This is a genomic window from Sandarakinorhabdus sp. (assembly GCF_040398645.1).
GTDB lineage: Bacteria > Pseudomonadota > Alphaproteobacteria > Sphingomonadales > Sphingomonadaceae > Sandarakinorhabdus.
Map to the genome: position 1 here is coordinate 19,919 of NZ_JBBATR010000008.1, position 48,693 is coordinate 68,611.

Here is a 48,693-nt window from a genome sequence, read left to right on the forward strand (position 1 = left end):
AGCGGGCTGAAATTTGCATGACCAGTTTCGGCCTGCTTCCCGAGGGCTTGCGCGATCGGCTGCCGCCGCAGGCGCAGGCGCTTGCCAGCCTGGTGCGCACCCTCACCGCCGTGTGCGCCAGCCACGGCTATGAACGTGTGGCGCCGCCGCTGGCCGAATATGAAACCAGCCTGGCCAGCGGTGAAGGCCGCGAAAGGCTGCGCTTTACCGATCCGGTCTCACAGCACACGCTGGCGCTGCGCAGTGACATGACCGGGCAGGTCGGCCGCATTGCCGTCACCCGGCTGGCGCAGGCCGCACGGCCGCTGCGGCTGATGTATGCCGGGCCGGTGCTGCGCGTGCGCGGCGATCAGCTCAGCCCCGAACGCGAACGCACCCAGGCCGGGGCCGAATTGATCGGCAGCGACGGCAGCGCCGCCGTGGCCGAGGTGCTGGCCGTGGCGATCGAAGCGCTGGCCGCCACCGGCCTGCCCGGCCTGAGTGTCGATCTGACCATGCCGTCGCTGGTCGCCGATCTTGCCGCCGCCGGCTGGCCGCTGGGTGATGCCAGCCTGGGCCAGGTGCAGGCGTGGCTGGACGGCAAGGATATCGGGGCGCTGCGCCGCGCCAGGGCCGATGCCTTTGTGCCGTTGATCGCGGCAGCCGGGCCAGCGCCCGCTGCAATCTCGGCATTGAAATTGCTTGATCTTCCAGCAGCGGTGGTCGCTCGGCTGGACGCGATTACGGCACTGGCGGCTGGCCTGCACGCGGTCAATGTCACGCTGGATCCCACCGAGCGCCACGGCTTTGAATATCAGACCTGGCTGGGCTTTTCGCTGTTTGGTGCCGGGCTGATGGCCGAGGTGGGCCGCGGCGGCGCCTATCTGGTGGCGCATCCAGATGGCCGCAGCGAAACCGCGGTGGGCTTTTCGCTGTATGTCGATGGCCTGGTTGATCTGGGCTTGGGCCAGGACCAGCCGCAGCGCCTGCTGCTGCCCGTCGGCACGCCGGTCAGTGATGGTGCGCAACTGCGCGCCGATGGCTGGATCACCGTGGCGGCGCTGTTGCCGGACGACAATGCCGCCGCGCTGCGCTGCAGCCATGTCTGGGACGGTCACGCTGTACAGCCGGCATGAGCTGGACCCTGCAATTCTGGTGCAACCGCGCCGATGCCGAAGCCTTCCCCCGCCTGCCAGATATGGCCGATCTTTTTGACGATCCGCCCAGCCTGAACGTTGAGGAGCCTGATCCGGCGCAACCCGATGCCTGGCTGTTCACCGCCTATTTCAATACCCAACCGGATGCGGCTGCCGTCGCGCTGATCACCGGCCTGTTCGCGTCGGCATCTGGCGTCACGGTCGCTGAATTGGCGGACGCCGATTGGACAACCATGTCGCAGCGCGGGCTGGAGCCCGTGCGCGCCGGGCGGTTTGTCGTGCACACCGCCAATCACCGCGATGCCGTTCGCCCCGGTGACTGGCCGCTGCAGATCGAGGCTGGATTGGCCTTTGGCACCGGCCAGCATGCCACCACCCACGGCTGCCTGGCGGCGATTGCCCGGCTTTCCAAGGCGCATCGTTACAGCAATATCGCTGATATCGGCACCGGCACCGGTGTGCTGGCCATGGCCGCCGTTCGTGCCAATCGCGCCGCGCGGGCCATCGCCAGCGACAATGATCCCATCGCCATCAGCGTCGCCGCCGAAAATCTGACGTTGAACCATTTTGCCGCAGGTGCATGCGCTGGGCGCATTGCTCTGGCGGTCGCAGCGGGTGTGCACGCGCCATCGCTGCGCCAGCGCGCGCCTTATGATCTGGTGCTGGCCAATATATTGGCCTGGCCGCTGATCGCCCTGGCGCGCGATTTGAGCGCAGTGATCGCGCCGGGCGGGCATCTGGTGCTTGCCGGTCTGCTCGATAGCCAGCAGCGCGCAGTGGCCAACGCCTATCGCCGGCACGGGATGATCCCGGCCGGCGCGATGGACCGGCGGGGCGAATGGCCCTGCCTGGTGCTGGTGCGCAAAACGCACTGATTTTGTAAGGAAATCCCCCTGTTCCAGCGCCCTAAAGCGCGTGGAACAGACGGGTGTCTACCGCTGCTGGAATCAAGCTCACACGGCGGCGACGCTTGATCATGCTGGGCAGGCTGCTGGTTGCAGGCTGGTTTTCACCGGCTGGCACAGCGCGCACCTGCGGCTCATATTCGGTCGGGATGACCTTCATGGCGATGCTCCTGTTGTTTCATCCAGGACCATTCCCGGCTGATGGAGCCTATTTATTCCGACTCAGTTTTTATGTGCAGTGCAGCAATACCGACCACAGACATGCGTTTTTTGCATGAAGATGTTCGGCTCATTCGGCCGTTAAGGTCGCCTCGACCAGCGCCAGCCAGCCATCCTCATCCAGCACGTCGATGCCCAGCGCCTGCGCTTTGGCCAGCTTGGACCCGGCACCCGGCCCGGCAACCAGCAGGCTGGTCTTGGCTGACACGCTGCCGGCCACTTTGGCGCCTAGCGCCTGCGCTTGCGCCTCGGCTGCTTCGCGGGTGAATTTGGCCAATGCGCCGGTGAAGACAATGGTTTTGCCGCTCAGGCCGGTTTGCAGCACTGGCGGCAATGGCCGCGGCGTCACCTGCGCCAGCAAATCGGCAACAGTGTCGAGGTTGTGCGGTTCGGCAAAGAAATCGATCAAGGCCTGCGCCACCACGGCGCCGATGCCGTTCACGGCGGTCAGCCGCGCAATGGCTGTCTCGTCCAGTGCTGCGGCCGCCACCGCTTCGGCGCTGCCAAAGGCTCGGGCCAGATCGCGCGCCGTCACTTCGCCTACATGGCGGATGCCCAGACCAAACAGGAACCGATCAAGGCTGACGCTGCGCCGGTCATCGACCGCCGCCAGCAGCTTGTCGACCGATTTGTCCTTGAAGCCGGGCAAGGCCAGCAGCGCGTCCCGCTGGCCGCGCAGCCGGAAGATATCGCCCGGCCCCTGGATCAGGCCTTCTGCTGCAAACAGCTCCAGCCGCTCCCCGCCCAGCCCTTCGATATCCAGCGCATTGCGGCTGACGAAATGGCGCAAACGTTCGTGGCGCTGTGCCGGACACGTGAGCCCGCCGGTGCAGCGGCGCACCGCGCCGTCTTCCTCGCGCACGGCCGCCGCGCCGCACACCGGGCAATGATCGGGCACGACAAAAGCCGCGCCGCGCACGCCATTGCCGGGCACCACGCACACCACCTGCGGGATCACGTCGCCCGCCCGCTGCACGCGCACCCTGTCCCCCACGCGCACATCCAGCCGGGCAATCTCATCCTCGTTGTGCAGCGTCGCGTTGGTCACAACCACGCCGCCCACGGTCACCGGGGCCAGCCGCGCCACCGGCGTCAGCGCGCCGGTACGGCCCACCTGGATATCGATGGCCTCCAGCCGGGTTTCGGCTTGCTCGGCGGCAAATTTGTGCGCCACCGCCCAGCGCGGTGCCCGTGCCACCTGCCCCAGCGATTCCTGCCAGTCCAGCCGCTCGACCTTGTAAACGACGCCGTCGATATCAAACGGCAGATCGGCGCGGCGCCGCTCCAGATCGGCAGTGAAGGCCAGGCAGTCATCGGTGCTGGCATTGCCGATCGCCAGGCTGCCGGTGTCAAAGCCCCAACCCGCAATCGCCGCCATCATCTCGCTTTGCGTCGCAGCGGGCAGCACGCTCATCTCACCCCAGCCGTGCACGATGAAGGCCAGCGGCCGGCTGGCGCTGATGCTCGGATCAAGCTGGCGCAGCGAGCCGGCCGCGGCATTGCGCGGGTTGGCAAAGATCTTGCCGCCGGCTTCGGCCTGGCGCGCATTCAGCGCGGCAAAGCCGGCCTTGCTCAGATAAACCTCACCGCGAATCTCGGTCACCGATGGCACACCGACGGGCAAATTGTGGCACAAACCTGTCACCGCGCGCAGATTTGGGGTCACCGATTCGCCAATTGCGCCATCACCGCGGGTCGATCCGTGGACCAGCCGGCCCTGTTCAAAGCGCAGCGCACACGACAGGCCATCGATCTTGGCTTCGGCGCGCAGCCGCACATCCGCATCATCCGGCAGGTTCAGAAACCGCCGCACCCGGGCCACAAACTCACGGGCTTCATCATCGCTGAACACATTGTCCAGGCTGAGCATGGGCCGCGAATGTATGATCTTGGCAAAGCCTGCTGCGGGCTTGGCGCCCACGCGCACTGATGGAGAATCGGCGCGCACCAGATGCGGAAATTGCGCCTCCAACGCGGTGTTGCGCTGCACCAGGGCATCATAGTCCGCGTCGCTGATTTCCGGCCTATCCTGTTGAAAATAGGCGGCAGTGTGCCGGGCAACCTGCTTGGCCAGATGCGCGAGTTCGGCGGCGGCCTCGCTGTCAGTTGTTGGCGGTGCGGCGGTCATGGCGCGGGTGTATCAGGGGGATTGGGGTTATTGAAGGGGGCGGCCGGCGGCGGAGCCGCCGAGTCCGCTTTTGGGTGTTGAGGAAGGAAAGGAAGAGCGCGGCGAAGCCGCGACGTCAGACGAGTCAAAGGAAGGCCGGCCTGTTGGGGCCGCCCTTCTTTGCTCGCTGGCCGATCTTGCCGGAGTCGGCGCGCAGGGTGCGCGCTCGCCCGGCTGCGATTAGAACCTGAAACCCACCATCGCGTTAAAGGTGCGGGGATCGCCAAAATACACCGTCTGGATATTGCCGACCGAAGAAAACTCTTGGCCATCAGTGCGATACAGCGCCTCGAACAGGTTCTTCACGCCGCCCTGCACATACCAGCCGCCCTTCGCATCGAAGCGCACAAAGGCGTTGGCCAGCCAATAGCCCGGCTCGGTCAGGCCAGGGCGATTGTCCACCGACAGGAAATGCTTGTCCACAAACCGTGCGTCGCCGCCCAGCGTGATGGTGCCGGCTTCGCCAACCGGGATGCGGTAATCGGTCGCAACCGTGAAAGTGATCGGCGGCGCAAACGGCGGCTGGCAGGTTACGCGCGCGCCGGTCGGGTTGCAGCTGAAGGTCGGCGCGCGTCGGCCATCGTTGAATTCGTCATAATTGGCATCAAGATAACCAAGGCTGGACCGGATGTTCCAAAACTTGGTTGGCTTGACGGTGGCTTCCAGTTCAACACCCCAGATCGACAGCTTGCCGGCGTTCAGCACCGGGAACGACGCAACTGATCCGCCGCCAACACGCGCCTGGAAATCACGGAAATCGCTGTAAAATACCGTACCGGCCAAATAGATGCGGCCATCCATGAAGCTGGCTTTGGTGCCGCCTTCATAGGTCCACACGGTTTCCGGCCGGAAGCTGGTGACGAGCGTGGGCACGCCGTTCACCGTCTGCGTCAGATCGGCAACGCCATTGGCGCGGCCATTGAAGCCGCCCGATTTGAAGCCGCGGCTGGCCGACACATAAATCTGGCTATTGGCACCCGGCTTCCAGGCCAAGGTCACACTGGGCGTCCAGGCGTCGAACTCGGCGGTGTTGTCCAGATTGAACGGCGCCGGCAAATTGCCCGGGAAGCGGAAGGCCAGGCCATTCAGGCCCGCAAAGCTGGAAACCGTGGTGGTGAACCGGTCATAGCTGCGTTCTTCGTGGGTGTAGCGCAGCCCGGTGGTCAGGCTGAGCGCATCGGTGAATTTGTAGCTGGCCTGACCAAAGGCGGCATAGCTTTTGGTGGTTTGATCATCGTTGATCAGCCGGGTGAACGGCAGGCCGAACAGATCATCGGCATAGGCTTCCTGCCGCGACTTGATGTTTTCATTCAGATAAAACAGCCCGACCACACCGGAAAAGCGATTGCTGTCCCACTTCAGTTGCAGTTCCTGGCTAAACTGGCGTTGATCGATGCCCACGAACACATCGCCCAATTCGGCTTCGCTGGCATCGATATCGATGAACAGATCCGGGTCCAGCTTGCGCCACGCCGTGATGCTGGAAACGGTGAAGCTGTCCGACAGTGTCCAGTTGGCGGTCAGGCTGACACCCCAATGATCCAGCCGCTGACCTTCGTTGCCGCGGAAACTGGTGGAGGCGCGGTAATCATAATCGCCATAAGGGTTGGGCACGATGGGGCGAATGCCGCCAAGCTGCGCGGTCGGATAGCCCAGCGTGAGTGCGTTGCGCTGGCGGTTGTAATCGCCGGACAGGAGCAGTTCCAGGCTGTCCACCGGCTTGGCGCGCAGGATCCCGCGCACCGTCACCGAATCGCGGTCATTATATTCGCGCCCGGTGCGCGGATCGGTGACCAGGCCATCACGCTTGTCATATTGTGCTGCCAGCGACAGTGCCATGCGGTCCGCGATGAGCGGTGCCGTGGCATAGCCGTTGAGCAGCAATTGATTGAAGCTGCCATACAGCGCCGAAGCTTCGACCCGGGCCGTGGTGTAATCCGGCTTGCGCGACACGATCGAAATCGCTCCGCCCGTGGTGTTCTTGCCATACAGCGTGCCTTGCGGGCCGCGCAGCACTTCGATGCGCTGCACATCGGCCAAGCCGAGCAGCGCGCCCTGAATGCGACTGAAATAGACGCCATCGACATAGATGCCGACAGCCGGATCAAAGGTTTGCAACGCATCGGGCTGACCAAGGCCGCGGATGAAGATGTTGGCGCTGGCTGCCGAACCGCGGCCCTGCACCAGATTCAGGTTTGGTGCGATGCCTTGCAGCGCCGACAGATCAACGGCTTGCAGCCGTGCCAGATCGGCCTGGCTGAAGGCGGTGACGGCCACGGGCACATCAATCAGGCGCTCATCGCGGCGGCGGGCGGACACGACGATTTCGGCCGTGCTGTCGCTTGCTGCAGCAGCGGCGGCTGTTTCAGGCGTCTGTTGGGCAGCAGCCGGCAAGGCAGCGATCAAGCTGACCGTGGCGAGCAGCAGGCGGCGTGAATGAGCGTGGAAGGTCATCTGGTCTTCTCCCCGGCAGGGCCTGACGGCCGCGCAGATTGCAGGGGCCGCCGGTCTTGTGAATGCTTGAGGAGTATAATACTGAAACATGAACCACTATTCAACTACGGGCTGCGCCAACTCACCTGCTTCCGGCCTGGTGAAAAGGGATTAAGGGCAAATAGTGACTGTTTCGCCACACCCCCACAGCACTGGCACTGGCACCGACAGCGGGCCCAGCGCCAGCACCGACAAGCGCCCGCGCACCAAGCGCGGCGAACGCACCTTGCGGCTGCTGCTGGATGCTGCTGCCGAGGAATTTGGCGTGCGCGGCTATTATGATGGCAGCATTGCCCGCATCGCCCAGCGTGCCGGCGTGGCCATCGGAAGTTTCTACACCTATTTCGACAGCAAGGAGGCGGTGTTTCGCGCGTTGGTCGCCGATATGAGCCGACAGGTGCGCGAGCATGTCGTGCCGCATATCCTGGCAGCGCCTGACCGATTGAGCGGCGAACGCGCCGGCATGGCGGCCTATCTGCAATTCGTGCGCACCCACAAGGCGCTATACCGAATAATCGATGAAAGCGCCTTTGTGGCCGAAGATGCCTATCGCCGCCATTATGTCGATGTTGCCCAAAGCTATGCCAGCAGCCTAGCCCAAGCCTTCGGACGCGGTGAGATCGCCGATGGCGATTGGCACGTGCGGGCATGGGCGATCATGGGCATGAATGTGTTTTTGGGGCTGAAGTTCGGCGTTTGGGATGACGGCCAACCGGTCGATGAGATTGCCGCTGCCGCCCATGACCTGATCGCCAACGGCTTGGCACCGCGCTGACCCAACCAGAATTTACGGCGTCGGCGCCCGGTTGCGCCACGGCCAGTTGGTGATGCCGCCCGCCCACAGCGCCAGCCACACCAGCACCGGCTGGGCTACCAGTCGCGGGCCATGATAGCCCCAGCCAAGCACCTGGCCTGACAACTCAATGCTTTCTACCGCGTGTTTGATATTGGCTGGAAACACGCAGACCGCATAGGCCGCCAGCCCCCACGCGGCGGCGCGGCGCAGGCGCGGGATCATCAACCCGATCGCACCGGAAATTTCCGCCGCGCCGGTCGCCAGCACAACTTCACGCGGATAGGGCACCCAATCGGGCATGATCGGCAAAAATCCTTGCGGGCTGCGCAAATGCACATAACCAACAAACGCATAGGCCAACGCCAGCAGCAGCCGCGCCAGTTGGCGGGGCCAACTGTTGCCGGCGGGCGCTGTCATCGCCCATCAGCGTCGGCCATCAGCGCGGCGGCAAGATCATTGTCGCGGCTGAGCCGCCGATCGGCCATGGTTTGCAGCATCAGCACCACCGCAAACTGCCGAACCTGATCGACCATGAACAAGGTGCCGGCAGCGCCGCCCCAGCCGTATGCCTCGGCCGGGCTGCCGGCTTTTGGCCCGGTTGCGCGCGTATCGAACAGCGTCACGCGCCCACCGGCGCCAAAGCCGTTGCGGGCTTCGAAGAACACGCCTTGCGGCATCAGATTGCTGGTGGCCAGCCGGGCGGTGCCGCGCGGCAGGATGGTCTTACCGCCATATTCGCCATTGTTAAGCAGCATCTGGCCAAAGCGGGCATAATCGCGCGCCGATCCGACCATGCCGCCGCCGCCGGACAGCAGGCGCGGCCGCGTGGTGAAGCCGTCCTTTTCCAGCACGGAAACCGGGATTGGATTGGTGAGCGGCGTGGTGGTGCCGGGGGCCGTCCAAAGATAATTGGCTGCCAGCCGGGCCGGGTCCTTCGCCCAGAAGCCGGTGTCGCGCATGCCGAGCGGGCCGAGCAATTGCTGTTCGAATACCTTGTCGAGCGTCAGGCCGGTCAGCCGTTCCAGCAGCGCGCCCGCCACATCGAGGCTGACGGAGTATTTCCACGCCGTGCCGGGATCGAGCGCCAGCGGCAGGCCAGCCAGCGAAGCGGCCATCACCTGCAAATCAGGCAAGGCGCCTTCACCGGGCTGCAGGAACGCCGGCACGCTGCCGGGCTGGATGCCCAGCCGCTTGTATTCCTGTTCCAGCGGGCCATTGCCGTTGATGCCGTATGAAAAGCCAGCGGTGTGCGTCAGCAGATGGCGCACGGTGATCGGCCGGGCAGCCTCCCGCGATTCCAGGCCCTTCGCGGGATCAACCAGCACGCGCATGGCCTTAAATTCCGGCAATACATCGGAAATCGGCTGATCCAGCCGCAATTCACCAGTGGCAACGCGCTGCATGATCGCCATGCCGGTGATCGGCTTGCTCATCGAATAAATGCGCCACAGCGTGTCTGGCGTCACCTTGGTGCTGCCGCCGAATGCCGTCACCCCGGCGGTAACAAACACGGGCGTCTGGCTGCCGGGCTCGACCAGCGCAACCACTGCGCCCGGCACACTGCCAGCCGTCACATAATTCTCGATCAGCGCCTGCACAGCATCATGGCGCAGCGCTACGGGCCGGCGCATCGGCAATTGCGCCGCTGCCGGGCCAGCCGCGGCAAGTGCAATGGCCGAGAGCAATTTGCGGCGATCAATGGTCAACATCGGTCAATATCCTTGCAGCAGCCGGGCAGCTTGCGCCCTAGCCTCTTGTGTTACATCCGCGCCCGACAACATGCGCGCAATTTCTTCCTGCCGTTCGGTGCCATTCAGCGGCACCAGCCGGGTGCGCGTGATGCCGCCGGCACTGGCCTTTTCGATGCGCCACTGGCTGTCACCGCGCGCCGCCACTTGCGGGCTGTGCGTCACCACCAGCACCTGCGCCTGGCGGGCCAGATGGGCCAGCCTGTCCCCGATCGCTGACGCCACCGCGCCGCCAACCCCGCGATCAATTTCGTCAAAAATCATAGTGCCCGCGCTCCCCGCACTGGCCAATGCCACCTTCAGCGCCAGGATAAACCGCGACAGTTCACCGCCGCTGGCAATTTTGATGAGCGGCGCAAAATCCGCGCCGGGATTGGTGGCAATCTCATATTCCGCGCGCTCTTGGCCGTCTGGCCCCCAATCTGTGTCCGGCAGCGGCGTAATCCGGGTGCGGAACCGTGCAGCATCCAGCTTCAGCGGCTTCAATTCGGCAGCAACAGCAGCGTCCAGCCCGGCTGCCGCCGCCAGCCGCGCCGCACTCAAGGCCTCAGCCGAACGCTTATAAGCGCCCTGCGCTTTGGTGGCAGCACCGTCCAGCCCGGCCAGGGCATCTTCGCCGGCCACCAGCGCAGCGGCGCGCTGCTGCATAGTTTGCGCCAGCGCCGGCAACGCATCGGCGGCCACCTTGTGCTTGCGGGCGGCAGCGCGCAGTTCGAACAGCCGGGTTTCCACCTCTTCCAGCCGAGCCGGATCGGCGCCCAGCGCCTGGGTTGCATCTGCCAACTGGGTTTCGGCCTCCCCGACTTCGACCAGCGCCCGGTCCAGCGCGGCCAGAGCGGCGGCCAGCAGCGGATGTTCACCAGCCATGCGGTCGATACGGCGGGCAGCAGTGGCCAAAGCCGCATCGCCGGCGCTCAACTGCCCCGCGGCAGCGGCCAGATCATCGGCCAATCGCACGCCCTTTTGCATCTCGGCACGGGCCAGCGCCAGTTCGGCTTCTTCACCCGGCTGCGCCGCCAGCGCGGTCAACTCAGCCACGGCATGCTCCAGCCATTCGCGGTCGCGCTGGTCGGCAGCCAGGCGGTCCCGCGCGACGCTGGCGGCGGCACGGGCCGCACGCCACGCATCCCAGGCGCTGCGCGTGGCAGCCAACGCGCCTGCATGGCCGCCGAAATTGTCCAGCAAGGTGCGGTGGCCGCGCGCGCTCAGCAAGCCGCGTTCGTCGTGCTGGCCGTGGATTTCGACCAGCAAGCTACCCAGTTCCTTGAGCAAGCTTGCCGACACCGGCTGATCATTGACAAACGCGCGGCTGCCGCCATCGGCCTTGAGCTGCCGGCGCAGGATGATCGCGCCGCTGCCATCACTGTCGCTCTCCAGGCCATTTTCGGCCAGCAGCGCCCGCGCCGCATGATCGGCCGGCACATCAAATTCCGCCACCACCCGCGCCGCATCACAGCCGGCGCGAACCAGCCCAGCGTCGGCGCGATTGCCCAGCACCAATCCCAGCGCATCGAGCAGGATGGATTTGCCGGCGCCGGTTTCCCCGGTCAGCACAGCAAGGCCCGCTGCCACTTCGATGGCCAAGGCCTCGATCAGCACGACATTCTGGATGGCAAGCGCAGTCAGCACGTGCTTGTGTTAGCCGATTGGCCGGGATTGGCGCGAGCCCATAATTCAACGATGCTCGCCGCTGCACTGGCTTTCCTGCCGCTAAACCACCGCAAGAGCGCTGCAATATCGGGGCTAATTGGGCCAAAACCAATCCCTGCTTGCAACCAGACGAAATTCCCCTATACGGCGCTCCTTCGTTCGTCGTCTGACGCGCACCTGATCCGGCTGGTACTCTAGTCGCACAATCAATGGCGGGTGCGCACCAGGGGACTGCACAATTGCTGTTTTACCAATGGATACAGGTGCCTCATGGCCGTTCCCAAGCGCAAGACCTCACCTTCACGCCGCAACATGCGCCGCAGCCACCACGCCTTGACGGCCGTGCAGTTCCAGGAATGTTCGAACTGCGGTGAGCTGAAACTGCCGCACAACCTGTGCGGCGCTTGCGGCCATTACAACGGCCGCGAAGTTGTCGCTGTCGAAGCCTGATCAAAGACCAGACCCAGGCAGCGCTGGCCAGTCAAGATCGTATGACAGGCCAGCCCCACGCGCCAGGCGGCCCGGTTGTCGCGTTGGACGTGATGAGCGGCGAAGCGGGCGTTGCCGAGGCTGTCGCTGCCGCTGACATCGCAGCGGAACGCTATCCGCGCCTGAGCTTTCTGCTGCACGGCCGCGAGCCTGATATTGCAGCACAATTGCTGCGCTGGCCGCGCCTGGCAGGGCGCGCTCGCATCATTCACAGCGACGATATCGTGGTGATGACCGACAAACCGGCGCACGCGCTGCGCCGGGCGCGCACCACATCGATGGGCATGGCCATCGATGCCGTGAAACGCGGCGATGCCCATGCCGCCGTGTCGGCTGGCAACACCGGCGCCCTGATGGCGATGGCGCTGTTTGGCCTGCGCACCATGCCAGGCATCGATCGCCCGGCGCTGGCGGCCTTGCTGCCCACCATGAAATCCGAATCGGTGATGCTCGATCTAGGTGCCAACACCGACTGCGATGCAACCAATCTGGTGCAGTTTGCCGTGATGGGCGCCGCCTTTGCGCGCACGGTGCTGGGGCTGGAGCGGCCGCGCGTTGGCTTGCTCAATATCGGCGAAGAGGAATTGAAAGGCACGGGCGAGATTCGCAAGGCCGCCGCCACGCTGCGCGCTGCCGCATTGCCGATGGAGTTCGTCGGCTTTGTCGAAGGTGACAAGATCGGCACCGGCGATATCGATGTGGTGGTCACCGATGGCTTTACCGGCAATGTCGCGTTGAAAACTGCTGAAGGCACCAGTCGGCTGGTGACCGGCCTGCTCGGCAATGCCTTTCGCTCGTCCATCTGGGGAAAGCTGGGCTATTTCATCGCGCGCGGCGCGCTGCAATCGCTGCGTGCGCATCTCGATCCCAACGCGCACAATGGTGCGGTGTTTCTGGGCCTGAATGGCCTTGTGGTAAAAAGCCACGGCGGTGCCAATGCCCGCGGACTGGCCAACGCCATCGGCGTGGCGCATGATCTGATAATCGACGATGTGAGCCGCCGGATCAGCGCCGATCTGGCTGAAATCGTCATGGCGCGTGACAATCAACCGGAGCCTAACGCAGCGTGACCAAACGTCGGTCTGTCATCATCGGCACCGGCAGCTATCTGCCTCAAACCGTGCTCAGCAACGATGATCTGGCGGCGCGGCTCGATACATCGGATGCGTGGATCGTCGAACGCACCGGCATTTGCAGCCGCCATGTTGCCGCCCCAGGTGAATTCACGTCCGATCTGGGTGCGGAGGCGGCGCGGCGCGCCCTGGCGGCCGCCGGCTGCACGCCGGCCGATATCGATCTGATCGTGGTGGCCACAGCCACGCCGGATCAGACATTTCCAGCCGTTGCCACGGTGATTCAGCACAAGCTGGGCATGACACATGGCGCGGCCTTTGATGTTGCGGCGGTCTGTTCGGGGTTTTTGTACGCGCTCACGGTTGCCGATGCCTTGCTCGCTAGCGGCGGCTATGGCCGGGCGCTGGTGATTGGCGCCGAAACCATGACACGCCTGCTGGATTGGGACGATCGCACCACGGCCGTGCTGTTCGGCGACGGAGCCGGCGCTGTCGTGCTGGAAGCCCAGATGCAGCCGGGCAGCGCAGCGGATCGCGGCGTGCTGGCCAGCCGGCTGCACAGCGACGGCCGCTACAATGATCTTTTGCATGTCGATGGCGGGCCAAGCTCCACGGGAACCACCGGCCATCTGCGCATGAAGGGCCGAGAAGTGTTCCGCCACGCCGTGGTCAATCTGGCCAGCGTGATGGGCGAAGTGCTTGAAGCGGCGGGCCTTACGGCAGCCGATGTGACCTGGCTGGTGCCGCATCAGGCCAATCTGCGCATCCTGGAGGCCACCGCCCGCAAGCTGAATTTGCCGGCCGATCGCGTGGTGATCACGGTCGATCGCCACGCCAACACCTCGGCGGCTTCAGTGCCGCTGGCGCTGGATGCCGCCGTGCGCGATGGCCGAATCCAGCCCGGCGATCTGGTGCTGCTGGAGGCAATGGGCGGCGGGTTCACCTGGGGCGCAGCGGCCGTGCGCTGGTGATTGCCGCAGTGTGATTGCCCCATGCGGCAGCCTGCGGCAAAATGACTGGCGAATCGCAAAAACCTGCGTAGAATTAGTGATTAACGTGACTGCAATGCAGCAGTTGATTTTACATTCACGGTATTTGTGACGATGGGGGAAAACATGAACAGCATTACTGCGGCAGGCAGCGTGACCAGAGCCGATCTGGCGGATTCAGTGCACCGAGAAATCGGCCTGTCACGCACCGAATCGGCCGATCTGGTCGAACAGGTGCTGGAACAGGTCAGCGTTTCGTTGGTTGCCGGCCAGAATGTCAAAATCTCCAGCTTTGGCAGTTTCGTGTTGCGCGAAAAGGGCCTGCGCGTCGGCCGCAACCCCAAAACCGGCGTGGAAGTGCCAATCGAACCGCGCACCGTGTTGACCTTCCGGCCCAGCCAGTTGCTGCGCGAAGCCATCAACCAGGATTGATCGCACCTGCCATGGCCGAAAAATCCGAAACGGCGTTTCGCACCATTTCCGAAGCAGCCGATGATATCGGCTTGCCGGCGCATGTGCTGCGCTTTTGGGAAACGCGCTTTGCCCAGTTGCAGCCGATGAAGCGCGCCGGCGGGCGGCGCTACTATCGCCAGGCCGACATGGCATTGCTGCGCCAGATCAAGGCCTTGCTGCAAGATCAAGGGATGACGATTCGCGGCGCGCAAATGATCATTGCCAGCAAGGCCAGCACCCCTGACGCAACGCAGGCTGCCACGCTGGTGCCAATAGACCGCGGCGCGTTATTGGCCATCCGCAACCGGCTAGCTTGCGCCTTGGCAGCCTGATGCCGATGCGATGTCTTGCGTTGTTCAGTGCCAAGGGCGGGGTTGGCAAGACCGCGCTGGCGGTCAATCTTGCGCATGCTGCTGCCACTTTGTCGGGACGGCGCACGCTGCTCATCGATCTTGATCCGCAGGGCGCTGCCACTTGGCTGCTGCAAATCGAGCCGCGCGGCGGTGCCAAGGCCCGCAAACGGCTCGGCGGCGGCGGCCTTGATGATCTGATCCAGCCCACCGCCTATGACAATCTGGATGTGCTGCCGGCGGATCGCTCGCTGCGCCGGCTCGAAGCTGATCTGGCCGGGCAAGACAGCGAAAAATGGCTGCGCAAGGCGCTGAAACCGCTGGAAGACCGTTATGACCGCATCATCCTGGATTGCCCGCCGGGCCTCACCGAACTGGCTGATCAGATGTTTCGGGCCGCTGATCTGATCATGGTGCCGGTGATCCCGACGCCGCTGTCCACCCGCGCCTTTGCCCAATTGCAGGAGCATCTGGCGGCTGAAATGAAGGCCCCGCCGCCCCTGCTGCCGGTGTACAGCCTCGCCGATCGCCGCAAGACGCTGCACAAGACAGCGATGGCCGCGCAGCCGGATTGGCCGGTGATTCCCTATGCCAGCGCCATCGAAGCGATGGCCGCCAGCCGCCGCCCGTTGCTGGCCGGGCCAAGCACGCCGGCGGCCCGCGCCATTGCTGCCCTGTGGGCGGATGTGGAGCGGCAGCTCACCCGTTGAGCCGCCGCCACTCTTTAACTCACACCGTAAGCGACATGCCGCGATAGATGCGGCTGCGGTACCGGCTGTCTTCGGCATCGGGCAGCGGCGCGCCGGCCAGCAGCACGGCGCGGGCGAAGCGGCGCACTTCCTCGTCATGCTCGGCGGCGTTCTTGGGCTCTTCTGATCGCACCCGCCGGGTCAGGTTGATCTGGTTCACGGCCACTTCGTGGACAAGCCGTTCATTTTCCACGGCAATCGTCGCGGTGAAGGCATGCAGCGTCGTCTTGACGAAATTTGCCAGTGCAAAGGCCCCCTTGGCGCCGGCGCCCATCGGCACATCCGGCGACACCAACACCAACTGGCAATCATCGAACAGCGACACCTTGCGGGCGATGCGGAAGTGATGCGTCAGGTTGGTTTCGACCACATCAGCAAAGCCATCACCGTCCAGCGGCCGATCAGCATCGAACAATTGATCCGGCAGCGGTTTGAGCGGTGTGGAAACGATGGTGGTGGGGTGGCCCCAGCTGGCCAGCGCCGCATCCATCGTGGTTTCGATATCGCCGTCGATCACCAGTGTGTTCACGCGGTCGCTGCCGCTGCCGATGTGCGCCTTGATCGCTTCTCCGGCAGCAGCCGTTGCGGTGATCAGCACCACGCGGGCCACATCACAATCCAGGAAGCCCTGCGCCGCCGCGCCCAGATAATCGGCCAGGTGTTCGCCAACCAGCCACACGGTTTTGCCGCCCATCTGCACCAGGCGTTCGGCCTTGGGACTGCCGAACAATTCGCGTTCGGTGGCCGATCGTTCGACGTTGAGACCGCCCGACGGCATGAAGGTTTCGCCGGACACGGCGCGATCGGCCAAGAAAAACACCGTGGCCTGTGCCACTTCGGTTTCGGTCGGCATCTTGCCGAGATGCAGCTGCGACAGCACCCCGCCGCGCACCTTGGCGGCTTCGCGCCCGATCTGCGCAACCGGCAACCACGGCAGATCATCGGGCGGCACCCGCACCAGCCAATCGGCTTCATCACGCGTCTGCCAATCGGTGCCGATCAGCCAGCCGCCCAGCCGCAGCCGCTTCAGCAGCTTGGCAGCCAGCACCGGGGTGAGGATGAACCGGTCCCAGCAGCAGCTTTCATCGCCTTCGCGGGCGCAGGCCAGCGCGAGATCGCGCAGCGGCTGCGGATTGGATTTGTCGTGGCTCAATTGCACCGAATCGTTGCGGGCCAGCCGCGCCAGGATTTGCGCCACCGATCCACCAGCGCGCACAGCCTTGATCACAGCAGCATGCACGGCATTCAAGCGCTTGTTTTCAAGGATCAGCCGTCCGCGCCGTTCGAACAAGCCGGGCTTGCCGCCCAATCCCGCCAGCCGGTCACCATCCACCGGGCCAGGCGCAATCGCATTGATCTGGATCTGCGGGCCCAAGTGGCGGGCCATCGATTCGACCATGGCGCGCTGCCCGGATTTGGACACGGCATAATCACTGCGGTTGGGGTAAGACACCGCCAGATACTTCTCGCCGCCAAAATAGCTCGATACGTTCAGGATATAACCTGAACCCTGCTGGCGCATCATCGGCACCACCATGTGCATCAAGGCGTAATTGGAGATGAGATTGGCAAATTGCGTGCCGCGGAATGCATCCACGCTCATATCGACAGCCATTTCCTCGGCCCCCGACACGCCCGCGTTGTTGATCAGATAATCGATGCGGCCAAAGGACCGCACGGTTTCATCTACGGCATGTTGCAGCGATGCCATGTTGGCAACATCGATGCCAGCCAGCGTGCGCACCCGGCGCTCCACGCCGGCGAAGCCGATATCCTGCAATTCGCCAACAATGCGTTCGCGCGCTGCATCCAGTTCGGAGGCGCGGCGGGCGACGATCATCACCTTGGCCCCGGCCAATGCCAGCAGCCGGGCCAGCGCCCCGCCGATGCCGGCCGAACCGCCGGTGATCAGCGCGACCTTGCCCAAATGGAGCCCCGTGATGTTTTCAGCCGTGCCGATCAGCGCACGGCGGGCGCCAGTGGCTTTGGCAATGCTGGCGGGCAAATAAAGATTGATCGGTTCGACCTTGCGTTCGCCAAGCAGCAACCTTGCGGCGTGGCCGGCGGCAAATGACAAATTCTCGGCTTCGCTGTTGATGTGGCGCACGATCTGGTTGCCCCACACTGTGCGCGAGGACTTGCCCTGCGCATGGGCCACCCCGGCCTCATCGCGCCAGACCCGCAGCAGTTCTTCGATGGCCGCGCGGCCAACATCGGCCCAGATATTCCCCGCCCCATCATCGCCATTGCCGATGAACAGCACGCGCGGATCACTGGCAAGATCGCAGCGCTGCTGCCAATAGCGATCCAGCGTGCGCGCCACCGCAATGGCGCCTTCCAGTTCATCATCGACAAAACGTTCGACAGCCGCGTCGCTAGCCTGCGCCAATGGACCGGTGAAATAGCCGTTGCTGCGCGTGGGCAGCACCACCACGCCGGCGATGGCGCCGCTGGCAGCGGTAAACGCGTCAAGGGCCGCATCCATTTCGCTGTGATCATGGCGCGGAAACTGCACTGCGGTCACGCCGTCTGGAAGGCGGTCAGCAGCATCATCCAGCGCAGCCTGAGCATGAAAACCAATGAGCACGCGCGCGCCCTGCGCGGCAAAGATGCCGGCCATGGCCAGCGCATCGTCCAGTTGGTTGCCAGCGCTGATCAAGATGCCTTGGCCATCACCGTCCACCGAGCGCATGTCCGGCCGATGCAGAAATTCGCTGCGCGATTCTAGCGGAACCGCCATGCCGTGCGTCACTTCAAAATCATGCGCCGCAAACGCCGCTGATTCGTCGCTGCCCAGAAACACGCAGGCATTGGCAATATCCGCCGGCGTCGGAAAGGTCTTGGCCTTGGGTTCGCCATCGACGCTGCGTTCCAGTGCCATCAAATCAAAGAAGTGATTGGCCGTGCTGCCGTCCGCATCGCCTTTCAACTTGTCCATGGCGGCAAACACCGTGCGGATGCGTTCGGACGCGATCGGGCCGGGATACAACTGGTTGACTCGGATGCCGTGCGCACCAAGCTCGCGCGCCAGGCCCTTGGAGAGAAGATTCAGCGCCGCCTTGGGCACCGTATAGGCCGCGCGGCCGAAATAATCGGTGCGCGAAAAAATCGTCGAGACGTTGATGATGCTACCGCCCTGCCCCATCGACGGCGCCGCGGCGCGCACCATGTTCCACGCCACCACCATGATATTGCGGGCCGCATCGCCCACGGTTTCGCTGTCCGGGGTGCCATCAAGCTCCTCGCGCAGCAGCGGCAGATCGCCCAGCACCTGCTTTGGCCCCGCCGATCCGGCATTGTTGACCAGCACATCGATACGGCCATGGCGGGCAACGACCTCGGCGATGCCGGCGCGCACCGATTCGATATCGGCGCCGTCCATGGTGACGATGCTGGCCTGGCCTTCTGGCACGCCGCTATCGGCAAGCGCCGCTGCCATCGCCGCGCTGGTGCGCGACGCATCCCGGCCGGACATCACCACCGTTGCGCCTTCGGCCAGATAGCGGCGCACGATGCTGCCGCCCAGATTGCCGGCAGCACCGGTGATCAGCGCCACCTTGCCTGCCAGCCGGCCGGGACGATCGCCTTGCGCGGCGGCATCGACATGCATTGATTTGGCCACTGTGTTCATTCCCCCTGCCCTTCGGCTTGACCTGATGTCCCCAAAGACGCCCACGCCTCGTAGAGCTCATCCTTGCCGCGCAGGCCCATCGCCGGCAGCGCGTGATTGACGATATAGGTCGCGCCGGTGTGACGATTGTCCCACATCGATTGGTGCGCTTCGGGCAGGCCCTCCCATGGCACCACTGTCGGCTCGGTCACGTCCAGGATGCTGGCTGCGATCATGTCGTTCATGCGCGTCACTTCATAAGCGTTGCAGAGGTGAGTGCCGCGAATTTCGGCCATCGGCATGACGATGCGGCGCTGGCGCGTCCACACCTGCGGCGCGTAGAAATTGTAGCGCTGGCCGGCCATGTCCTCGCAATAGACCACGCGGCCAGTGAAGGGCTTAACCAGCGCCGTGGTCACGCCCAGCGTGTCCTGCCCGGCGCGTTCCAGCACGATATCAGGATTGCCGCGCGGATTGTCCGGCGAACGCAGCAGCTTGCCCACGGCGTTGCCAAAGGGCTTCAGCGTCTTGTCCTGGAACAGCCGCACCGCTTCGCGGAAGGTTTCGATATTGTCGCGGGCCACCGGGAGGCGCGGCATGGTGTCGGGCCAATCGAAATTGGCGCCCTCCCGCCGCTTGATGCCTTCCAGGCTCACCACCCCGGCCACGGCATCTTCAAAGCCCAGCGACAGGATGAATTCACGCTGGCCATCAGTGCTGGTGACCACGACGATGCGGCAACCCAGCGCACGGGTGGCCTCGATCATTTCCAGGCCGGTGGCATCGGCCAGCGCCGTGGTGCCCGGTCCATAGAAAATCAGCACCGCTTCGCCGCCGCGCGCGCCGGCCCTCGCCAGCATGGTGACCGGATCGCAGCCGCCTCGCTTACCCATGAAGCTGAGGTGATAGCCCGACGATGCACCATAAAAGGCCAGGACACCGCCATCGCCAAGCAACTGGAACGAGCGTGCAAAGGCGGTTTCGCCAGCATGGCTGACGGCATAATCTGCCAGCTTGCCGCCGTTGATCGCCTTGTATTCGGCGACCAGCGCCCCGCCGGCCTGCTCCCATGCCGCCCAATCGGCTTTGCTGCCATCAGGCACGGCGGTGAACAGGCTGGCAAAGCGCGCATCGGTGCGGTCCAGCGCGCCAACAGCGCCCTTGGATTTCACAAAGGCGGCGCGCGCCGGGCTTGAGACCAGTCCGGTTACCAGCAGGCCACTCGCTCTGGCCGATTTCAGCGCATCAAGGCCGGTGCCGGTCGCCGATCCTTCGATAAAGATTGTCTTGCCGCCAATGATTTCCAGCGTGGTGAACAGGCAGCGCCAGATCGTACCGAGATTGAGAATATAGCTTCCGGCCTGTTCCAGCGTCAGATCGCCAGGCACACCGTGCAGTTGCGGCGCCTGCACGGTCAGGAACTGGGCATGGCTGCCCGATTTGGTTTCATAGCCCTGGATGGAGAAATCCGCATACATCGGATCGCGCCCGGCAGCCGGCGACAGCAGATCGGATGTACCGGAATAGACCGCCACCAGATCGCCAACCTTCAAACGGCCCTGGCCGCGCACTTCGCTGCCCAGCGCTGCCACCAGCGCGAGGCCGCCAGAACCCGTCAACTGCACATCTTCTTCATGATTGTCGAACGGCGACACCGGAATGCCCGTCAGCGCCCAGATATCATTGAAGTTCACTTCCGACGTGAGCAGATAGACCAGTGCCTCGTTGGGCTCCGGTTGCGGCGTGGCGACGATGAGCGGCTTTTCGTGGCTGGCGGGCGGGCCGAACTGCGGCGCGCCGGTATCGGGATCGCGGGCGATTCCAAAGCCATATTGGTGGCCGGGGATCGGCGTGATGCCCGGGAAAAACGGCGCGCCAACCGGAAGCAGATCGCCAACGGCCTCCAGATGCGCTGCGCGGGCAGCAAATTCCGCCGCGATGTGCACGCCATTGCGCCGCACCGGCAGCGGCGGCGCCTTCTTGTCCATGAACAGGCGGATGCCGGTCTTGCCGCCATCGGGATCGACCACGGCCTGCGCGAACTCCTCAGCTTCGCGGGCCAGGCCGGCGGCCATACCCTGATGCCAACCAGTGCGAATGGCCGCGATGGCGCGGCTGCCGGCCTTACCGCGGCCGGCCCATTCCAGTTGCCGCAAGATGCGCTGCACAAACGGATCGGCCAGCGCGTCATCCAGATCGACATGGCCGGGATGCTGCCAAGCTGAATTGGCGGCTTTGCGCCGTTCCGCCCATGCCCGGCCGAGATGGCTGTGATCGCCCAGCCGCACGAAATCGCGCACGGCGGCGTGGGCCAGGCTGAGCGCATCGCTGACCCCGTCGGCCACGGCATCGATGGCGCCCATGGTCAACGCTGCAGCCGCATCGACACTGCGCCCACCCAAAATCAGATCGAGCGCATCCAGCAAGCCTTCGTGGCCGCGGCGGTCGCTGAGCAAGCGCGGCAGGCGCTGGGTGCCGCCATAGCCGGGCAGCAAGCGCAGGCGGATTTCCGGCTGGCCAAAGCGGGCGTGCGCCTCGGCAACGCGGTAATGGCAGGCCAGCGCAAATTCCATGCCGCCGCCCAGTGCCACGCCCTGGATGGCCGCGATGCACGGCTTGCCCATCTGCTCGATCTTGCCGAACGCCAGTTGGGCGTTGGCCGGCAGCACGCGGGCTTCCTCGACGGTGTGGATTTCATCGAGGAACTGGCGAATATCGGCCCCGGCCACAAAGCTGGCGGTGCCATCCCCGGTGAACACTACGGCCGCGACATCATCGCGGCGCGACAGGTGCTCAACCACGATCACCAGCTCATCAATGGCGCGTTCGTTCAGCGCGTTGACCGGCGGATTGGTGATGAACACCGTGGCAACCCTCTTGCCCGGCGCCACGAAGTTGTATTGAATGCGGAAGTAACGGTAACGATCGAAGATATCTTGATCGGCTGACAGGCGCTGCTTGCGTTCCCAGGCGGCAACCACTCGGCGCAACTCGTCAAGGCTTTCCGGATTTTTCAGCGTGGTGACATCGCCCAGCGGCGCGCCTTCAACGAGCGCGCGCACCATACGGCGCATATATTTGCCGCTACGGGTTTCGGGAAACTGCGACACGATCAGGAAATCGCCGGGCACCGCCACGGCGCCCTTTTCGCTGCGGACCAGATCGGACAAGCGGCGTTCATCATCGCGGGTGATGATCTGGCCAGGCGCTGGCGTGATGAATGCCAGCGGTGTCAGGCCCTTTTCACGGTGCGGCGCGCCCACCACCAGCACATTGCCAACTGGGCTGTCAGGATTGAGCGCCTTGTCCCGCAGGATGGCGCCTTCGATCTCCTCGGTGCCCATGCGGTGGCCGGACACGTTGATCACATCATCCGATCGGCCGTGCAGCGAAAAGCCGCCATCATCGCCAGCAACGGCAAAATCGCCCTGGGTATAGGCCCACACACCCTGCCAGCGGCCCCAGTAACCATCGCGCCAGCGGCCGGCATCACCGGCCCAGCCGCCAACCACCTTGCCGTCTTCCACCTCGAAATTATCGGCATCGCCCCACACGGTGCGCGCCAGATAGGGATAGGGCGCCGCGATGATGATCTCACCCTTTTCACCGCGGCCGGCCCTGCGCCAGGTCACGCCGTCGCTGCCATCCCGGGTCAGCAGCACAGATGCATTGCGGTCGCCTTCAGCGTCCTCTACCCACACATCTCCAACGATCCATGGCAGCGGGAAGGTGCGGGCATCGGCGGCCAGCGGAAAATCGCCATTGCCATAGAAATGCGTCCAGGCGATGCCACCATGTTCGGTGGCCCAATAGCTGTTGATATATTGCGGTGCGATATGCTCCATCCCGAAAGCTTGTACCGGCGGCGAACAAGGCTCGGCGCAGAAGGTGGCCACGCGCAATTTCGAAAGATCATAGGCCTTGATATCGATCAAATTCTGCGGATCGGTCATCACCGCTTTCAGGAAGGTCACGCCAGCCTTGAAGATGGTGACGCCGTAGCGTTCGATCATCGCCGCAAACCGCCCCGCGTGCGGGAACACCGGCGATCCTTCGGCGAGCACCGTCGTCACGCGGCTGAGCAGCGCCGCGGCAATCATGTAGCTTTGGCCGGTGATCCAGCCGGGATCGGCCACCACGAAAATCGTGTCGCCCGGCCGCGCATCAAACGCCACCTTCATGGTTTCCATGATGCCGCCGGCATAGCCGCCATGCACATGCACAACGCCCTTGGGCTTGCCAGTAGAACCTGAGGTGTAGATGAAAAACAGCGGAAATTCCGCGTCAACCGGCACCGGCGTTGATGAGGCCCAGATCGCGGCCACAAACGCCTGATCATCCAGCGCGTGTAGCGCCGCTTCGTCAGCCAAGCCAGCAGCTGACAACATCTCGGCCAGTGCAGCATTGGTCAGATCATGGCCCCACACGTCGCGGTCCCGCCAGACGATATCGGGCACCGGCACATGGCTGGCGACGATCACAGCTTCGACACGCGGCGGCGTCGCCACCAGGGCTTCTGCAATGGCAATACGGATGCGCGCCGATCCTGCCGCATCCACCAGGCCCGCCTTGCCCAGTTCAGCCAGCGCCCGGCCCAGCCCGCGCATCACATCGCCGCGTTCAACCGTGACTTCGCCCTTCAGCGCCGTGGTGACAATGCCGGCCATGGCGCCGCGCGTCTCGGCAGGCAATCCCAGATCATCGCCGTCAAGCCGCTCGCGCAGCAGCCGCAGCGCGACTGTCACCGGCACATAATTGTCCAGCGCCGGATCGGTATAGGCGGTCTTGAAGGGCACCACCTGGGCGTTGCGGTAGCCGCCATCAGCAGTGATGACGATACGCGCGCCGGCATCGTGGATACGATCGGACAATGTCTTGTCTGAAAAACCGCCAAACACCGGGGTGTAAATCACCCCGATGCGCTTGGCCGCCTCGGTCCAATAAAGCTGCGCCGGAATGTTCGGCATGTTCAGCGCGATCCGGTCTCCGGCCTTGAGGCCGAGGCGCTGCAGGGCGATGGCGCACTTGGCGGTTTCCAGCAGCAATTGCCGGCGCGAAATGGTCACGCAATCAACCGGGGCGCCGCGGCCATTGTCGGCTGCCAGATCCCAGCGATCACCTTCGAAGATCAAGGCGGCTTCGGCACCGTGGCCAGCCAGCACATGACGATCAAGCTCGTTGAAGGCAGCATTGGTGCGGCCGCCTTCGAACCAACGGAAATTGGGCGCATCGTCGGCATTGAAGGCCCGGTCCCACGGTGCGAAATCCGCTGCCAGATCGGCCGTGACCGGCGCTGCCGTAGCCGCGTCCCAGCCTGTCCATAGGCCGGCATCATTGCAGCTGAGCCACGCCGGGCGGCCGCCAACATCGATCAACCAATGCAGGTTGCGCGCGGCAATGTCGCCATGAAACGCGCCAGGATCGGCCAACGTCGCAGCCCGCATCGCATTCCAATCGGCGCGGGTTCGCACCGGATTGTGATGCGGCGCCGGCACGGGCGGACGGAACGGGGCGGCGGGATCATGCATGGTGCGTCTGCCTTTGGCCGGCCGCCGGACGACGGCCAGAATTTGACCAGATATCATCGCCAAGCGGACAGGAAACTTTGATATGAGCGGCGATTAGGGAAAGATTATGTCTGCGCCAAGTGCCGAAGTGAAATTAATGGAAACTGCGACACATTGTCCAATCGCGTCGTGCCGGGCGCCCACCTGGCCGGCCGCCCTGCAACCCGGGGCATCAAAAAGCATTGCGCGGCAGCAGCACGGCACCAACCGTGCGGAGTAGGATATAAAGATCCAGACCGAGCGACCAGTTTTCAATATAGTGCAGGTCATGCTCGAAACGCTTCACGAGCTTTTCTTCGGTGTCGGTCTCGCCGCGCCAGCCGCACACCTGCGCCCATCCAGTAATGCCGGGCTTCACCTTGTGGCGGGCGGCGTAGCTTTGCACCACTTCCGAAAACAGCCTGCCGCCAGCCCGCGTTGATGGGGCATGCGGGCGCGGGCCGACCAGAGACATGTCCCCCATCATCACGTTGAACAATTGCGGCAGTTCATCAAGGCTGGTGCGGCGAATGAAGCGCCCGACCCGCGTCACCCGCGGATCTTCACGCCCTGCCTGGGTGATATTGTTATATTCCAGTCGGTTATGATGCATCGATCGAAATTTGAAGCAATTGAAGGTCTTGTTGTTGAAGCCTTCGCGTGGCTGCCGAAACAGGATCGGGCCGGACGAGTCGAGCCGCACCGCCACGGCAACGGCCAGCAGCACCGGCCAAATCAGCAGCAGGATGATGCAGCACAACACCTTGTCCTCGATATCCTTCGACACCGCCGACAGCCCGGAAATCGGCCGTTCGAACAAGGTCATCACAGGCACATCCCCCAGGATGACCACGGGCCGGCGCGAGAAGGTGAAACTTACCAGATCCGGCGCCAGCCGCACCTTGACGGGCGTGAGCGCAAGACGGCTGACCACATCCTGCAAACGACGTTCGGCAGCCCACGGCAGCGCGACGACAACCTGATCGATCAATCCCTCGCGGATCATGCCGATCAGCGTCGAAAGATTGCCAAGCAACGGCACATCGGCGATCGCGGCCGGCAAGCGTTCGGCCTTGCGATCATCGAACACACCCACCAACGTGATCGTCAACCGGTCGTGCGCTTTAACATATTCGGCAAAGCGCACACCTTGCGGACCGGCCCCAAAAATTGCCACACGCTCGTTGAAGGTACCGCTGTTCTTCAGCCGCCGCACCCACATCGTCGAAAAGGCCCGGGTGACGACCAGAGCACCGCCGCCGCTGGCAAACCAGCTGATTGCCCAGGCTCGCGACACGACATCCGATGTCTTGAGCAGGTAGCCCATGGTGATCAGGAACAAAGCCGTCATCGCCCACGCCATCACCACCCGGCGCCAGCCCAGCCGCAACGAAAATTGCGCTTCGATGTCATAGGCGCCAACACTTTCCGCCATGACTGCCAATGCCAAGGCAGCAATCAAGGTAACGCGCGTATAAAGCACCAGATTGGCATCGGCATCAAAGCCGCCATAGGCCAACAGCACGAGGCCGACGACGCCGACCACCAGAAACTCCCACAAGCGGACAAGAAAAATGGCAATCCCAAGCGGAAAGCCCGGGCCGCGGTCTACCGCCGCATGCGGCTGTGCTGTTTTGGCCGGTGGCACAGTGAGAAGCGGCTGCTGCGAATTCATTACAGCGCTCCGATTACCGGCAAAGCGGACGCGATGTTTTTGCGGTTGAGCGCAAACGCCATGGCGCAACGTCCGTAACTTGTTATAGAGGGAGCCAAGAGGGAATTGCGATTATGGAAACGCCGTACGACTGGCTGACTGTCATGACATTCGCAGGGTTGATCGTGCTGTTCCTGCAACGGAGCCAGGGCAAGCCTCGCGACCATCTCTGGCAATATCTTGTAGCCGCAGTCGGCTGCGCCATCACCAACTTCGTTGGCAACGAAGCCATGAAATCTGGCGAAACCATCATGCATGTCGGCGCAATCGCCTTGTTCATCGGCACAGCAGCTTTTATCTGGCGGGTTCTCGAACCGTTCAAATCCAACTGAATTTACCGCGCAGGCGGCTGCCCTCGGCGGCGCGCGCAGGCCAGTCATTGCCGTCATGAGACGGCGGCTGCCAACGGCCGCCCCAGCAGAGCCGGCAGATCGCGCTTGCTGGCGCCCTTGATCAATTCCCGCGCAAATTCACAAAGCTGTTCACGCACCTGCGGGCTAGATTCCAGCGGGGACGACATCCGCACCAATATGCCATCGGCAATATAGCCATCAAGCTGCTGCCGCAATTTCACAAGGCGTTGCTCGCTGCCGCTGGTTGGCAAATCGTCACCGATTCGCGTCCAGTAGATGATGGTTTCAACCTGCCGTTCATTGCGCGCAACCAATTGGCGCGCCGGCACCATTACACCGGGCGCCAACGCGATATCGGCCCGCTCGGTGACTGAAATTGCGTAACCCACAGCTGTATAACAGACTTCTGGCCGGTGCAATTGCAGCGAATCGCTCTGCACTTCGCCATAGGCAATCACTAGCACCACGGGCGGCCGCGTATCGGAAAAATAGGTTCGGGCCAATTGCTGGCCGTAAAGCTTGGCAGCCAGCCCGTTCTCGTCGCGCGGCAGCACGATGCCCGCACTTGGCGCATAACGCCATGCGCCAATCTGCTTGGGCACGGCTGTTTCCAGGTCATGGCCAGGCAGCAGCAACGTCAACCGTCCGCGCGGCGTCATGGCAAATGCTCCGCCGGCCCCGGCCAGCAGGGCGCCGCCCATAATCACATCGCGGCGGCTTGGCGAGGTCATGCGGCCGCGCTCTTGCGCTCTAGCATCTGGCGCAACGGCGTCATCAGCCAATCTAGCAGAAACACGAACAGCAAGGCGGACACAAAGGTCACCATGCCCGCAAAATTGTGCAGATAGCCCTGCGCCATGGCATTGCCGAGATAATAGGTGATCAGCACCAGCACAGCAACGCGCACGCAATTGGCCGCGATTGCGATCGGTATCACCATCGCCAGCAGCAACAGCGAATACACCGGATTGGCACCGCGGATCAGGTACACATAAAACAGACCGATAGCCGATAGGCTGACGAGCGAATTCAGCCCGGCACAGGCATCTTCCATCAGCAACTGGTAGGACGCGATATACAGCGTGACACCCAGCCGGCCGACCGGATATCCGAATTCGGCCAACGTGCCGGTCACCAGTTCCGACACCAGCACCTTAAGTGGCAGCGTGACCGTATCCAACAGCCAACCCGGGATCGGCACCACAAAGCCAAGATACAGAATCGGAAACCACAGCAGGCGCACAGCAGCCATGCCCCAATATTGCTGCATCACGGCCACCCCGGCCAGCAGCAACGCAGCCGCTTCGATGCTGATGAAATCAAAGGCTCGCCCAGCAATATACAGCGGCAGCGCAGCCGCCAGAAGCATGGCTGTCACCACCGGTGAGCCTGGCGACCGCAGCGCGGCGATATCGGCCCAGCGCCGCACGATCAACCAGATGCCAGTCACCAGCACGATCACCCCGTGCACCCCGGACTCCTGCTGCCACGGCCCTTGCCCCAGGCTGCCAATCGTCGGGGACGCCAGCGCAATCAAGCCAATCGCCAGCGGCCAATGATCAATCAGAAAGGCACGCAAGTCTGGGTTGGCCGGCTTGGCTGTCGTGGCTGCTGCCGAAGGCTGGCCGGTTTCAGAATTCATTGAGCACAGCCCCTACAACAGCGCAGCGCGCCGCCGCAAGTTGATCGGTCAGCGTATTGATATCCTTATAAAAACTATGATTTGTGCGGCCAACGATCAAGGAATAACCTGCCGCAGCGCCGATGTTCAGCGCATCGGCGCTGGTGTTGGCGGCCGGCGTGTCGAACAGCACCAGATCATATTCGCGCAGCAGCGTGTTGACACCATCACGGAAACGGTTGCCCGACAGCAATTCCTGCGGGCGGCTGGTTGGCGGGCCAGAGGTGATCACTGCCAGACCGGGCAGAACATTGGCGTTCACCACGCGTTCCGGGCGCGCCACTTGCAAGGACAGGAAATTCGACAAGCCGGGCGCATTGGGATCCAGCCCGAAAATCTGATCCTGTCGCGGGCCGCGCATGTTGGCATCGACCAGCAGGATCTTGTACCCAACTTGCGACATGGCAACGGCAAGATTGGCCGCGACCCAAGAACAACCATGACCATCGGCCGCAGCCACCACCGCCAGGCCGCGCCGACCATTCTTGATATGCTGCGCGATCACCTGGGTGCGCAGCATGCGCATGGATTCGGCGCGCAGTGATGCCGGATCCGAAACCACCACCAGCTCATCGGAAACCGGCCGCCGCGAAACATTCTGCAACGCCATGCTGGTGATCAGCTGTTCACGGGCCCGATCAAGATCTTCGGTAGTGACGTAGCCAAGTTCCAGCGCCGCCTGATCGAAATCAAGCGCACGCTCGCTGGCGTGGCCAGCAACACGGGCGGCTTGATCTTCGGTCAGGTAGCCCAACCGCACAAGCACATCGCGGATCGGCGCATCGTAGCGCGTGCTCGATGCCTGATTGCCGCCGGAGACTATGCTGGTCGCTGGCTCGGCCGCCGGGTTGGCTGACGTTACGCTGTCCAGATCATCCATGGGTTCACCACTCATTGTGCCGGCTGCCAACCGGGCGCATTGCGGCCGCGCCGATTGAGCAGCCGCTTGATCGCCAGCTGCCATTCCGGCCGCTGCCGATCGGCAATGACCGCAAACACCGGCACACGCGCTGCATAAGCGAGGTCTTCGCCGCCGCGCACCCGGCGATTGATCAGTTCAACAAGCATCGACATCACGACGCCCAGCGCCATGCCAGCGCCAAGCGCAAGGCCGAAGATCTGTGGCCATTTCGGGAATTCCGGCGTGGTCGAAACGGTCGCATCACCCAGCACGACCAGGCCGGCATCGGCGACATTCGATTCAAGCTGCAATTCGCTGGTGCGCTTGGCGGCCTGTTCATATTGCCCTCGGCGCAATTCCACTTCGCTGGTCAGCTGTGTTAGCCGGTCAAGCTTGTCCTTCATCGCAAACACCTTGCCGCGCTGCGCGGTATATTGGGATTCGAGCTGGGCGATGCCGCCGCTGGTCGCGCCCAGTTGCGCAGCGCCAGCAGCGCGTGCGCTTGTCTTTTCGCGGACCAACTGGCGCTCCAGCTCGATCCGGCGCGATACCAATGCCACATAAGTGGGGTGCTGGGTGCCGAGCCGCTCCGAAGCCTGGCCGATCTGGTCGGTCAAGCCGCTCAATTGCATCTTGAGCTGGTCGACGAGCGTGGACGCCGTCGCCTGGCGCATGGCTTCGAACTGCTGCAGGCCCTGGTTGCTGCGCGCTGCTGTCAACGCAGCTTGCAGGCTCGAAAGTTTGACAGTTTCCACCTCACCGGCGGCAGTCATCACGATCCCGTTTTCCTGTTCAAACTTGGTGCGAACGGCTTCGGCCGCCTCGACAGCGCGCAGCGCACGCCCGGCCTGTTCGCGGTACCATTCGGCCGTCCGCCCGGCAGCATCAGTGCGGAATTTCAGACTGTTTTCGATATAGGCATCGCGCAGGGCGTTGACGGTGCGGCGCGCCACTTCGGGATTGTTGGCCTCATATGTCAGCACCATGATATTGCTGTCGGGCACGATATTCACCGTCACGCTGGTAACCAGCCGATCTGCCAGCCAGCGGCGGAAATCGCCATAACCGCCGGTTTCGGATTGCCAGTTGGCTAGCAAATCTGCGTTGCTGGTCAGGCCAAGCCGATCGACGGCATCGCCGGCAATGCGATAATCCTTGATTAGCTCAAGCTGGGTGGTGATGAAAACGCGCAGGCCGTTGCCGCTGATTATCTGGCCGGTCACGGGATCGGGCTTGAAATTGTCCATCAACACACGCGCCGTCGCAGGATAGCGCGGCGGCAGAATCAGGCCGACTGCGCCTGCCACTGCAACCGACAGGAACACGGCAATCGCCAACACCCAGCGACGGGCAAACAGGATACGCAGCAGCTGAATGATGCTCATTGCTTTTCGCCAGCCCTTTTCTTCATTGTCCAATCGGCGCCCGACCACTGCACCGCGAGTGCGCTTGGCCAGCCCAAGCAATCAGAACAACCGTTCCTTGATGACGATTATATCGCCGTTCTGCACCTTCTGTGACGGATCAACGTCCATTTCCTTGCCATTGCCGCGGATCAATCCGGCCTTGTTGGCATTGCCGGCCTGGGTCACACCGCCAGCCAGCGCAATTGCCTGCCTGATGCTCATGTTCGGCAACATGGCTTTCATGCCGGCCGCACCCACTGCGCCATAGATGAAGAAGGTTTCCGCCGGCGGCACAAACAAGGTATCACCCGGCTGCAAAAGGGGATCGCTGTCCTTCTCGCCGCGCACCAGCTGTTCAACTTCGAGCGTGCGGACCGGCTGGCCGGGTCGGCGAAAATACACGAAACTTGCCGCGTCCACGCGCACCCAACCCGCCTTGAGCAAAACTTCCAGTGCATGATACGGACGATCAAGCGGATAGATGCCCGATGTGCCCACGTTTCCGGCCACATTCACGGTCCTCGACACATAGGCGCCGATTTCGACATTCACTAGCGGCGATTTCAAAAAGCCTCCGGAGACCAGCTTGTCGGTAATATTGCGCGCCAGCGTGACATTGGTTTCCCCGTCGGCCTTAACGATGCCGATCAATGGCATGACAATGGTACCATCCGATTTGACTCGCGTGGTCACGTTGAATTCACCCTGACCATAAACGATCACCTGGATCGTGTCATCAGGCCCGATCATATAGCCCTTGTAGGCTCCATCTTGCGCCTGAACGCCGGGAGCAGCCGCCAAAGACAGCGCAAACGCCAAACCTACCGATTTCAGGACGTTCATCAACTTCTACCCCTTCCAAACACGGCCGACAACGTCAGCCCTGCGCCAGTGGACGTGAAACTCAAAAATGTGGGCACGGATTTGCGCCGTGCATGATTGACTTCAAAATCAAATCGCAAGCGCTGACCGAGCCTGCCGCCAACCCTGGCAAAGTAGGTCTGCCTGTTGTCTGACTGCCGCGGTACTGGATCAAATTCCGAAACGACGCCGCCCAAAAAGCGATTTGAGCGGGACTGAGCACCAACTATCAAACTGTATCGGCCAACACGGGTTGCGGCTGAGATAGCGTAGGTGTTGGACACTGTTGTCAAAGCCCCAACAAAACCGTTGGAGTTGACATTGCGACCAGCTGTCAAGTCCAGCGTCAATCGGTTCGACAACTTCATATCGACGGTTGCATCAAAACCAAAGCCAGAAAAACCCGACCGATCCACAAATTGCGCGAGACTGTCCACCACGATGAACGGCGAATCATTTTCAGGCTTGCTGCTGATATACGATCCATACAGACCAAGCGTGATCCGCGGACCGATTTGGCGCTGCACACCCGCGCGCAGCGACCGCTGGGTCAGTGCATCATCAATCAAGCCGCCGGCCGTGACCACCTGGCGGCCGGGCAAATCCGTCTGGCTTATCGTACCATCAATCGAAAACCGGCCAAGAAAATTGCTGTTGAAGGCAAGACCGGCCGAATAGGTCAATGTGGCGAGATCAAGCGCCCGGCCGACGGTACCGACAGACTTGGAATCCACTCGGTTGACAGCGGCATTTAGCGAAATTGCACTGCCTAATCGGCATTGCCCTGTCAGGCCGATCGTGGTCGTGCGCTGCTGGAACGAACCAAACAGCGTCGCGTCGTTGCGCAGATTGAGGCTCTGGCGAAAGGACCCACCAGTTTGGCCGCTGCAGCGCGCCAGCTGGAAATCAGCGCCGCCCGACACATCGGCGCGATTGCGGCCGCGCAGGATGTTGTTGCCCCGGATTATGTCGCGGCCATAGCTGCCCGATAAGAACAGGCCGAGCCGCTCGCTTCCCAGCCCGTATTCCGCGCGCGCCTGCGGCGTGATGCGAACACCGTCGTCTGCTGGCTGTTGCCGGGTCAAATTGCCTTCGTACCTGCTGCCGACCGAGCCGGTTACCAGCAGACCGCGACCGGAAAATCCAGCCACGCCAGGCACATTGATGGATGAACGGACAGGGCCATCATCGGTATCGGTCGCGCCTTGCGAGCTCGTCTGGCGATATGGATTGATCTGTGCCGCCACAGGCGCCGATGTAGCCAGCACGAGCGCCCAAAAGGCAAACGGACCAACCGGCGGCCGCAATGTCGTTCTGGCACATGTTATTTGCGACATTGCAGCCCCTTCTCTCGCATTACATGTAAGCAACAAATTAGCAGCTGGGCCATTATAGCCCCTGCGATTGCGCGGTGCTACACGCCGGCAATGCAACGGGCAACCATCCTCACACAGCCGGCCTCGATTTTCAGGCGTTTTGTAGCAGCACGGCCCGTTTTGACGCTCGCATCGCACAAGAGTTCGTGGCAGAAGCTGCCATCCCAAGCAACGGCTGCGTTGCTTGGCCGTTAAGTCCATGCTGGGCATTAAAAACAGCCCAAGAAACCGTGTAAGCACGGGCAACTGCAGAGGTGCCAATGATCTGGAAGCGCAAAATTCGTAGCGGAACCAGCGACAGCGGCGCAAACGACGCCGGAGCAGATGTCGGTCTTTCGTCCGTCGAGCCGGACCCGGCTCGCATCGCGGGCATGCAGCCAACGCCGGTGCCAAATTTCGAAGCCGCAGCCAACAACGCCGCGCTGGACGAAACCGCGTCTGAAATCGTTGATCTGTCCGAGGGCAACCACGTGCTCTGGCGACGATCGGATGTGGCCGAGCCCGCCTCGATGTTGCCGCGCTTCATTGCCAGTGCGTCCGACGACGTTGAATCCGATACCAGCGATGCTCTGTCCCGCAGGCGGCTGGCGCTGCGAGATTCCCTGGGCGCTTCGCAGCCGGTGGTGTCCCGCGAAGCGTTTGCCGGCCGGCACGAGCAAATGGCGATGCTGATCAACGCCATAGAGGAACAGCGGGTCCACGTCGTGATCTACGGGGAGCGCGGCATCGGCAAGACCAGCCTTGTCCATGTGTTCACCCAAACCGCCCGTGAGGCACGTTATCACGTGATTTATGCTAGCTGCGGCACGGCAGCGAACTTCCCGGACATGTTCCGCAGCGTGCTGACCTATATTCCGCACATATATCATTCGTCGGTTCTGCCCAATTCGGCACTGGCCGAACAGGCAACCAACCTCGATTCGATGCTGCCGCCCGGTGAATTTGGCGCGCGTGAGCTGGCCGAGATCTTGTCCGGCGTGGTGGGAACCCGCGTTCTGGTGATCCTGGATGAATATGACCGCGTGGTTGATCCCAATTTCCGCCGCGAAGTTGCCGAACTGATCAAGAACCTGTCTGACCGCGCCGCGCGGGTGCAATTGGTCATTACGGGTGTCGCGCTCAACCTTGATGAATTGATCGGCTATGCGCCATCGATCCGCCGCAACATCACCGGCCTGCCGATGCGCCCAATGTCGGCAACCGAGGTGCGTGACCTGCTGCGCATGGGCGAACGCGCTGCCGATCTGCGCTTCAGCGAGGCTGCCCTGCAATTGATCTACGAAATGTCGGCGGGATCGCCTTATCTGGTGCGCTTGCTTGGCCACCAGGCCGGGCTGAACGCCATCAATGCCGACCGTGATGTAGTGAACGACGTCGATGCCCGCAACGCTATCGAGCGCGTGATCGACGATTGGCGGGCCAGCTTGCCGCGCCGCGTGCAAGCCAATCTGGCCCGCGAAGAAGCCGCCGCGCACTGGCCGCTGCTGGTGGCAGCGGCGCGCGCCGGCAATTCGGCCGATGGCTGGTTCACGGTTGACGACGTCTACACCGAACTGCGTGGTTCTACATCGCCGCTGACGATCGAGCGGGACTTGAAGCTGTTTGTCAACAATGACGATCTGCTGGAACGGCGCGAAGGGCCGGGCGATCCGCACTTCCGCTTCGGCTATCCCGGCGTGGCCGCGCTGTTGATGATCTCGTCGTCGATGGGCAGCAAAGACGTCCGCAACACATCATCACTATGATGTTGTGGCCGTCCGGCCTGTCCAGATATCCGGGATGATGACAGCAATGGTTCTGCCAACTGGCATGAATGCGCAAATGCCGTGGGTGACGATGTGGGGCCGGCTGGTCCAGCCTCGCAGGCGCTCCTGCATGGCACTGCCGGCGATGCGGGTGCGGCCATGACGTGCCCTCCAGATGCAGCAGGCCGAGCAGACGGCAATACCGCGTCTGACACAGGCGTTTTGACAGGCCCTGTCATAACCGTGGTGATCCCGCATCTGAACACGCCGGACAGCTTGTGCCGCTGCTTGGCCTCGGTGACCACCCAGGAACTTGCCGCCGGCGCTTTTGAAGTCATTGTCGTGGACAACGGCTCACGCGAACCGATCGATGCGCTGGTCGCGGCGCGGTTCCCGGGCGTGCGCGTGCTGGTTGATCGCACACCCGGCCCCGGCCCGGCGCGCAACACCGGCGCCCAGGCTGCCCGGGCTGATCTGCTGGCCTTCACCGATGCCGATTGCATCGCCCAGCCCGGTTGGTTGGCCAATGCCCATGCCGGCGCTGCTGCGGGCCAGATCGTTGGCGGCCGGGTTGCCGTGGATGTCGCCGATCCGCAGCGATTGACCGGTATCGAAGCCTTTGAATCAGTGCTTGGCTTTCGGCAGGCCTATTATATCGCCAGGAAGTATTTTTCGGTCACCGCCAATCTTGCGATGCCGCGCGAGATGCTGCGCGCGGTCGGCCCGTTTGGCGGCATCGCCATCGCCGAGGATGTCGATTGGGGCCAACGCGCACACGCCATGGGCAAAGTGCTGACCTACCAGCCGGCTATGCTGGTGCTACACCCGCCAAGAGCGGATTTTGCCTCACTGGCCCGCAAATTCGACCGGATGACCAATCATTTCTGGGAAGAGCATCACAGCAGCGGCCGGCCGCTGTGGCGGTGGTGGTTGCTGGTGGCGATCATGGTGGCATCGCCGGCGATCGATATGCGGCATATCCTGCTGTCTCCGCTGATTTCGGGCATGATGAATCGCTATCGTGGCCTGCGCGTGTTGTTTGCCATCCGGTGGTACCGCGCGCGTGCCATGCTGGCGGCTGCATCGGGCACAGCCCGGCCCACGGCATGGAACCGCTGATGGCATCGCAATTTCGCCCAGGCAGCACAAAACCAGCCGCGCGCACGACCATGGGTGTCGTGATCGTGAATTTCCGCGGCGCCGATGATACGATCGAGTGCCTGGAAAGCCTGCTGCGTTCCACCATTCGCCTGAAGGTGGTGGTGGTGGAAAATGGCTCGGGCGATGGCTCCGCTGATCGAATCCTGGCGTGGGCCAAGGGTGAATATAGCCCATCTGCTGGCTCGCCGGGCCTGGCGGCGCTGTCCACGCCGGCCATTCGCAAGCCGATGCCGGTCAATATCATCGCGCCGGCTGAAATTGGCACCGGCAGCATCGCTGCACTGACGCTGATCGTGTCCCCGGACAATCTGGGATTTGCGGGCGGCAACAACCTTGGCCTCAGGCATTTGCTGACCGATCCGGCCGTGCAGTATTTCTGGCTGCTCAACAACGATGCCGTGGTGATCCCGGATTGTGCCGAGGCGCTGGCGAACCGCATGCTGGCCATTCCGCGCGTGGGCATGTGCGGCACCGTCGTGCGCCAGTATTGGCAGCCAGATCGGTTGCAGGCTCTGGGCGGCTACAGCTTCAGCCCGATCACCGGCATGGGCCGCGCGCTCGGCGGCAATGAACTGATTTACACGCCCTACAATCCGCAGGATATCGCCGAAGCCACTGATTTCGTGCTGGGTGCCAGCCTGGCGGTAAGCCGTCCGTTCCTTGAACAGGTCGGCCTGATGGAGGAAACCTATTTCCTTTATTATGAGGAAATGGACTGGGCGATGCGCAATCGGCGCCTGGGGGACGAGCAAATGACCACCGGATTTGCGCACGGCGCCGTGGTTTATCACAAGGCCGGGGCGTCGATCGGTTCGCCCAATGCCACCCAAGCCCGCAGCGCCTTCAGTGACTATTGGATGGCCCGATCACGAATCCGCTTCACGGCGCGGTTTTTTCCACTGCTGCTGCCGCTGCACATCGCACTGACCTGGGCAATGGCTGCACGGCGGCTGATCCGCCGTCGGCCGGACAATGCCAAAGCGCTGATCCGGGCTTCGCTGGGACTGCGGATGCGGTAACGGCCGGGCCGCCGGACGCTCGCGGCGTCCACACTTGCCAGTGCAGCATTGACTGGCTTTGGCCGCAGAGGCAAGAGAGCGCGAAATCCGTCGTTTACTTGAGCGGCTATGAAACTGGAGTGTCGTCATGCTGTCAAAATCTGCTGGTTTCTTGATCACCGTCGCCGCCGCAGCCTTGCTGGTCGGCTGTTCCAAGGATGGTGACAAGCCCGATGGCCAGGTTGTTGCCTCGCTGGATGGCCGCGATATCACCATTCACGAGGTGAATCAGGAAATCTCCTCGCTGGGCCAGCAGGCACAATCGGCGCCGCGCAAGTTGATCGAAGCGGTTGGCCTTGCGCGTGTGATCGAACGCAAGATGCTTGCGAGCGAAGCGCAAACCCGCAAGCTCGATCAATCGCCGCAATATGTGCTCGCCAAGACCCGCAATGATGAAAATCTGCTGGTGCAGGCGCTGCAAGCCGAAGTTTCGAGCAAGGTCGGCGTGACGCCGCGCGAACAGGCACAGAAATATGTCGAGCAGAATCCGGTGATCTTCGGGGACCGCCGCATCATGACCCTCGATCAAATCCAGTTCCTTCAGCCGCCGAACTTCGCTGCGTTGCCGATGCAAACGGCCAAGACCATGCAGGAAGTGGAAACTGTGCTGATCAATGCCAATATCGAATATCGCCGCGCGCCGCAGCAGCTGGATACACTGATGCTCGATCCGCGCCTGAGCAGCGAAGTCATCCGTATGGCGCGCGGCCCGAACGGTGAGCCGTTCATGTTCACCGATCAACCGGCCGGCGCGCCGTCGCCGATCGTTTATGTCAACGTGGTCAGCCAGATGAAGCAGGAACCGTTCACCGGTGAACGCGCCATTGCCTATGCCCAGCAGCTGATGCAGCGCCAAGAAATCACTCGCCGCCTGCAGGCCGAACTGACCAAGCTGCGCGAAACCGCCAAAGGCAAGATCGTGTATGGCAAGGGCTTTGATTCGCCCGAAAAGGTCGCGGCCCTGCTCGACAAGCAGGCGGCAGCAGCGGCAAAACAAAAGGCCGCTGATGATACCCGCGGCAAGGCGAAGCCGGGCGGTGCTGCAGCGCCCGCCAAAGCCGCAGCTCCGGCTGGCTGATTGGTTGGCGGCGGGCATCAGCCGCCGATCCTGTGACGCCAGATTAGGGACCGGATCGGGCAGATTCTGGTCAATATCGATGAGGGAATTTGCATGCGCCGCGGGATTATTTTGGCAGGCGGATCCGGAACCCGCCTCTATCCACTGACACGGCCGGTATCCAAGCAATTGATGCCGGTTTACGACAAGCCGATGATTTATTACCCATTGTCGGTTTTGATGCTGGCGGGCGTGCGCGATATCATGCTGATCACTACCCCGGCCGATGCCCCGGCGTTCGTCAATCTGCTGGGTGATGGCAGCCAGTGGGGCATCAACATCCACTATGCCGAGCAGCCGCGCCCGGAAGGCCTGGCGCAGGCCTATCATATCGGCGCGGATTTTGTCGGCAATGACCCGTCGGTGCTGATCCTGGGCGACAATATCTTCCACGGTCACGGCTTGCCCGAATTGCTGGCCATGGCGGACGCCCGCGATGCCGGCGCGACGGTGTTCGGCTATTATGTCAAGGATGCCAGCGCTTATGGAGTTGTGTCGTTCGATGCCCACGGCCGCGCGCTGACCATCGAGGAAAAGCCGGTGAAACCGAAGAGCAATTTCGCCGTGACCGGCCTGTATTTCTATGATGGCGATGCCGCCGCCCTGGCCCGCGACCTGAAACCGTCGCCGCGCGGCGAACTCGAAATCACCGATCTTAACCGGCTGTATCTCGAAGCTGGCAAGCTTGTTGTGGAATTGATGGGCCGCGGCTTTGCCTGGCTGGATACCGGCACCCACGGCTCGCTGCTCGATGCCGCGCTGTTCGTCCGCATTGTCGAGGAGCGCCAAGGCCTGAAAATTGCCTGCCCCGAAGAAATCGCATGGCGCAAGGGTTTCATCACCGACGAACAGCTGGCGCGGATTGCGCAGCCGCTGAAGAAATCCGGTTATGGCATCTATTTGCTCGAGCTGCTGGAGCACGGCAAGTGAAGGTCAGCGAAACCGGCCTGCCCGGCGTGCTGCTGATCGAACCGCGCGTGTTCGGCGATGCGCGCGGCTTTTTCCTCGAAAGCTGGAACGCCCGCAGCTTTGCCGACAATGGCCTCGATATGGATTTCGTGCAGGACAATCATAGCCGGTCAGCGCGCGGCGTGCTGCGCGGCCTGCATTATCAGATGCTCAATCCGCAGGGCAAATTGGTGCGCGTGACCCGCGGCGCTGTTCATGATGTGGCTGTGGACATGCGCCGGTCATCGCCGCATTTCGGCAAATCATTCGGCGTCGAATTGAGCGAAGACAATCACCGCATGCTGTGGGTGCCGCCCGGTTTTGCGCATGGCTTTCTGGTACTAAGCGAAACAGCTGATTTTCAATACAAGGTGACGCAGTTTTACGATCCGTCCGACGAACGCTCGCTGCGTTGGGATGATTCGGCACTGGGCATCGCATGGCCCGATGTCGGCACGGCCCCGACGCTTTCGGGCAAGGATGGCGCAGCACCCCTGCTTGCCGATGCGGAGTTGTTCGCATGAAAGTGCTCGTTGCGGGCAGCGGCGGGCAACTGGGCCGCGCCCTGGCTGCGACCGCGCCGACCGGCGTTACGTTGATCGCGCCGCCTGAAGCCGAATTTGATATTTGCAACGCCAGCGAGGTCGCCGCCGTGGTCGCCGCCACCGCGCCTGATCTGGTGGTAAATGCTGCAGCCTGGACGGCGGTTGACAAGGCCGAGGCCGAGGAAGCGGCTGCGCTGGCGGTGAATGCCACCGCGGTGGGCTATCTGGCTGCTGCTGCTGCCGGCTGCGGTGCCCGCTTTGTGCAAGTGTCCACCGATTATGTATTCGACGGCGAAGCCTGCCGGCCGTATGCGCCAGACACACCGCCAGCGCCGGCCAGCGCCTATGGCCGCACCAAGCTGGCCGGGGAATTTGCAGCGCAAGCGCAGCATCCGGCGCCGCTGATCATCCGCACCGCCTGGGTTTATGCAGCGGCCGGCAATAATTTCGTGCGCACCATGCTGCGCCTGATGGCGGAGCGGGACGAAGTGCGCGTGGTGGGCGACCAGATCGGCACACCAACCCATGCCGCCAGCCTGGCCCGGGCCATTTGGGGCCTGCACAGCCACAGCGGCGTTTTTCACTGGACAGATGCCGGCGTGGCCAGCTGGCATGATTTTGCCGTCGCCATTCAAGACGAAGCGCTGGCGCTGGGCCTGCTGACCCGCCGCGTGCCGGTGATTCCGATCCCCTCCAGCGCTTATCCAACCCCGGCGCGCCGGCCGGCCTGGAGTGTGCTGGACAAAAGCAGCAGCTGGGCAATAACCGGCCCGGCCCGGCACTGGCGGCACGAACTCGTCGATTGCCTGCACGCCATGGCCCAAACTGATCCTGGAAAAGCATCCACATGACCAATTTGCTCGTCACCGGCGGCGCCGGCTTCATCGGTGCCAATTTCGTGCATTATTGGCGGCAGCATCATGGCGATGACGCCATTGTCGTCCTGGATTCGCTTACATATGCTGGCAATCGAGCCAATCTGGCCGGCGCGGATCAGGTGAATTTCGTGCACGGCGATATCCGCGACACGGCGCTGGTGGAACGGCTGCTCAGTGAACACGCCATTGACACGATCGTGCATTTTGCCGCCGAAAGCCATGTCGATCGTTCGATCCATGCCCCGGCCGCCTTTGTGGACACCAATGTGATCGGCACGCTGTCGCTGCTCACGGCGGCGCGCAGCATCTGGCTGGCGGGCAGTGGCCGCCCGCACCGTTTTCACCATGTTTCGACCGACGAGGTGTACGGCACGCTGGGGCCGCACGATCCGGCCTTCAGCGAAACCACCGCTTATGCCCCCAACAGCCCCTATTCGGCCAGCAAGGCCGCCAGCGACCATCTCGTGCGCGCCTGGCATCACACATATGGGCTGGATACCGTCACCAGCAATTGTTCCAACAATTATGGCCCGTATCAATTCCCCGAAAAATTGATCCCGTTGTTCCTGATCAATGCGCTGCATGGCCGGGCGCTGCCGATTTACGGCGATGGCCAGCAGGTGCGCGACTGGCTGCATGTCGAGGATCATTGCCGGGGTATCGAAGCCTGCCTGCTCAAGGGCCGGGTCGGCGAAACCTACAACATCGGCGGCGGCGCCGAACTGCCCAATCTAACCGTGATCGACACGCTGTGCGCGGCGGTGGATGCGGCATTTGCGGCCGATCCAGCCCTGGCCGCGCGCTTCCCGGATGCGCCGGCCGCCAAGGGTCTGCCAACCAACAGCCTGAAAACATTCGTGACCGATCGTCCCGGCCATGATCGCCGCTATGCCATCGATGAAACCAAGGCCCGCGCCGAGCTTGGCTATGCGCCGGCGCGCAGCTTTGCGCAGGGCTTTGCCGAAACGCTAGGCTGGTATCTTGCCAATGAAGGCTGGTGGCGGGCTGTGCTGGACGGCAGCTACCGCGATTGGGTTGCGGCCAATTATTCGGGGCGCGGCTGACCGGTTTTGATATTGCGGCGGGCTCGTAGCTGCTAACCAAAGCCGTGCCGCGCCCCCTGCCCCATTTGAGACTGTCGATCCTGCGCGAGTTTCTGACCAACCAGGCCAGTGGCGGTCAGATCCTGATGTTTTCTGCTGCCGCAGCGATGTTTGCAGCCAATTCCGTTTTATCAGACCAATATTTTGGCCTCCTCCATGTCGAACTTGGCCCGATGAGCCTGCTGCACTGGATCAACGATGCGCTTATGGCGTTGTTTTTCCTGCTTGTTGGCTGTGAGATCAAACGCGAATTTGTCGATGGCGAAATGGCCAGCTGGCCGCGGCGCATATTGCCTGGCGCGGCGGCGCTGGCCGGCATGGCTGTGCCGGCGCTGGTGTTTCTGGCCGTAAACCGCGGTGTGCCGGGCAATATGAACGGCTGGGCGGTCCCCACTGCCACCGATATTGCCTTTGCGCTGGGCGTGCTGGCGCTGCTGGGCAACCGGGTGCCGGGCAGCCTGAAATTGCTGCTGACGGCCATTGCCGTGATTGATGATCTGGGGGCGGTTGTCGTGATTGCGCTGGTGTATACCGAGGGCGTCGATGTGAATGCACTGGCTGTTGCAGTGGCATTGTGTGGGGTTCTGCTGGCGCTCAGTGTCCGCAATGTGCAAGCGGTGTGGGCTTATGTGGTGGTTGGTGCCGCGCTGTGGGCCGCGCTGCATGCCAGCGGCATCCACGCCACACTGGCCGGCGTGATCACGGCACTGGCCCTCCCGCTGCAGCGGACACCGGGCCAGCCCGAGCACCGCGAAAGCCCGCTGCTGCGCGTCGAACATGCGCTGGCCTCCTGGGTCAGTTTTGCGATTGTGCCGCTGTTCGGCTTTGCCAACGCCGGTGTCGATCTGCGCGGGCTGACAGCAGCGCAGGCCCTTGATCCGCTCGTGCTTGGCATTGCGGCCGGCCTGGTGCTGGGCAAGATGATCGGGATTTTCGGCGCTGTCATGGCGCTGGTGCGGCTGAAGATCGTCGATATGCCAGCGGGCGCCAGCATGCGGCAGCTGTGGGGCATGGCGCTGCTCTGCGGCATCGGCTTTACCATGAGCCTGTTCATCTCGGCCCTGGCCTTCGGCGAAGGCAGCGCTCAGGAAAATGCCGCCAAGCTGGGCATCATCGCCGGCAGCCTGATTGCAGCGCTGCTGGGCGCTGCCGTTCTGTCAGGCAGCCGACGACAAACATGAACTGGCTGAAGCGCTTCCCGCATTATACGGCCTTCGCCGGCCTGATGGCGATACTGCTGGCCCTATTGCCGCAAATCATGCCCCGTGACACGGCGTTGCTGCTGGCCTTTGACGCCTCGGTCATCGCCTTTCTCGTGGCCCTTGCAGTGCGGATGCGACCAGCAACTCCCGCAATGTTGCGTGCCCGCGCTGCCGAACCTGGGCATGCCGTTTTGCGCGTCATGGCGCTTCTGGTGCTGGCCGTCGTGCTCGTCGGGTTGGCGGCGGAGCTGCGAAGCGGTGATCGCGATCCAGACATCCTGCTGCTGGCCGCCGGATCACTCACAATGGCATGGCTCTTCGCCAACAGCCTGTTTTCTCTGCATTACATGCACTTGTTCTACGAACCTGTCGGCAAGAGCATCAGCGGCGGGCTTGAATTTCCTGGCGACGATGTCGATCCGGATTTCAGTGACTTTCTTTATTTCGCCTTCACCATCGGCATGACCTTCCAGGTGTCAGACGTGGTGATCACCACCCGTGCCATTCGCCGGGTCGTATTGGTCCACGGTATGCTGGCCTTCGCCTTCAACATCGCGGTGATCGCCCTCACGGTCAGCCTGGTTGCCAGCGCATTGGCCTGAGCGTCATCAGCCGAGATTGGCGCGCAGCATCCACGCGGTTTTTTCGTGCACCTGCATGCGCTGCGTCAGCAGATCGGCGGTCGGCTCATCACTGGCGGCATCGGCGGCGGCAAAAATGCTGCGCGCGGTGCGCACCACGGCCAGTTGATCATCCGCCAGGATCCGCACCATGTCGGCGGCGGCCGGCACGCCATCGGCTTCGGCGATGGACGACAGCGCGGCATAGGCCGAATAGCTGCCCGGCGCGGGCTCACCCAAGGCGCGAATCCGCTCGGCGATCAGATCGACGGCCAGCGACAATTCCGTATATTGGCCTTCAAACATCAGATGCAGTGAATTGAACTGCGGGCCAGTGACATTCCAGTGAAAATTGTGGGTTTTGAGATACAGGGTATAGGTATCCGCCAGCAGGCGTGACAAACCGGCAGCGATGGCCCGGCGCTGATCATCGGGCATGCCCAGATCGATTTGCGCAGCCTGCTCTTTTTTCTTGGTCATCTTCATTCTCCGTTCGTTGAGCGCTTATGGCCAAACCGCCAAAGGGCGTCCACCGGGTTTTTCCGATGAACGCCATTGGTTTTGCTCATTGACCAGTTACTGGCAGACAACCCGATTGCGATCTGACCTTTCGCCAATCACCGCGCCCAGGCTGCCGCCGATGATGCTGCCCAGCAGCTTGGAGCCGCCCGGTGCGATCACATTGCCCAGCGCGCCGCCGGCAAGGCCGCCGATGATCAGGCCCGTGCTGCCGTCGCTGCGCCGGCAATAATAGCGGTTGTCATAACCGCGCCATACCGGATCGTTGCGGCCAAGCACGACGGGGCGGTAATTGCCCTGGCCATTGCCCTGCCGATAAAATTGCTCGGCATGCCAATCCTGCCCACGCCAGCCATCGCGCTGCCAGCCAGGGCCGCTGCGATTGCCATCATTCCAACGGTTGTCATTCCAACGGTTGTCATTCCGGCCATCGCCATAGGACTGCGCATAACCGCGGCCACCGCCCCACTGGCTGCGCGCCAGATCCTGGCGTTCGCGCTGCAAATCGCGTTCGGCGCGGCGCAGTTCGCGGCTTTCCTCGCGGATGTCACGCGGATTGCCGAACTGCTGGGCGCGGTACAGATCCTGCCGCTCGTCAAACACGCGCTGCGCTGCGCGGGACACGTCGCGGCGGTCTTCCCGGCGCTCGCGGCGGTCATCGTCGCCGGCAAATGCCGGGGCGGCCACCAGCAGCGTGGCCATCATCATCATGCCCGTGCGTTTCATCGTCTGTCTCCTCTTTTGGTAACAAGAGGTCATATCGCACAGCCTGTGTGTGGGTTTTCTGAACGATGTTGTTATCGGCTGTTCATAAAGTCGCTAGAGCGCCCACAGCGGCGTTTTTGACAGCTCGCCCGGCACTTCGCGCACAAAGCGCGGCACCAGATAACCCGGCAGCATCCTGCGCAAATCCGCTTCGATATCCCGCGCCATTTCAGTGCCCACGTCAAAATGCGCGGTGCCGGCCACCGGATCGGTAAGGTGCATATAATAAGGTAGCACGCCGCAGGCCAGCAGCCGCCGGCAATGCCCTGCAATCACCTCGGCAGCATCGTTCACACCGGCCAGCAACACCGATTGATTGAGCAAGGTGGCGCCGGCAGCGCGCAGCCGCAGCAGCGCACCGCGAACGTCATCCGAAAGCTCGTTGGCGTGGTTGCTGTGCAGCACGATAACCGTCTGCAGCCGTGACGCGGCGATCATCTCCACCAGTGCATCCGTTACCCGCGCCGGGATCACCACCAATGTGCGGCTGTGCAGGCGCAGCGTGTTGACGTGCGCGATGCCGGCGATGCCTGCCGCCAGCGCCGCCAGCCGCGCATCGGACAGGCTGAGCGGATCACCGCCCGACAATATCACTTCATCAATCGCCGGATCAGCGGCAATCGCCGCCAGCGCCGCCGCCTGGCCCGATGCCGGCAGCGCCGCTGCGCCGTAATCATAATGGCGGCGAAAACAATAGCGGCAATGCACGGCGCAGGCGCCGCTGGCGATCAGCAGCGCGCGGCTGCGATATTTGCGCAGCAGGCCCGGCGCGGCGCGATAATCGGCCTCCTCCAGCGGATCGGTCAACCGCCCCGGCTGCGGCCACGCCTCCTCCCCGCGCGCCAGCACCTGCGCCAACAGCGGATCGGCTGGATCGCGGGCACGGATTTGCGCCAGGAAATGCGGCGGCACCAGCACGGGAAAATCGGGATCGGCAATCACGCCGGCCGCAAAATCGCCCGGCGTCAGCTGCAAATGCGCCAGCAGATCGGCGGTGCTGATCCGCGCCGCCCGCGCCTGCGCCTGCCAATCGCCGATTGCGGGCACGCTCCGCTCAGCGGTATCAATTTGTAAAAACGTCATGGAAGTCTGGTCCCGCCAAATATGGTCGTCAGCCTATGGCTGCATCGCGCCGCAATTGTGCCGCCATAGCTGCACGGCGAAGCAGCCTGCGCCATCGGTCCATGTGTGCGCCGGCGTCCAGCCGCTGGCCTGGGCCATCAGCCGGGTATCAGCCAGTGTCCATTTGTAGCTGTTTTCGGTGTGGATCGTCTCACCGGCTGCCATGGTGAATGCCTGCCCGGCCGCGGTAAAATCCGTGTCGCAGCGGGCGACCAGATGCATCTCGATACGGCCGAGATCGGCGTTCCAGACGGCGCTGTGCGCAAAATGCGCCACCCGCACCGTGCCGCCCAGTTCGCGATTGATGCGGTGCAGCAGGTTGCAATTGAAGGCAGCCGTAACGCCGGCGGCATCGTCATAGGCCGCCTCCAGCACGGCCACGGATTTGCCCGGCCCCGGCGCCAGATCGGTGCCGATCACCAGCCAGCTGTCTGGCCCCAGCAGCTGCGCAAAGCCGCGCAGCAGATCGATGGCCGCGCCGGGCGCCAGATTCCCCAGCGTCGATCCGGGGAAAAAGCCCAGCCTTGGCAGCGCGGCCACCGCCGCCGGCAGCGCAAAGGCCTGGGTGAAATCGGCCAGCACCGGCAGGATCGCCAGATCGGGAAACTGCAAGCCCAGCGCAGCCGCCGATTGGTTCAGATAGGCGCCGGATATATCGACAGGCACATAGGCCGCCGCGTGCAGCGGCCGCAGCAGCAGCGGGGTTTTCGCCGATGATCCCGATCCGAATTCCACAAGTGCGCGCCCCGGCCCAATCGCGGCCGCAATCGCAGCGCCATGATCAGCCAAAATCGCAGTTTCGGTGCGGGTGGGATAATATTCGGGCAGCTGCGTTATCGCTTCGAACAGCTGCGAGCCGGCTTCGTCGTAGAAATAGCGGGCCGGGATGATTTTTTGCGGCTGCGCCAATCCCGTGCGCACGGCCAATTCGAACGCATTGGCGGCACAATCGGCTGCAACTGGCCCGGCAGGTTCAAACATCTCAAGCATCCCTTGCAAGGCGCAGGCCGGTGAATTGCCAGCGCTGCTGCGGCGCGAAGAAATTGCGCACGCTGGCCCGTGAACTGCCGCGCGGCGTGGCGCAGCTGGCGCCTTTCAGCACCATCTGGCCGCTCATGAACTTGCCATTATACTCACCCACCGCGCCCGGCGCCGGCCGAAATCCGGGATGCGGCAGGAATGCCGATGCCGTCCATTGCCAGCAATCGCCGAACAGGCCCTGACTGGTGCTGCCGGGCCGCACGGCTGCCGCGCTGTCCAACTGGTTGCCGGCCGCTGCGTCATCGCATCCTGCTGCCACCTCCCATTCGGCCTCGGTCGGCAGGCGTGCGCCGGCCCAGGTGGCAAACGCATCGGCTTCATACCAGTTGATGTGCGTCACCGGCGCGTGCGGTGCCAGCGGCTGCCGCCCGGCCAGCGTCATGCTGGTCCAGCCATCGTCGCTAGCCTGCCAGCGCAGCGGCGCGGCAATTCCGCTGCGCTGCACCCAGGCCCAGCCGTCCGACAGCCAGAGCCGCGGATCGGCATAGCCGCCATCGGCGATGAAGGCCTGCCATTCGGCATTGCTCACCAAAGTGCTGGCCAATTGCCAGGGGCGCAGCAGCACATCGTGCGCCGGCCCTTCGCAATCAAACGCAAAACCGTTGCCGGCGTGGCCGACGCGCACAATGCCGCCGGCATGATGCTGCCAGCCGCTTGCGCGCGGCATCAGGTTGATCGGCGGGGCGGGCAGATAGGCCGGTTCCAGCGGGTTGGCCGCAAACAGATCCAGAATATCGGTCAGCAGCAATTCCTGATGCTGCTGCTCGTGATTGATGCCCAATTCCACCAGCGCCAGCGCCGCCGGGTTCAGCCCCGGCAACGCGGCCGCCAGCGCAGCATCGACATGGCCGCGCCACGCCAGCACATCCGCCAGCGCCGGCCGGGTGAGCATGCCGCGCCGATCACGCGGATGGCGCGGGCCAACCGCTTCGTAATAGCTGTTGAACAGATAGGCGTAGCGCGGATCATACGCCCGATAACCCGGCACATCGGCGAGCACGAATGTTTCAAAAAACCAGCTGGTGTGCGCCAGGTGCCATTTTGCCGGCGAGGCATCGGGCATGGATTGCACGCTGGCATCGGCATCCGACAGCGGCGCCGCCAATGCCGCCGTCAGGCTGCGCGTGCGCGCGAAGGCTGCCAGCAATGCTGCTGGGTCAAGGCGGTCAAGGGCGTAAATGCCGGTGTTGGTGGCCATGCGGCGGGGCCTTCCCGGTCAATCAGTGGTTTGTGGCGGTATTAAGCGGACGGTGCCTGACCGGCTGAGCCTTGCCCGCGCACCCTCAAATGTAGCGGCGTGATATCGCGGTCAGATCGTCGGCCAGATCATAGACCATCGGTTGGCCGGTGGGGATTTCCTCGTGGACGATGTCGTCATCCGACACGCCGGACAGATGCTTGACCAGCGCGCGCAGGCTGTTGCCGTGGGCAGCGATGATCACGCGCTTGCCGGCCTTCAGCTGCGGGGCAATCTCGGCCTTGAAATAGGGCAGCACGCGGGCGATGGTGTCTTTCAGGCTTTCGGCGACCGGGATGGCGATGCCGGCATAGCGGCGATCGGTGGAGAGATCGAACGGGCTGCCGGTTTCCAGCGGCGGCGGCGGCACATCGAAACTGCGCCGCCACTCCAGCACTTGCGCTTCGCCGTGTTTGGCGGCGGTTTCGGCCTTGTCCAGCCCGGTCAGGCCGCCATAATGGCGTTCGTTCAGGTGCCAATCCTTGATGACCGGCACCCACATCTGGCCCATGGCATGCAAGGCGATGCCCAAGGTTCGGATGGCACGCGTTTGCAGGCTGGTGAACGACATATCAAAATCGATGCCGGCAGCTGCCATTGCGACACCTGCGGCACGCGCTTCGGCGACACCCTTGTCGGTCAGATCGACATCCCACCAGCCGGTGAAGCGGTTTTCAAGGTTCCACTGGCTCTGGCCGTGGCGAAGCAGGACAAGCGTAGGCATGGCCGCCTCTTAGCGCAGTCCGCCGGCCATGCCAGCAGGATTTCACCCCGAAGCCCGGTTCAAAGCGCCGCGTCGTCCAGTTCCCCGGTGCGAATGCGAACGGCGTGGCCGATGCTGGACACGAAGATCTTGCCGCTGTCTGCGTTGGCGCTGCTGCTGGCCAGAAGGATGGAATCGACCAGCCGCGCCGTGTCTGCATCCTCAACGACAACATCGATCTGCAAATTGGCTGACAGCTTCAAA

General features: G+C 63.1%; 42 protein-coding genes. 20 read left to right on the plus strand and 22 right to left on the minus strand.

The features are described from left to right. The first annotated feature begins 17 nt into the window (after positions 1 to 17). Positions 18 to 1,115, plus strand: a complete 1,098-nt coding sequence (locus ABWP50_RS03335) for an ATP phosphoribosyltransferase regulatory subunit (RefSeq protein WP_502950968.1) — start codon at positions 18 to 20, stop codon at positions 1,113 to 1,115. After that, on the plus strand, positions 1,112 to 2,011 hold the full coding sequence (locus tag ABWP50_RS03340; RefSeq protein ID WP_353216570.1) for a 50S ribosomal protein L11 methyltransferase: 900 nt from the start codon (positions 1,112 to 1,114) through the stop codon (positions 2,009 to 2,011). The genes ABWP50_RS03335 and ABWP50_RS03340 overlap by 4 nt, the downstream gene beginning before the upstream one ends. Positions 2,012 to 2,042: 31 nt before the next feature. Here ABWP50_RS03340 and ABWP50_RS03345 read toward each other — a convergent pair whose 3' ends face one another. The 3 genes from ABWP50_RS03345 to ABWP50_RS03355 form a co-directional block, all read right to left on the minus strand. After that, complete coding sequence (locus ABWP50_RS03345) at positions 2,043 to 2,201, minus strand: hypothetical protein (protein WP_353216571.1); 159 nt, start codon at positions 2,199 to 2,201, stop codon at positions 2,043 to 2,045. Between the two features lie 129 nt (positions 2,202 to 2,330). Further along, entirely contained in the window at positions 2,331 to 4,388 is a 2,058-nt protein-coding gene (gene ligA / locus ABWP50_RS03350; RefSeq protein ID WP_353216572.1) for an NAD-dependent DNA ligase LigA, read from the minus strand. Between the two features lie 219 nt (positions 4,389 to 4,607). Continuing rightward, on the minus strand, positions 4,608 to 6,881 hold the full coding sequence (locus ABWP50_RS03355) for a TonB-dependent receptor (RefSeq protein WP_353216573.1): 2,274 nt from the start codon (positions 6,879 to 6,881) through the stop codon (positions 4,608 to 4,610). 163 nt (positions 6,882 to 7,044) lie between these two features. Here ABWP50_RS03355 and ABWP50_RS03360 point away from each other — a divergent pair, with 163 nt between their 5' ends. Beyond that, a complete protein-coding gene (locus ABWP50_RS03360; protein ID WP_353216574.1) occupies positions 7,045 to 7,695 on the plus strand; it encodes a TetR/AcrR family transcriptional regulator in 651 nt (216 codons plus the stop codon). Between the two features lie 12 nt (positions 7,696 to 7,707). Here the strand turns inward: ABWP50_RS03360 and ABWP50_RS03365 are convergent, their stop codons facing one another. Genes ABWP50_RS03365 through recN form a run of 3 tightly spaced genes read right to left on the minus strand, consistent with a single transcriptional unit; the run spans position 7,708 to position 11,093 of the window. After that, entirely contained in the window at positions 7,708 to 8,133 is a 426-nt protein-coding gene (locus tag ABWP50_RS03365) for a DoxX family protein (RefSeq protein ID WP_353216575.1), read from the minus strand. Continuing rightward, positions 8,130 to 9,425 (minus strand): serine hydrolase domain-containing protein, encoded by a 1,296-nt coding sequence (locus ABWP50_RS03370; protein WP_353216576.1) that lies wholly within the window; start codon positions 9,423 to 9,425, stop codon positions 8,130 to 8,132. Before ABWP50_RS03370 ends, ABWP50_RS03365 begins: the two co-directional genes overlap by 4 nt. Before the next feature lie 3 nt (positions 9,426 to 9,428). Further along, positions 9,429 to 11,093 (minus strand): DNA repair protein RecN, encoded by a 1,665-nt coding sequence (gene recN, locus ABWP50_RS03375; protein WP_353216577.1) that lies wholly within the window; start codon positions 11,091 to 11,093, stop codon positions 9,429 to 9,431. A 291-nt stretch (positions 11,094 to 11,384) separates the two neighbouring features. Between recN and rpmF the strand changes: the two genes are divergently transcribed. From rpmF to ABWP50_RS03405, 6 genes are all read left to right on the plus strand, one after another. Then, complete coding sequence (rpmF, locus tag ABWP50_RS03380) at positions 11,385 to 11,564, plus strand: 50S ribosomal protein L32 (RefSeq protein ID WP_353216578.1); 180 nt, start codon at positions 11,385 to 11,387, stop codon at positions 11,562 to 11,564. Between the two features lie 41 nt (positions 11,565 to 11,605). After that, positions 11,606 to 12,673: a phosphate acyltransferase PlsX gene (gene plsX, locus ABWP50_RS03385; protein ID WP_353216579.1), complete on the plus strand. Its 1,068-nt coding sequence runs from the start codon at positions 11,606 to 11,608 to the stop codon at positions 12,671 to 12,673. Beyond that, a complete protein-coding gene (locus tag ABWP50_RS03390) occupies positions 12,670 to 13,647 on the plus strand; it encodes a beta-ketoacyl-ACP synthase III (RefSeq protein ID WP_353216580.1) in 978 nt (325 codons plus the stop codon). The genes plsX and ABWP50_RS03390 overlap by 4 nt, the downstream gene beginning before the upstream one ends. 153 nt (positions 13,648 to 13,800) lie before the next feature. Next, the gene (locus ABWP50_RS03395) at positions 13,801 to 14,097 is read left to right on the plus strand and encodes an integration host factor subunit alpha (RefSeq protein WP_353216616.1); all 297 of its coding nucleotides are present in this window, start codon (positions 13,801 to 13,803) and stop codon (positions 14,095 to 14,097) included. Positions 14,098 to 14,108: 11 nt separating this feature from the next. Next, positions 14,109 to 14,450 (plus strand): MerR family transcriptional regulator, encoded by a 342-nt coding sequence (locus ABWP50_RS03400; protein ID WP_353216581.1) that lies wholly within the window; start codon positions 14,109 to 14,111, stop codon positions 14,448 to 14,450. Next, positions 14,450 to 15,178 carry a ParA family protein gene (locus ABWP50_RS03405; RefSeq protein ID WP_353216582.1) on the plus strand — a complete coding sequence of 243 codons (729 nt, stop codon included), beginning with the start codon at positions 14,450 to 14,452 and terminating at the stop codon, positions 15,176 to 15,178. Before ABWP50_RS03400 ends, ABWP50_RS03405 begins: the two co-directional genes overlap by 1 nt. Positions 15,179 to 15,197: 19 nt before the next feature. Here the strand turns inward: ABWP50_RS03405 and ABWP50_RS03410 are convergent, their stop codons facing one another. From ABWP50_RS03410 to ABWP50_RS03420, 3 genes are all read right to left on the minus strand, one after another. Continuing rightward, on the minus strand, positions 15,198 to 18,848 hold the full coding sequence (locus tag ABWP50_RS03410) for an SDR family NAD(P)-dependent oxidoreductase (RefSeq protein ID WP_353216583.1): 3,651 nt from the start codon (positions 18,846 to 18,848) through the stop codon (positions 15,198 to 15,200). Then, complete coding sequence (locus ABWP50_RS03415) at positions 18,845 to 24,355, minus strand: AMP-binding protein (RefSeq protein WP_353216584.1); 5,511 nt, start codon at positions 24,353 to 24,355, stop codon at positions 18,845 to 18,847. Before ABWP50_RS03415 ends, ABWP50_RS03410 begins: the two co-directional genes overlap by 4 nt. A gap of 211 nt (positions 24,356 to 24,566) precedes the next feature. Continuing rightward, positions 24,567 to 25,934 (minus strand): undecaprenyl-phosphate glucose phosphotransferase, encoded by a 1,368-nt coding sequence (locus tag ABWP50_RS03420; protein ID WP_353216585.1) that lies wholly within the window; start codon positions 25,932 to 25,934, stop codon positions 24,567 to 24,569. Between the two features lie 227 nt (positions 25,935 to 26,161). On the opposite strand from ABWP50_RS03420, the gene ABWP50_RS03425 reads away from it, so the two are divergent. Beyond that, the gene (locus ABWP50_RS03425) at positions 26,162 to 26,419 is read left to right on the plus strand and encodes an XrtV sorting system accessory protein (protein ID WP_353216586.1); all 258 of its coding nucleotides are present in this window, start codon (positions 26,162 to 26,164) and stop codon (positions 26,417 to 26,419) included. 53 nt (positions 26,420 to 26,472) lie between these two features. Here ABWP50_RS03425 and epsI read toward each other — a convergent pair whose 3' ends face one another. The 6 genes from epsI to ABWP50_RS03455 form a co-directional block, all read right to left on the minus strand. Continuing rightward, entirely contained in the window at positions 26,473 to 27,171 is a 699-nt protein-coding gene (gene epsI / locus ABWP50_RS03430; RefSeq protein WP_353216587.1) for an exosortase-associated protein EpsI, V-type, read from the minus strand. Beyond that, complete coding sequence (gene xrtV / locus ABWP50_RS03435; RefSeq protein ID WP_353216588.1) at positions 27,168 to 28,082, minus strand: exosortase V; 915 nt, start codon at positions 28,080 to 28,082, stop codon at positions 27,168 to 27,170. The genes epsI and xrtV overlap by 4 nt, the downstream gene beginning before the upstream one ends. Continuing rightward, positions 28,072 to 29,016, minus strand: a complete 945-nt coding sequence (locus ABWP50_RS03440) for a P-loop NTPase (RefSeq protein WP_353216589.1) — start codon at positions 29,014 to 29,016, stop codon at positions 28,072 to 28,074. The genes xrtV and ABWP50_RS03440 overlap by 11 nt, the downstream gene beginning before the upstream one ends. After that, on the minus strand, positions 29,013 to 30,407 hold the full coding sequence (locus ABWP50_RS03445) for a Wzz/FepE/Etk N-terminal domain-containing protein (protein ID WP_353216590.1): 1,395 nt from the start codon (positions 30,405 to 30,407) through the stop codon (positions 29,013 to 29,015). The genes ABWP50_RS03440 and ABWP50_RS03445 overlap by 4 nt, the downstream gene beginning before the upstream one ends. An 81-nt stretch (positions 30,408 to 30,488) precedes the next feature. Next, positions 30,489 to 31,271, minus strand: a complete 783-nt coding sequence (locus ABWP50_RS03450) for a polysaccharide biosynthesis/export family protein (protein WP_353216591.1) — start codon at positions 31,269 to 31,271, stop codon at positions 30,489 to 30,491. Continuing rightward, complete coding sequence (locus tag ABWP50_RS03455) at positions 31,271 to 32,536, minus strand: hypothetical protein (RefSeq protein WP_353216592.1); 1,266 nt, start codon at positions 32,534 to 32,536, stop codon at positions 31,271 to 31,273. Before ABWP50_RS03455 ends, ABWP50_RS03450 begins: the two co-directional genes overlap by 1 nt. A 500-nt stretch (positions 32,537 to 33,036) precedes the next feature. Between ABWP50_RS03455 and ABWP50_RS03460 the strand changes: the two genes are divergently transcribed. The 10 genes from ABWP50_RS03460 to ABWP50_RS03505 all read left to right on the plus strand — a co-directional run bounded on the left by ABWP50_RS03460 (position 33,037) and on the right by ABWP50_RS03505 (position 43,024). Then, positions 33,037 to 34,410: an AAA family ATPase gene (locus ABWP50_RS03460; RefSeq protein ID WP_353216593.1), complete on the plus strand. Its 1,374-nt coding sequence runs from the start codon at positions 33,037 to 33,039 to the stop codon at positions 34,408 to 34,410. 159 nt (positions 34,411 to 34,569) lie between these two features. After that, positions 34,570 to 35,529, plus strand: coding sequence for a glycosyltransferase family 2 protein (locus ABWP50_RS03465; RefSeq protein WP_353216594.1), 960 nt, complete (start codon positions 34,570 to 34,572; stop codon positions 35,527 to 35,529). Then, positions 35,529 to 36,590, plus strand: coding sequence for a glycosyltransferase family 2 protein (locus ABWP50_RS03470; RefSeq protein ID WP_353216595.1), 1,062 nt, complete (start codon positions 35,529 to 35,531; stop codon positions 36,588 to 36,590). Before ABWP50_RS03465 ends, ABWP50_RS03470 begins: the two co-directional genes overlap by 1 nt. Positions 36,591 to 36,717: 127 nt before the next feature. After that, positions 36,718 to 37,707, plus strand: a complete 990-nt coding sequence (locus ABWP50_RS03475) for a hypothetical protein (protein WP_353216596.1) — start codon at positions 36,718 to 36,720, stop codon at positions 37,705 to 37,707. A gap of 93 nt (positions 37,708 to 37,800) precedes the next feature. Next, positions 37,801 to 38,676, plus strand: a complete 876-nt coding sequence (rfbA, locus tag ABWP50_RS03480; RefSeq protein ID WP_353216597.1) for a glucose-1-phosphate thymidylyltransferase RfbA — start codon at positions 37,801 to 37,803, stop codon at positions 38,674 to 38,676. Then, positions 38,673 to 39,218 (plus strand): dTDP-4-dehydrorhamnose 3,5-epimerase, encoded by a 546-nt coding sequence (gene rfbC / locus ABWP50_RS03485; protein ID WP_353216598.1) that lies wholly within the window; start codon positions 38,673 to 38,675, stop codon positions 39,216 to 39,218. Before rfbA ends, rfbC begins: the two co-directional genes overlap by 4 nt. After that, entirely contained in the window at positions 39,215 to 40,090 is an 876-nt protein-coding gene (gene rfbD / locus ABWP50_RS03490; protein ID WP_353216599.1) for a dTDP-4-dehydrorhamnose reductase, read from the plus strand. Before rfbC ends, rfbD begins: the two co-directional genes overlap by 4 nt. After that, entirely contained in the window at positions 40,087 to 41,181 is a 1,095-nt protein-coding gene (rfbB, locus tag ABWP50_RS03495) for a dTDP-glucose 4,6-dehydratase (RefSeq protein WP_353216600.1), read from the plus strand. Before rfbD ends, rfbB begins: the two co-directional genes overlap by 4 nt. A gap of 65 nt (positions 41,182 to 41,246) precedes the next feature. Further along, positions 41,247 to 42,401 (plus strand): Na+/H+ antiporter NhaA, encoded by a 1,155-nt coding sequence (gene nhaA / locus ABWP50_RS03500; protein WP_353216601.1) that lies wholly within the window; start codon positions 41,247 to 41,249, stop codon positions 42,399 to 42,401. Next, positions 42,398 to 43,024 carry a DUF1345 domain-containing protein gene (locus ABWP50_RS03505; RefSeq protein ID WP_353216602.1) on the plus strand — a complete coding sequence of 209 codons (627 nt, stop codon included), beginning with the start codon at positions 42,398 to 42,400 and terminating at the stop codon, positions 43,022 to 43,024. The genes nhaA and ABWP50_RS03505 overlap by 4 nt, the downstream gene beginning before the upstream one ends. A gap of 6 nt (positions 43,025 to 43,030) precedes the next feature. On the opposite strand, the gene ABWP50_RS03510 is transcribed toward ABWP50_RS03505, so the two are convergent. The 7 genes from ABWP50_RS03510 to ABWP50_RS03540 all read right to left on the minus strand — a co-directional run. Further along, a complete protein-coding gene (locus ABWP50_RS03510; RefSeq protein ID WP_353216603.1) occupies positions 43,031 to 43,522 on the minus strand; it encodes a Dps family protein in 492 nt (163 codons plus the stop codon). Between the two features lie 96 nt (positions 43,523 to 43,618). Beyond that, positions 43,619 to 44,287, minus strand: a complete 669-nt coding sequence (locus tag ABWP50_RS03515) for a hypothetical protein (RefSeq protein WP_353216604.1) — start codon at positions 44,285 to 44,287, stop codon at positions 43,619 to 43,621. 93 nt (positions 44,288 to 44,380) lie between these two features. Then, on the minus strand, positions 44,381 to 45,409 hold the full coding sequence (gene epmB, locus ABWP50_RS03520) for an EF-P beta-lysylation protein EpmB (protein ID WP_353216605.1): 1,029 nt from the start codon (positions 45,407 to 45,409) through the stop codon (positions 44,381 to 44,383). A gap of 33 nt (positions 45,410 to 45,442) precedes the next feature. After that, positions 45,443 to 46,429, minus strand: a complete 987-nt coding sequence (egtD, locus tag ABWP50_RS03525; protein WP_353216606.1) for an L-histidine N(alpha)-methyltransferase — start codon at positions 46,427 to 46,429, stop codon at positions 45,443 to 45,445. Position 46,430: 1 nt separating this feature from the next. Beyond that, positions 46,431 to 47,687: an ergothioneine biosynthesis protein EgtB gene (egtB, locus tag ABWP50_RS03530; RefSeq protein WP_353216607.1), complete on the minus strand. Its 1,257-nt coding sequence runs from the start codon at positions 47,685 to 47,687 to the stop codon at positions 46,431 to 46,433. Between the two features lie 85 nt (positions 47,688 to 47,772). Next, positions 47,773 to 48,450 carry a 2,3-diphosphoglycerate-dependent phosphoglycerate mutase gene (gpmA, locus tag ABWP50_RS03535; protein WP_353216608.1) on the minus strand — a complete coding sequence of 226 codons (678 nt, stop codon included), beginning with the start codon at positions 48,448 to 48,450 and terminating at the stop codon, positions 47,773 to 47,775. 59 nt (positions 48,451 to 48,509) lie between these two features. Beyond that, on the minus strand, positions 48,510 to 48,693 hold a 184-nt coding region (locus ABWP50_RS03540; RefSeq protein ID WP_353216609.1), incomplete at its 5' end, for a P-II family nitrogen regulator.

Coding starts and splice junctions, on each gene's coding strand:
- ABWP50_RS03335 (WP_502950968.1), top strand. CDS start 18: ATGACCAGTTTCGGCCTGCTTCCCGAGGGCTTGCGCGATCGGCTGCCG.
- ABWP50_RS03340 (WP_353216570.1), top strand. CDS start 1,112: ATGAGCTGGACCCTGCAATTCTGGTGCAACCGCGCCGATGCCGAAGCC.
- ABWP50_RS03345 (WP_353216571.1), bottom strand. CDS start 2,201: ATGAAGGTCATCCCGACCGAATATGAGCCGCAGGTGCGCGCTGTGCCA.
- ligA (WP_353216572.1), bottom strand. CDS start 4,388: ATGACCGCCGCACCGCCAACAACTGACAGCGAGGCCGCCGCCGAACTC.
- ABWP50_RS03355 (WP_353216573.1), bottom strand. CDS start 6,881: ATGACCTTCCACGCTCATTCACGCCGCCTGCTGCTCGCCACGGTCAGC.
- ABWP50_RS03365 (WP_353216575.1), bottom strand. CDS start 8,133: ATGACAGCGCCCGCCGGCAACAGTTGGCCCCGCCAACTGGCGCGGCTG.
- ABWP50_RS03370 (WP_353216576.1), bottom strand. CDS start 9,425: ATGTTGACCATTGATCGCCGCAAATTGCTCTCGGCCATTGCACTTGCC.
- rpmF (WP_353216578.1), top strand. CDS start 11,385: ATGGCCGTTCCCAAGCGCAAGACCTCACCTTCACGCCGCAACATGCGC.
- plsX (WP_353216579.1), top strand. CDS start 11,606: ATGACAGGCCAGCCCCACGCGCCAGGCGGCCCGGTTGTCGCGTTGGAC.
- ABWP50_RS03400 (WP_353216581.1), top strand. CDS start 14,109: ATGGCCGAAAAATCCGAAACGGCGTTTCGCACCATTTCCGAAGCAGCC.
- ABWP50_RS03405 (WP_353216582.1), top strand. CDS start 14,450: ATGCCGATGCGATGTCTTGCGTTGTTCAGTGCCAAGGGCGGGGTTGGC.
- ABWP50_RS03410 (WP_353216583.1), bottom strand. CDS start 18,848: ATGAACACAGTGGCCAAATCAATGCATGTCGATGCCGCCGCGCAAGGC.
- ABWP50_RS03415 (WP_353216584.1), bottom strand. CDS start 24,355: ATGCATGATCCCGCCGCCCCGTTCCGTCCGCCCGTGCCGGCGCCGCAT.
- ABWP50_RS03425 (WP_353216586.1), top strand. CDS start 26,162: ATGGAAACGCCGTACGACTGGCTGACTGTCATGACATTCGCAGGGTTG.
- epsI (WP_353216587.1), bottom strand. CDS start 27,171: ATGACCTCGCCAAGCCGCCGCGATGTGATTATGGGCGGCGCCCTGCTG.
- xrtV (WP_353216588.1), bottom strand. CDS start 28,082: ATGAATTCTGAAACCGGCCAGCCTTCGGCAGCAGCCACGACAGCCAAG.
- ABWP50_RS03440 (WP_353216589.1), bottom strand. CDS start 29,016: ATGAGTGGTGAACCCATGGATGATCTGGACAGCGTAACGTCAGCCAAC.
- ABWP50_RS03445 (WP_353216590.1), bottom strand. CDS start 30,407: ATGAGCATCATTCAGCTGCTGCGTATCCTGTTTGCCCGTCGCTGGGTG.
- ABWP50_RS03450 (WP_353216591.1), bottom strand. CDS start 31,271: ATGAACGTCCTGAAATCGGTAGGTTTGGCGTTTGCGCTGTCTTTGGCG.
- ABWP50_RS03460 (WP_353216593.1), top strand. CDS start 33,037: ATGCAGCCAACGCCGGTGCCAAATTTCGAAGCCGCAGCCAACAACGCC.
- ABWP50_RS03465 (WP_353216594.1), top strand. CDS start 34,570: ATGACGTGCCCTCCAGATGCAGCAGGCCGAGCAGACGGCAATACCGCG.
- ABWP50_RS03470 (WP_353216595.1), top strand. CDS start 35,529: ATGGCATCGCAATTTCGCCCAGGCAGCACAAAACCAGCCGCGCGCACG.
- ABWP50_RS03475 (WP_353216596.1), top strand. CDS start 36,718: ATGCTGTCAAAATCTGCTGGTTTCTTGATCACCGTCGCCGCCGCAGCC.
- rfbA (WP_353216597.1), top strand. CDS start 37,801: ATGCGCCGCGGGATTATTTTGGCAGGCGGATCCGGAACCCGCCTCTAT.
- rfbD (WP_353216599.1), top strand. CDS start 39,215: ATGAAAGTGCTCGTTGCGGGCAGCGGCGGGCAACTGGGCCGCGCCCTG.
- rfbB (WP_353216600.1), top strand. CDS start 40,087: ATGACCAATTTGCTCGTCACCGGCGGCGCCGGCTTCATCGGTGCCAAT.
- ABWP50_RS03505 (WP_353216602.1), top strand. CDS start 42,398: ATGAACTGGCTGAAGCGCTTCCCGCATTATACGGCCTTCGCCGGCCTG.
- ABWP50_RS03510 (WP_353216603.1), bottom strand. CDS start 43,522: ATGACCAAGAAAAAAGAGCAGGCTGCGCAAATCGATCTGGGCATGCCC.
- ABWP50_RS03515 (WP_353216604.1), bottom strand. CDS start 44,287: ATGAAACGCACGGGCATGATGATGATGGCCACGCTGCTGGTGGCCGCC.
- epmB (WP_353216605.1), bottom strand. CDS start 45,409: ATGACGTTTTTACAAATTGATACCGCTGAGCGGAGCGTGCCCGCAATC.
- egtD (WP_353216606.1), bottom strand. CDS start 46,429: ATGTTTGAACCTGCCGGGCCAGTTGCAGCCGATTGTGCCGCCAATGCG.
- egtB (WP_353216607.1), bottom strand. CDS start 47,687: ATGGCCACCAACACCGGCATTTACGCCCTTGACCGCCTTGACCCAGCA.
- gpmA (WP_353216608.1), bottom strand. CDS start 48,450: ATGCCTACGCTTGTCCTGCTTCGCCACGGCCAGAGCCAGTGGAACCTT.